Origin of the sequence: uncultured Tissierella sp. (assembly GCF_902479755.1) — a bacterium.
GTDB classification, from domain to species: domain Bacteria; phylum Bacillota; class Clostridia; order Tissierellales; family Tissierellaceae; genus Tissierella; species Tissierella carlieri.
Genome location: NZ_CABSQO010000013.1, coordinates 1 through 57,671 on the forward strand (window position 1 = coordinate 1; position 57,671 = coordinate 57,671).

Annotated in this window: 59 protein-coding genes, 1 pseudogene and 1 other annotated feature (1 of these 61 running past the window's edge); of the genes and pseudogenes, 51 read left to right on the top strand and 9 right to left on the bottom strand. The window is 31.5% G+C overall.

Annotated elements, in window-relative coordinates; all coding sequences use genetic code 11:
- Nucleotides 1–167: 167 nt before the first annotated feature.
- Entirely contained in the window at nt 168–434 is a 267-nt protein-coding gene (locus RDK80_RS08490) for an ATP-binding domain-containing protein (RefSeq protein ID WP_235601246.1), read from the top strand.
- A gap of 168 nt (nt 435–602) precedes the next feature.
- On the top strand, nt 603–1,190 hold the full coding sequence (locus tag RDK80_RS08495; RefSeq protein WP_308524029.1) for a DUF3841 domain-containing protein: 588 nt from the start codon (nt 603–605) through the stop codon (nt 1,188–1,190).
- 194 nt (nt 1,191–1,384) lie between these two features.
- Here RDK80_RS08495 and RDK80_RS08500 read toward each other — a convergent pair whose 3' ends face one another.
- Nucleotides 1,385–3,121, bottom strand: a complete 1,737-nt coding sequence (locus tag RDK80_RS08500) for an ABC transporter ATP-binding protein (RefSeq protein WP_308524030.1) — start codon at nt 3,119–3,121, stop codon at nt 1,385–1,387.
- On the bottom strand, nt 3,118–4,854 hold the full coding sequence (locus RDK80_RS08505) for an ABC transporter ATP-binding protein (RefSeq protein WP_308524031.1): 1,737 nt from the start codon (nt 4,852–4,854) through the stop codon (nt 3,118–3,120). The genes RDK80_RS08500 and RDK80_RS08505 overlap by 4 nt, the downstream gene beginning before the upstream one ends.
- Before the next feature lie 153 nt (nt 4,855–5,007).
- Here RDK80_RS08505 and RDK80_RS08510 point away from each other — a divergent pair, with 153 nt between their 5' ends.
- From RDK80_RS08510 to RDK80_RS08570, 13 genes are all read left to right on the top strand, one after another.
- Nucleotides 5,008–5,877 carry a LysR family transcriptional regulator gene (locus RDK80_RS08510; RefSeq protein WP_308524032.1) on the top strand — a complete coding sequence of 290 codons (870 nt, stop codon included), beginning with the start codon at nt 5,008–5,010 and terminating at the stop codon, nt 5,875–5,877.
- An 845-nt stretch (nt 5,878–6,722) separates the two neighbouring features.
- Nucleotides 6,723–7,406: a response regulator transcription factor gene (locus RDK80_RS08515; RefSeq protein WP_308524033.1), complete on the top strand. Its 684-nt coding sequence runs from the start codon at nt 6,723–6,725 to the stop codon at nt 7,404–7,406.
- Nucleotides 7,407–7,417: 11 nt separating this feature from the next.
- Entirely contained in the window at nt 7,418–9,346 is a 1,929-nt protein-coding gene (locus RDK80_RS08520; protein ID WP_308524034.1) for a HAMP domain-containing sensor histidine kinase, read from the top strand.
- Nucleotides 9,347–9,488: 142 nt separating this feature from the next.
- Nucleotides 9,489–10,835, top strand: a complete 1,347-nt coding sequence (locus RDK80_RS08525; RefSeq protein WP_308524035.1) for an extracellular solute-binding protein — start codon at nt 9,489–9,491, stop codon at nt 10,833–10,835.
- Between the two features lie 22 nt (nt 10,836–10,857).
- Nucleotides 10,858–11,715, top strand: coding sequence for a sugar ABC transporter permease (locus RDK80_RS08530; RefSeq protein WP_308524036.1), 858 nt, complete (start codon nt 10,858–10,860; stop codon nt 11,713–11,715).
- Between the two features lie 13 nt (nt 11,716–11,728).
- A complete protein-coding gene (locus RDK80_RS08535) occupies nt 11,729–12,607 on the top strand; it encodes a carbohydrate ABC transporter permease (protein WP_308524037.1) in 879 nt (292 codons plus the stop codon).
- 22 nt (nt 12,608–12,629) lie between these two features.
- The gene (locus RDK80_RS08540) at nt 12,630–14,579 is read left to right on the top strand and encodes an HlyD family efflux transporter periplasmic adaptor subunit (protein ID WP_308524038.1); all 1,950 of its coding nucleotides are present in this window, start codon (nt 12,630–12,632) and stop codon (nt 14,577–14,579) included.
- Nucleotides 14,576–15,718, top strand: a complete 1,143-nt coding sequence (locus RDK80_RS08545) for an ABC transporter permease (RefSeq protein WP_308524039.1) — start codon at nt 14,576–14,578, stop codon at nt 15,716–15,718. Before RDK80_RS08540 ends, RDK80_RS08545 begins: the two co-directional genes overlap by 4 nt.
- Nucleotides 15,719–15,746: 28 nt before the next feature.
- Nucleotides 15,747–16,823, top strand: a complete 1,077-nt coding sequence (locus tag RDK80_RS08550; protein ID WP_308524040.1) for an ABC transporter ATP-binding protein — start codon at nt 15,747–15,749, stop codon at nt 16,821–16,823.
- 60 nt (nt 16,824–16,883) lie between these two features.
- Nucleotides 16,884–17,152: a binding site (T-box leader), on the top strand.
- Between the two features lie 224 nt (nt 17,153–17,376).
- A complete protein-coding gene (lysS, locus tag RDK80_RS08555; RefSeq protein WP_308524041.1) occupies nt 17,377–18,897 on the top strand; it encodes a lysine--tRNA ligase in 1,521 nt (506 codons plus the stop codon).
- 227 nt (nt 18,898–19,124) lie between these two features.
- Entirely contained in the window at nt 19,125–19,613 is a 489-nt protein-coding gene (locus RDK80_RS08560) for a helix-turn-helix domain-containing protein (protein ID WP_308524042.1), read from the top strand.
- Between the two features lie 23 nt (nt 19,614–19,636).
- Entirely contained in the window at nt 19,637–19,996 is a 360-nt protein-coding gene (locus RDK80_RS08565; RefSeq protein ID WP_308524043.1) for a DUF4180 domain-containing protein, read from the top strand.
- A 169-nt stretch (nt 19,997–20,165) separates the two neighbouring features.
- Nucleotides 20,166–21,068 (top strand): GNAT family N-acetyltransferase, encoded by a 903-nt coding sequence (locus RDK80_RS08570; protein WP_308524044.1) that lies wholly within the window; start codon nt 20,166–20,168, stop codon nt 21,066–21,068.
- Between the two features lie 104 nt (nt 21,069–21,172).
- On the opposite strand, the gene RDK80_RS08575 is transcribed toward RDK80_RS08570, so the two are convergent.
- Complete coding sequence (locus RDK80_RS08575) at nt 21,173–21,646, bottom strand: pyridoxamine 5'-phosphate oxidase family protein (RefSeq protein ID WP_308524045.1); 474 nt, start codon at nt 21,644–21,646, stop codon at nt 21,173–21,175.
- A gap of 163 nt (nt 21,647–21,809) precedes the next feature.
- Here RDK80_RS08575 and RDK80_RS08580 point away from each other — a divergent pair, with 163 nt between their 5' ends.
- The 12 genes from RDK80_RS08580 (at nt 21,810) to RDK80_RS08625 (ending at nt 30,570) form a co-directional block, all read left to right on the top strand.
- The gene (locus RDK80_RS08580) at nt 21,810–23,228 is read left to right on the top strand and encodes a PLP-dependent aminotransferase family protein (protein WP_308524046.1); all 1,419 of its coding nucleotides are present in this window, start codon (nt 21,810–21,812) and stop codon (nt 23,226–23,228) included.
- An 86-nt stretch (nt 23,229–23,314) separates the two neighbouring features.
- Nucleotides 23,315–23,788, top strand: a complete 474-nt coding sequence (locus RDK80_RS08585) for a methylated-DNA--[protein]-cysteine S-methyltransferase (RefSeq protein WP_308524047.1) — start codon at nt 23,315–23,317, stop codon at nt 23,786–23,788.
- Complete coding sequence (locus RDK80_RS08590; RefSeq protein ID WP_308524048.1) at nt 23,775–23,945, top strand: hypothetical protein; 171 nt, start codon at nt 23,775–23,777, stop codon at nt 23,943–23,945. Before RDK80_RS08585 ends, RDK80_RS08590 begins: the two co-directional genes overlap by 14 nt.
- A 79-nt stretch (nt 23,946–24,024) precedes the next feature.
- Entirely contained in the window at nt 24,025–24,594 is a 570-nt protein-coding gene (locus RDK80_RS08595) for an Ada metal-binding domain-containing protein (RefSeq protein ID WP_308524049.1), read from the top strand.
- 497 nt (nt 24,595–25,091) lie between these two features.
- On the top strand, nt 25,092–25,289 hold the full coding sequence (locus RDK80_RS20090; protein WP_374041665.1) for a response regulator: 198 nt from the start codon (nt 25,092–25,094) through the stop codon (nt 25,287–25,289).
- A gap of 102 nt (nt 25,290–25,391) precedes the next feature.
- On the top strand, nt 25,392–25,673 hold the full coding sequence (locus RDK80_RS20095; RefSeq protein ID WP_374041666.1) for a winged helix-turn-helix domain-containing protein: 282 nt from the start codon (nt 25,392–25,394) through the stop codon (nt 25,671–25,673).
- The gene (locus RDK80_RS08600) at nt 25,670–26,785 is read left to right on the top strand and encodes a HAMP domain-containing sensor histidine kinase (RefSeq protein ID WP_308524050.1); all 1,116 of its coding nucleotides are present in this window, start codon (nt 25,670–25,672) and stop codon (nt 26,783–26,785) included. Before RDK80_RS20095 ends, RDK80_RS08600 begins: the two co-directional genes overlap by 4 nt.
- 115 nt (nt 26,786–26,900) lie before the next feature.
- Nucleotides 26,901–27,626, top strand: a complete 726-nt coding sequence (locus RDK80_RS08605) for a hypothetical protein (protein WP_308524051.1) — start codon at nt 26,901–26,903, stop codon at nt 27,624–27,626.
- Between the two features lie 239 nt (nt 27,627–27,865).
- Nucleotides 27,866–28,243 (top strand): GntR family transcriptional regulator, encoded by a 378-nt coding sequence (locus RDK80_RS08610; RefSeq protein ID WP_308524090.1) that lies wholly within the window; start codon nt 27,866–27,868, stop codon nt 28,241–28,243.
- Between the two features lies 1 nt (nt 28,244).
- Nucleotides 28,245–29,111 carry an ABC transporter ATP-binding protein gene (locus RDK80_RS08615; protein ID WP_308524052.1) on the top strand — a complete coding sequence of 289 codons (867 nt, stop codon included), beginning with the start codon at nt 28,245–28,247 and terminating at the stop codon, nt 29,109–29,111.
- On the top strand, nt 29,108–29,770 hold the full coding sequence (locus tag RDK80_RS08620; RefSeq protein ID WP_308524053.1) for an ABC-2 transporter permease: 663 nt from the start codon (nt 29,108–29,110) through the stop codon (nt 29,768–29,770). The genes RDK80_RS08615 and RDK80_RS08620 overlap by 4 nt, the downstream gene beginning before the upstream one ends.
- Before the next feature lie 338 nt (nt 29,771–30,108).
- Nucleotides 30,109–30,570 (top strand): GNAT family N-acetyltransferase, encoded by a 462-nt coding sequence (locus tag RDK80_RS08625; protein WP_308524054.1) that lies wholly within the window; start codon nt 30,109–30,111, stop codon nt 30,568–30,570.
- Nucleotides 30,571–30,743: 173 nt separating this feature from the next.
- Here RDK80_RS08625 and RDK80_RS08630 read toward each other — a convergent pair.
- A protein-coding gene (locus RDK80_RS08630) for an IS3 family transposase (RefSeq protein WP_308524055.1) occupies nt 30,744–32,290 on the bottom strand; the annotation gives its coding sequence in 2 pieces (ribosomal slippage) (nt 30,744–31,645 and nt 31,645–32,290; 1,548 coding nt in all).
- A 298-nt stretch (nt 32,291–32,588) separates the two neighbouring features.
- Complete coding sequence (locus RDK80_RS08635) at nt 32,589–33,179, bottom strand: Crp/Fnr family transcriptional regulator (RefSeq protein ID WP_308524056.1); 591 nt, start codon at nt 33,177–33,179, stop codon at nt 32,589–32,591.
- Nucleotides 33,180–33,644: 465 nt separating this feature from the next.
- Here RDK80_RS08635 and RDK80_RS08640 point away from each other — a divergent pair, with 465 nt between their 5' ends.
- The 4 genes from RDK80_RS08640 to RDK80_RS08655 all read left to right on the top strand — a co-directional run bounded on the left by RDK80_RS08640 (nt 33,645) and on the right by RDK80_RS08655 (nt 37,381).
- Nucleotides 33,645–34,919, top strand: a complete 1,275-nt coding sequence (locus RDK80_RS08640; RefSeq protein WP_308524057.1) for an SLC13 family permease — start codon at nt 33,645–33,647, stop codon at nt 34,917–34,919.
- 162 nt (nt 34,920–35,081) lie between these two features.
- Nucleotides 35,082–35,957, top strand: coding sequence for a DUF6282 family protein (locus tag RDK80_RS08645; RefSeq protein ID WP_308524058.1), 876 nt, complete (start codon nt 35,082–35,084; stop codon nt 35,955–35,957).
- A gap of 154 nt (nt 35,958–36,111) precedes the next feature.
- Complete coding sequence (locus tag RDK80_RS08650; RefSeq protein ID WP_308524059.1) at nt 36,112–36,495, top strand: cupin domain-containing protein; 384 nt, start codon at nt 36,112–36,114, stop codon at nt 36,493–36,495.
- Between the two features lie 112 nt (nt 36,496–36,607).
- Nucleotides 36,608–37,381, top strand: coding sequence for an aldolase/citrate lyase family protein (locus RDK80_RS08655; RefSeq protein ID WP_308524060.1), 774 nt, complete (start codon nt 36,608–36,610; stop codon nt 37,379–37,381).
- 283 nt (nt 37,382–37,664) lie between these two features.
- Here RDK80_RS08655 and RDK80_RS08660 read toward each other — a convergent pair whose 3' ends face one another.
- Nucleotides 37,665–38,639, bottom strand: coding sequence for a WYL domain-containing protein (locus RDK80_RS08660; RefSeq protein ID WP_308524061.1), 975 nt, complete (start codon nt 38,637–38,639; stop codon nt 37,665–37,667).
- A 93-nt stretch (nt 38,640–38,732) separates the two neighbouring features.
- Here RDK80_RS08660 and RDK80_RS08665 point away from each other — a divergent pair, with 93 nt between their 5' ends.
- The 9 genes and pseudogenes from RDK80_RS08665 (at nt 38,733) to RDK80_RS08705 (ending at nt 46,472) form a co-directional block, all read left to right on the top strand.
- Nucleotides 38,733–39,257, top strand: a complete 525-nt coding sequence (locus RDK80_RS08665; RefSeq protein ID WP_308524062.1) for a dihydrofolate reductase family protein — start codon at nt 38,733–38,735, stop codon at nt 39,255–39,257.
- A 465-nt stretch (nt 39,258–39,722) separates the two neighbouring features.
- On the top strand, nt 39,723–40,508 hold the full coding sequence (locus tag RDK80_RS08670) for a nucleotidyltransferase domain-containing protein (protein WP_308524063.1): 786 nt from the start codon (nt 39,723–39,725) through the stop codon (nt 40,506–40,508).
- Nucleotides 40,509–40,784: 276 nt separating this feature from the next.
- The gene (locus RDK80_RS08675) at nt 40,785–41,198 is read left to right on the top strand and encodes a RidA family protein (protein WP_094904407.1); all 414 of its coding nucleotides are present in this window, start codon (nt 40,785–40,787) and stop codon (nt 41,196–41,198) included.
- Nucleotides 41,199–41,733: 535 nt separating this feature from the next.
- On the top strand, nt 41,734–42,117 hold the full coding sequence (locus RDK80_RS08680; RefSeq protein WP_308524064.1) for an Rrf2 family transcriptional regulator: 384 nt from the start codon (nt 41,734–41,736) through the stop codon (nt 42,115–42,117).
- Nucleotides 42,118–42,220: 103 nt separating this feature from the next.
- Nucleotides 42,221–43,165 (top strand): DMT family transporter, encoded by a 945-nt coding sequence (locus RDK80_RS08685; RefSeq protein ID WP_308524065.1) that lies wholly within the window; start codon nt 42,221–42,223, stop codon nt 43,163–43,165.
- A gap of 862 nt (nt 43,166–44,027) precedes the next feature.
- A pseudogene (locus RDK80_RS08690) lies at nt 44,028–44,399 on the top strand (CatB-related O-acetyltransferase); the annotation flags it as partial.
- A 184-nt stretch (nt 44,400–44,583) separates the two neighbouring features.
- A complete protein-coding gene (locus tag RDK80_RS08695; protein WP_094903386.1) occupies nt 44,584–44,814 on the top strand; it encodes a hypothetical protein in 231 nt (76 codons plus the stop codon).
- Nucleotides 44,815–44,898: 84 nt separating this feature from the next.
- On the top strand, nt 44,899–45,300 hold the full coding sequence (locus RDK80_RS08700; RefSeq protein ID WP_094903388.1) for a GNAT family N-acetyltransferase: 402 nt from the start codon (nt 44,899–44,901) through the stop codon (nt 45,298–45,300).
- A 401-nt stretch (nt 45,301–45,701) separates the two neighbouring features.
- Entirely contained in the window at nt 45,702–46,472 is a 771-nt protein-coding gene (locus tag RDK80_RS08705; RefSeq protein WP_308524067.1) for a DUF2087 domain-containing protein, read from the top strand.
- A gap of 132 nt (nt 46,473–46,604) precedes the next feature.
- Here RDK80_RS08705 and RDK80_RS08710 read toward each other — a convergent pair whose 3' ends face one another.
- Nucleotides 46,605–47,354 carry a 3'-5' exonuclease gene (locus tag RDK80_RS08710; RefSeq protein WP_308524068.1) on the bottom strand — a complete coding sequence of 250 codons (750 nt, stop codon included), beginning with the start codon at nt 47,352–47,354 and terminating at the stop codon, nt 46,605–46,607.
- 188 nt (nt 47,355–47,542) lie between these two features.
- Here RDK80_RS08710 and uvsE point away from each other — a divergent pair, with 188 nt between their 5' ends.
- Both uvsE and RDK80_RS08720 read left to right on the top strand, forming a co-directional pair.
- Nucleotides 47,543–48,496, top strand: coding sequence for a UV DNA damage repair endonuclease UvsE (uvsE, locus tag RDK80_RS08715; protein WP_308524069.1), 954 nt, complete (start codon nt 47,543–47,545; stop codon nt 48,494–48,496).
- Between the two features lie 119 nt (nt 48,497–48,615).
- Nucleotides 48,616–49,041 (top strand): CBS domain-containing protein, encoded by a 426-nt coding sequence (locus tag RDK80_RS08720; protein ID WP_094903390.1) that lies wholly within the window; start codon nt 48,616–48,618, stop codon nt 49,039–49,041.
- A 47-nt stretch (nt 49,042–49,088) separates the two neighbouring features.
- On the opposite strand, the gene RDK80_RS08725 is transcribed toward RDK80_RS08720, so the two are convergent.
- Complete coding sequence (locus RDK80_RS08725; protein WP_308524070.1) at nt 49,089–50,456, bottom strand: hypothetical protein; 1,368 nt, start codon at nt 50,454–50,456, stop codon at nt 49,089–49,091.
- 154 nt (nt 50,457–50,610) lie between these two features.
- Here RDK80_RS08725 and RDK80_RS08730 point away from each other — a divergent pair, with 154 nt between their 5' ends.
- Nucleotides 50,611–51,114, top strand: a complete 504-nt coding sequence (locus tag RDK80_RS08730; protein ID WP_308524071.1) for a hypothetical protein — start codon at nt 50,611–50,613, stop codon at nt 51,112–51,114.
- 99 nt (nt 51,115–51,213) lie between these two features.
- Here the strand turns inward: RDK80_RS08730 and RDK80_RS08735 are convergent, their stop codons facing one another.
- Nucleotides 51,214–51,972 (bottom strand): hypothetical protein, encoded by a 759-nt coding sequence (locus RDK80_RS08735; protein ID WP_308524072.1) that lies wholly within the window; start codon nt 51,970–51,972, stop codon nt 51,214–51,216.
- A 140-nt stretch (nt 51,973–52,112) separates the two neighbouring features.
- Here RDK80_RS08735 and RDK80_RS08740 point away from each other — a divergent pair, with 140 nt between their 5' ends.
- From RDK80_RS08740 to RDK80_RS08775, 8 genes are all read left to right on the top strand, one after another.
- A complete protein-coding gene (locus RDK80_RS08740; protein ID WP_308524073.1) occupies nt 52,113–52,754 on the top strand; it encodes a TetR/AcrR family transcriptional regulator in 642 nt (213 codons plus the stop codon).
- Between the two features lie 2 nt (nt 52,755–52,756).
- Nucleotides 52,757–53,146, top strand: a complete 390-nt coding sequence (locus tag RDK80_RS08745; protein WP_094903398.1) for an FMN-binding protein — start codon at nt 52,757–52,759, stop codon at nt 53,144–53,146.
- A 19-nt stretch (nt 53,147–53,165) separates the two neighbouring features.
- Nucleotides 53,166–53,645, top strand: coding sequence for a flavodoxin domain-containing protein (locus RDK80_RS08750; protein ID WP_094903400.1), 480 nt, complete (start codon nt 53,166–53,168; stop codon nt 53,643–53,645).
- A gap of 136 nt (nt 53,646–53,781) precedes the next feature.
- Complete coding sequence (locus RDK80_RS08755) at nt 53,782–54,546, top strand: MerR family transcriptional regulator (RefSeq protein ID WP_256310324.1); 765 nt, start codon at nt 53,782–53,784, stop codon at nt 54,544–54,546.
- 178 nt (nt 54,547–54,724) lie between these two features.
- Entirely contained in the window at nt 54,725–55,531 is an 807-nt protein-coding gene (locus tag RDK80_RS08760; RefSeq protein WP_256310323.1) for a MerR family transcriptional regulator, read from the top strand.
- Entirely contained in the window at nt 55,524–56,372 is an 849-nt protein-coding gene (locus RDK80_RS08765) for an ABC transporter ATP-binding protein (RefSeq protein WP_308524074.1), read from the top strand. The genes RDK80_RS08760 and RDK80_RS08765 overlap by 8 nt, the downstream gene beginning before the upstream one ends.
- Nucleotides 56,369–57,055 carry a hypothetical protein gene (locus RDK80_RS08770; RefSeq protein ID WP_094903406.1) on the top strand — a complete coding sequence of 229 codons (687 nt, stop codon included), beginning with the start codon at nt 56,369–56,371 and terminating at the stop codon, nt 57,053–57,055. The genes RDK80_RS08765 and RDK80_RS08770 overlap by 4 nt, the downstream gene beginning before the upstream one ends.
- 400 nt (nt 57,056–57,455) lie before the next feature.
- Nucleotides 57,456–57,671, top strand: partial view of a response regulator transcription factor gene (locus RDK80_RS08775; protein ID WP_256310321.1) — the 5' end (the start) only. The gene runs 444 nt beyond the window's last position; the window shows 216 of its 660 coding nt (coding positions 1–216); its start codon is at nt 57,456–57,458; its stop codon lies beyond the right edge, outside the window.

Here is a 57,671-nt window from a genome sequence, read left to right on the forward strand (position 1 = left end):
TATATTCATTTCTCCTTAATTACCTATTTTTAAAAATTAGGTCTTGATAAATTAATGATATAGCTTTAAGGATAAATGAAGTTAAAGAAGAAGGTCATAAGTCAATTGCTGTAATATGTAAGACTACCGAGGAGAGTACAAAAGTATACCAAGCATTGAAGAATGTTATGGATGATAATATACATTTAATTACTGATAAAGATACTTCCTATGGAGGTGGAGTAGTAGTAATTCCAACATATTTATCAAAGGGGTTAGAATTTGATGCTGTTATAATATTTAATTGCTCAAATGATAATTATATTGATGATGAACTTCATATAAAACTGCTATATGTTTCAATAACAAGACCTTTGCATAAGCTTTTTATATATTATAAAGATAAACCGTCAATATTATTAGATATTGATGGTGATTACTTTGATATTTTATAAAGGTCTGGATATTTACAATAGCATATTATGTCTGATGACGTTTTAGGATAGATTATAGATGATATATGATAATTTAAGTGATGATAGCTTAGAATTAAGATAAGAAATAGGAAAAGCAACCCGAAATTGAGAGTGTTGAAGGGATTGAAAAATAGGGAGATTTTAAATATGAAAATATGGACAATACAATCAATTGATATCTGGGAGAAGCTAAAAGAAGAAAAGATTGTAACATGTGATGAAAAATTGGCATCCTATTTAAAAGATGAAGATTATTCATTTTTAGAGCAATATAATTGGATTAGAAACAAAATGATAAATAAAATTGGTGATAGCTCTTATAAATCTAATATATATCCTATATGGGGATGGTACATTTATAAAGGCCAACATAAGAAACCAGATTTAAGGCGCTCTGCTCATGGGCCATCGGGAGAGCAAATGGCTTGTATTGAATTAGAGATTCCAGATAAGAAAGTTTTATTAAGCGACTTTGATTTATGGCATTATGTTCTGAATAATTGGTATATAGGAGATAGTGGAAATGAAGATGAACTAGATGCTGAATGGGAATGGTTGGATTCATTACCAAAAGAAGAAAGACAAGATTTAATTGAAAAATCATGGGATAAAATATTTAATATAAAAGAATGTCTTAATAATGAAATTTACTCTTCAGGAGAATATATTCAAGGTACGTTTTGGGAATTAAGACTTGATGAAGTAAAAAAAGTACAAATATTTAAAGTAAGATAGTATAAGTATGTTTGATAATGTTTACTGTGACTCTCCAAGCTCTCCGCCGAGTATAGATGTAAAGCTATCTTATAGAACTATGATTGTTTATGAATATTGGCTGTTAAGCAAATGGTATTCATAAACCAAAACCTTAGGATTTCAATATTATATCCTAAGGTTTTTCTAGCAACTAGATTAATAAAAGCAATAATTTATGCAGGAATGAACTGGCTGTTATAGAGTCTTTCATAATATCCGCCATTTTTTAATAACTGATTATGAGTTCCACTTTCCACTATATTCCCATTATCCATGACCAAAATCAGATCTGCTTCGCGTATTGTTGAAAGTCTATGAGCTATAACAAAGCTTGTTCTACCTTCAACCATTTTTAGAAATGCTTTTTGTATATGGATTTCCGTTCTGGTATCTATATTGCTTGTGGCTTCATCTAAAATAAGCATTGGCGGATCGACGAGCATTACTCGAGCAATGGTGAGGAGTTGTTTTTGTCCTTGAGATAAATTTCCACCAGCGTCAGAAATAAGTGTGTTATAACCATTAGGTAAAGATTTTATAAAGTTGTGAGCCTCGGCAGATTTAGATGCTGCAATAATTTCTTTATCTGTTGCATTTGGATTGCCATAAGAGATATTGTCTCGTATGGTACCTGAAAACAGCCATGTATCTTGAAGTACCATGCCAAAACTGGATCGTAAGCTGTCACGGGTGATGTTCCTAATATCAATACCATCAATGGATATAGACCCATTATCAATATCATAAAACCGCATAAGTAAGTTTACGAGAGTCGTCTTACCAGCACCGGTTTTACCCACTATGGCAATCCTGGTGCCAGATCTCACATTCAGGTTGAAATCTGTAATCAGAGGACGCTGGGGATTGTATGAAAAAGTCACATTATTAAAGTTTATTTTACCTTGACTGTGCTTAATATTAATAGCATCTTTAGCATCAGGTCTTTCTGACGGCATGTCAATAATATAGAATATACGCTGCGCTGATGCAATTGCAGACTGTATCTGGGTGAGTATTCCAGTTATGTCATTAAAAGGCTTTGCAAATAGATTCGAGTAAATAAGGAAACTTGATATATCTCCAACTGTTATTTTTCCTAGGATGACCAAAGTACTGCCGATAACACCTATAGTAGAATAGGTAATATTGTTTATAAGACGAGTAGTAGGTCCAGATAGGGAGCCGTAAAACTGTGATTTTAGGCCAGAACTATGTAATGTATTGTTAATTTTCTTAAATTCTTTAAAAGAGCGGTCTTCATAATTAAAAGCCTTCACAACTTTTTGCCCGCTAATAATTTCTTCTACATAGTCATTTAATTTCCCCAAATTTCTCGCCTGGGCCTTAAACATTTGCTGTGAACGGTTAGCAATAAATCGTGCCATTAAAAAAGAAGCAGGAGCAGAAAAAAGCACTACTATTGTCATAATTGGGCTTATATATAACATAAATCCTATTGCACCTACAATGGTAACTACAGCCGTGAGCAATGTTGATATACCATGAAGCATTCCATCTGAGATTGCATCTATATCATTTATAAAATGACTTATTGTATCGCCATGAGGGTGAGTATCATAGAATTTTAGAGGCAAGGTACTAATTTTGTCAAAAAGTTGATGGCGCATATCATTAACAGTTTGATATGATATCCAATTCGTTAGATAGGTCAAAAGCCACACAAATAGGTTACCAATAGCATAGATTAATGCCAAAATGATTAAAGTTTTGAATAGTGACCTGAAATCTACAGCACCTATTCCAATCATATGGTCGATAGATTTACCTATTAGAATTGGGCCAATCAAGCTTGATGTCACACTTAAAATTGCAGCTATAAAGGACCCAAACACATGAGCTTTATATTTTTCAGTGTATTTTAAAATTCTTTTTAATATATCCTTGTTCATATAGAACACTCCTTACTTGAAAGTTGTGATATACATATTTCTTTATATACTTCACAGTTATTTACAAGTTCTTTATGTGTGCCAAAGCCTACAATATGTCTGTTATCAAATACAATAATTTTATCAGCTTCCTTTATTGTGCTCACTCTTTGAGAAACAATTAGTACGGTCATATTCTGGCTTATTTGATTAATTGCTTGCCTTAGGGCTGCATCTGTAGCAAAGTCTAATGCACTTGCAGAATCATCAAGCATCAAAATATCAGGTTTTGAAACTACAGCACGAGCGATGGTCAAACGCTGTTTTTGACCGCCTGAAAAATTTAATCCACCACGTGATACCTGTGTGTTATATCCTTCTGGAAGCTTTGAAATAAATTCATCAGCCTGTGCAATTTTAGCTGCTGCTATAATCTCTTCATCTGTGGCATTTTGTTTTCCCCAGCGAATGTTTTCAGCTATGCTCCCTATGAACAATACAGCATTTTGAGGCACAATACCAATTTTATTACGTAGCTCATGAAGCTTATAATCTTTAACATTTATTCCATCCACAAAAATATTACCTTTTGTCGTATCATAAAATCTAGGTATAAGGTTGATAAATGTAGATTTTCCTGATCCGGTACTGCCTATAAGTCCAATGGTCTCGCCACGATTAATAATTATTGAAATATCTTCAAGGACCATATCACCTGTAGTACTATAAGCAAAGGAAACGTTGCTGAATTGAATTGATGGAGCATTGCTATTAATAATGCTGCAAAAGTACTTTGCATTGTCTGGAATAGATGCAGTAACTGCTAGAATCTCATTTATACGGTCGGCAGAAGCAGATGCCTTAGTAAATATAATTACAAGGTTGGATACTACTATAAGTGCAAGTAGTATTTGAGTAATGTAATTTACAAAGGCAATAATTTCTCCATGGGAAAGCCTTCCTGTGTTAACATGAAACCCAGAGATCCATAATATGCCTATAATGGCAGCGTTCATTACAAATGATGTCATAGGATTGAGCAATGAAGATATTTTACCAACGGCAATAGCGGAGTCAGTTAAATCATCATTAGCGGCACAGAAGCGTTGCTTCTCATTTTCAGTTCTGGCAAATGCACGGATTACTCTTACTCCAGAAAGATTTTCTCGTAATATTAGTGCAATTTTATCAAGCTTTTTTTGATATTTGCGGTAGAGAGGTGAGGATTTACTTATAACAAGGTACAATATAATTGCGAAAATAGGTGTGGTAACTAAAAAAATTAGTGATAACCTGAAGTCTAGTATCATGGCCATGACAATTGCACCTATACATATAAAAGGTGCACGTATGACTAGACGTATTAGCATGGCAACCGCAAGCTGAAGCTGATTTACATCATTTGTAATTCGATTTATTAGGGATGATGTACCAAAAGTATCTATTTCCGCATAAGAAAAAGAAGACATATGTTTAAAAAGAGTATTTCTTAAACCTGTACCAAAGCCCTGTGAGGCACGCGCAGCATAATATTGGCATATCATGGAGCTGCAAAATCCAAGTATTGCCATCAGAAGCATAAGTCCTCCCATTTTAAGTACATAATCTATATTGTGTTTATCAACGCCGTTGTTAATGATGAGCACCATAATTGTGGGCAGTAGCAATTCAAAGATCGCCTCTAGTAGCTTAAAAGCTGGACCAATTATGCATTCTTTTTTATATGGTCTTAAAAAAACTTTAAGCTTGAACAAATTTATCATCCTCCACTTGTAATATAATGGTTAGAAATATATTGCATGTTTTCATATCTCCGGCTATAATTGTATCATACGATTTTCCATATTTAAAATATCTATTCTGTATATATAATATATGAAAAAAATATATCTTTCTTGGAGGTTTCTATGGATATAAGACAATTAAAATATTTTTTAGCCATTGCAGAAGAAGGTCAAATAACTTTAGCGGCTAAAAAACTTCATATGGCACAGCCACCCCTAAGTCAACAACTCAAGCTTTTGGAAGATGAGCTTGGTGTAAAGCTTGTAGAGCGAGGCTCGCGGAACATACAGCTTACAGATGCAGGGAAGATATTGATGAACAGGGCACGCCAAATCTTAGAATTATCGAATTCTGTTGTAAAAGAAATTGAAGATTTCAGTAAGGGACTAAAGGGAACATTATCAATAGGTACAGTTTCATCATCAGGTGAAACACTTCTAAGCGGAAGGATATCAGAATTTCACAAGGAACATTCTGGTATTAAATTTGAAATATATGAGGGGAATACTTTTACACTTATTGATTTGCTAAATAAAGGTATTATTGAAGTAGGCATTGCCAGAACACCATTTAATGCTTTAAACTTTGAGTGCAAATATGCAGATGATGAGCCTATGGTAGCTGCAATACCAAAGGAATATTATTGGAACCCAGATAAGTTTACTATATCAATCAATGAACTAGAAAATAAGCCGTTGATTATTTACAGAAGGTTTGAACATCTAATTTATGAAACTTGTATGGAGCATGGATTCGAGCCAGAGATATTCTGTAAAAATGACGATGCTCGGACAGCTCTTATGTGGGCAAATGCAGGGTTTGGAATAGCTATTGTACCTAAGTCTGTATTTGAACTTGCTGCTAATAGAAATCTGATTTACAAAGAGATAGAAAGTGAAAAGTTGAGAACTCAAATAGCTGCAATATGGGTAAAAGATAGATATATTTCTCCCATTGCATTAAAATTTATAGAAAGCTTTGGAAGAGTATAGGTATAAAATATAAAAGGCCGCTCCTAGAAAATTGCTGGGAATTTATATTTTATGAATCTGTTTTTCTTCTTGATACAATATAACTTAATTTTTAATATCAGATATAACTTTAAATTTAAAGGATTCACTTTTGGAAGTAAGTTCTTTTTTTATTATAAGTTTCATAAAGAGTTCATTGATAAAAATCGCTATGTTAAGATGGAAGTTTTAGATAGACTACTTATTTTTTATTTACTAGTTAAAGTAGGCATGTGCCTACAAAAAATAGTTGACAATTTATATATATAGGTGCAATTGTCATGACTAAAATTCATATATGATATGAGTAGGCAATTGATTACTATAGAGACGGTGATTTGGATAACAGAGAAAAAGCAAAGCTTAGGGATACTGAATGGGAAGATTTTATTATTACAACTGATGAACTTTGTAATCTTAAGAGTCATGGAGTTATTTTATCAGATTTAAATTGATTCAGTAGAATACTATAGTCTGATGATATATCAAAGAAGTATATTCTTTAAATAATATATTTAGAGAAATTAAAATTAGTAGCATAGGGGAGAGTTAAGACCATATTAAAGCAAGGATTTACAAAAGGAGAATATCGATATTCACATGAAGACGTTGGAGGTTTTTCATTTATAGAAACCGTCCGAAAATCAAATTAATTTAATTACTGATACTAAGTAAGATATATTTGTAAAAAATTGCAAATCGGTCATAGGACTGTATTTTGCGATTTTTTAAGTCATTACTAACTATAGCGATGCTGTTTGAAAAAAGGGTCAAGGTATTATATAATGACATGAGAATAATGTATATAATAAAAAGGTGATTAAAGAATGTATAATATACTAGTTGCAGATGATAATGCGGAGATATTGGAAGTACTTGAGATATACTTAAAAGAAGCAGGATATAATGTTTATAAAGCAGAGGATGGTCTACGAGCTATTGATGTACTAAAGCTTCATAAGATACATCTCATTATTATGGATATTATGATGCCAAATTTAGATGGTATTAAAACCACTTTGCGTATTAGAGAGAGTAACAATATTCCTATTATTTTCTTATCGGCTAAGACTGAAGAATATGATAAGATAGAAGGGCTGGAAGTAGGTGGAGATGATTATATAACTAAACCCTTCAGCCCTCCTGAATTATTAGCCAGAGTAAAGGCACAGCTTAGAAGATATACAAAATTAAATGCTGGGCCGTTAGATCAAAATCAGATTGATATAAGAGGATTGACAATAAATCAAAGGAATAAGACAGTAGAAGTTAATGATGAATCAATTAAACTCACACCTACAGAATATAAAATTCTATTATTATTGGCAAAAAACAAGGGAACGGTATTATCCTTGCAAACCATTTATGAATCAGTATGGAAACAGCCGTTTTTGGATTCGGAGAGTACCGTAATGTTTCATATCAGTAAGATAAGAGAAAAGATAGAGCTAAATCCTAAAAGGCCTATATATTTGAAAGTTGTATGGGGTCATGGATATATGATTGAATGAGAGGAAAGCCTATGAAAAATAAAAATAATAGGATATATAGGGTTATATTTTTTATCTCCATTTTATTCATAAGTATAAGTATGGTATCCTCTATTGGGATTTGGAAAAATAGAAGATTTTTCTTTGAAGGATATATTTATAGTAATTATCTGAATAATACTGTTAGTGACTATTGTTCCCAAGTATATAGATTTATAACGGGAGATATGTCGGAGGCAGAAGAAGAAGCATTTCAGGTACGAAATAAAGGAGCATATTATTATATTACAGATGATAATACAAAAGAAACCTTTACTAACCTTCCGGAGGATATGAATCATATTGAATTTTCTTCTCAGCTTAATATTTTATCCTTTGAATATAGTGATTATCAAAGGACATCCTTAAAAGGTATAGGAGATTCAAAGCTATCGTTTACATTAGATTATAGGAATATTGATTCGAAGCATATTAACTTTTCAGGCTTCATATTTATCGATAAAAATGATAAAACGACCTCAAGTTTATTTGGTTACGCTATTGATACAGGATTTAAACAGCAAAAAATATTATATTTAGAGATTAAAATTGCTGTAATTTCTCTTTTATTTGGCATTATACTGTACATTGCAGTATATAAGAAAGCAATAGAGAATTTAAATGAAGGAATAAGTGTAATACCAATAGATGTAAGATTAGGAAGTCCCATATTGGCTTTTATCCTTTTAGTATTTTTATTTAATACCTATTTATATACGATAGGGCTTTTTTCGGCATTGTTGAGACGTATTATTTTATATTTTACCTTTGTTATATTGACATTCATCATGCTAACGGGTTCCATATTGTTGATAATAAAAGCGGGTGAATATAAAAAGGACAATATGAAATTTAGTCAGGAATGGGAAAACAGACTCACAAAAAATATACCTGCATGGATTATAGGATTGATTTTGCAGATTATTTGGTACTTTTTTGTACTATCCTTCTTTGGACCGGGGAATACCATATACGATTACATCTTAATGCTCAAAACGAAATGGCCCATAGTGATTATACATAATTTAGTTATTTTGATGTTTTTTATATTAATTCGTCAAATCATAATAAACAAAAGAATATATACAAGAGAAGTTATAGACATTACACAAAAAATAGCAAAGGGTGATTTGGAGCAAAGTGTTCCGGTTATTGGAAATGATAGTTATGGTAAAATAGCTCATAGTATTAATGAAATAAAAGAAAGCTATGTCCATGCACTTGAAGAACAAAAAAAGAGTGAAAGGTTAAAATATGAGCTAGTGACTAATATTTCCCATGATTTAAGAACACCTCTAACATCTATTATAAACTATATTGAATTAGTTAAGAAAAAAGGAGTATCAAATGAAATAGAAAAATATATTTTTAATGCTGATACAAATGCAAAGAGACTTAATATTTTAATTGAAGATTTATTCGAACTGTCGAGAATAGAAAGCGGTAATATTCAGTTGGATATTTCACAGGTTGACATTGTGTTGATGATTAAGCAAATAGGTTACGAATATACGGAGAAAATGAATGAAGGGAAGCTTGAGCTAGTTGTAGAAGCCACAAGCAAGCAAATCTTGTGGTCTTGTGATAGTCTTAAAATGTGGAGAGTATTTGATAATATTATAAGCAATGCAGTCAAATATTCTTTGCCAAATACAAGGATATATGCAGCAATTACAGAAGATATAGAAGATAGACAGCTCATTATCAGTATAAAAAACATAGCCTCCTATAAAATGGATTTTGAAACCGATGAATTATTTTTACGGTTTAAAAGAGCGGACAGTTCAAGAAGCTCTGAAGGTTCGGGATTAGGGCTTGCCATAGCGAAGAGTATCATAGAGCTTCATCATGGCAGTATCAATATTGAGACAGAAGGAGATATGTTTAAAGTCATTATTGAGTTAAAGGATATATCTTTATAGCAGAAAAAGCGTATTATAGTTAACTATATTACGCTTTTTTTTAATGACTAAAACAATCCTAAGCAAATCCTAAGAAATTTTATCAACTTCTTCTTATATAATCTATATGTAAATAAATCTAATTAGAAGAGGAGAGGAGATAATGAAAAAAACCTTACTTGCTACTATACTAATTCTAACAATATTAGTTGGATGTACTGGAAATATCCAGAATAGTGATGAAGAAACTCTTAACCTGTCAAAACAAAAGGATGAAGAGGAATATATACCCCCTAAGATGGAGGGAGAGCTTACGGTTTCAGCTATGTTTGAGCAAGAATATTTAACAATAGCAGCCCAAAAGTTTATGAGCAAGTATCCTGATGTAAATATTATCATAAATTCATATGTGAGGACAGAAGGTGATAATGTTGTCGGTACTTCTGAGGAATTTTCCGCAGAGAGCTATAGAAATCAGTTAAATACAAAAATAATGACAGGAAAGGCTGAAGATATTATTCTTACAGGACATCTCCCAATTCATAAGTATATTAATATGGGTGTATTTGAAGAGTTAAGTAATTTATTAAACCTTACACCTGAGATTAATTCCGATAATTATTTTATGAATGTACTAGAAGCTCAAAAGGACAAAGATGGAAAAATATATATGCTGCCGCTTATGAGTAGATTTTCCGTTGTTAGCTTTGATGAGCGGTTGGTGACCGATAGCAACAAAAAAATAGATGATGACATGACAAAAATCAGCTTTGAAAAAGCGGCGGAGTTTGCACAACAGCTTGTAGATAATACAAGCAGAAAAAATACTTTTTTAAGCCAAGAGGAAGGAGCACACTTTTTAAACTATGCTTTTAGAGACTATCTTAATGAATTTATTGATATAGACAATAAAAAGGTAAATATTGGAGAACGATATATTAATTTATTGAATCATATAAAGGATTTAGAGAATAAAGGTTATTTTGCAGCAAAAGGCAGTATAGATTTTTATAATATGGAATATTACTTCGCCTTTAATGTTGACTTTGACACACAGGCTGCTTTCTTTAGTTTACTTCCAGATACTTATACTTATGCAATGCCATTGTCTGATGCCAGTGGAAATGTTTATGTAAATCCAAGTAATAGTGTTGGAATCAGTAGCAATTCTAAGCATAAAAAGTTGGCATGGGAGTTCATTAAGTTTTTATTATCAGAAGAAGTACAAAGTTTACCGGGCTTCTATGGACTAGGTGTAAATAAAAAAGGCTTTGATAATTCTGCTGAAAGGATTTTAAAATTATATAACAAAGATGAAGAGGTTAGCAAAGAAGAATATAGAAATCTTTTAGAAAAATGGGTAATGGAAATTAATGCTTATGATATAAATGATCCTGTCATTAGTGAATTTATCTGGGAAGAGAGTAACAAATTTTTTAATGGAGAACAGTCGGCAGAAGAAGCTGCGAGGATATTGCAAGCAAAGATAAGTAAGTATTTAAACGAATAATATTTGAGAGCGAGATGATTAAATGAAAAAGAATAATAAAATACCAATTATTATGCTGAGCATCAGTTTATTAGGATTTTCATTTTTTTATCTCTTTCCCTTTATTTTTTCTTTAGTTTATGGGCTGACTGATAATCCCATAAATATGAAATTTGTAGGCCTTAAAAACTTTATTGATTTATTCCAAAATCAATATTTTATGCTAGGTCTTAAAAATACGGCTATTTTTATGGTAGTCAGCATACCTCTTAATATGTTGTTATCTTTGTTTATAGCATTGGCTATAAACAAGCTTACAAAATATAGAAATCAGTTTAGCCTTGTATTTTTAATACCATTGGTTATACCTTCAGCGACTATAGCATTCTTTTGGGAAAATCTTTTTAGTGTAAACGGTGTTGTCAATAAATACTTAAGCACTTTTGGAATGGATAAAATAGATTGGTTTCAGAGTAAATACGGTATGCTTGTTATGATATTTATATTCTTATGGAAAAACATAGGCTATAATATGGCTCTTTTTATCAGTGGACTAAATAATATTCCGGAAGAGTATTATGAAAGTGCTGATATTGAAGGTGCTAATTGGCTTCATAAATTTACTAAAATAACATTGCTATATTTGACGCCTACCATATTTTTAGTATTGATTATGACATTTGTTAATTCCTTTAAGGTATTTAAGGAAATATATATTATTACAGGGGAATATCCTCATGAAAGTCTGTATGTTCTGCAACATTACATGAATAATATGTTTCTATCATTAAATTATTCAAAACTTGTTAGTGCCGTTTATATTTTGACTATTGTCATTGTATTTTTTGTGGCTGTGATATTTAAGACCGAGAATAGATTGGCTAAAGATTTAAGAGGTTAAGGAGGTAATAGTCATGTGTAAACCAAAACCCAATTCCAAAAGAATTTTTCATGTAACTTTATTGATTGTGTTCTCTATTATGGCAATCATTTATATTCTTCCCTTGGTCATTACCTTTACCAACTCTTTGATGAGTATGAATGAAGTGAGTAGTCATTATAGTACTATGGGAGATATTTTTCATCCAGAAGGAAAATTTGTTGATATGGCTATAATTCCAGAAAAGATTACACTATCTCAGTATATCCATATACTTTTAGAGAATCCTGTTTATCTCAATATGTTTTGGAATTCCGTTAAAATTGCTGTTCCTATTGTGGTGGGACAATTATTTGTATCCTCTATGGCAGCTTATGCATTTACAATACTTCAATTTAAAGGTAGGGAACTTTTATTTTTTATTTATATTATTGTCATGCTGCTTCCTTTGCAGGTTACCTTAATGCCAAACTACATAGTATTTGATTGGTTAAATATGACAGACAATTATCTCGCCATCATTCTGCCTGGTATATTTAATCCCTTTGGAGTATTTCTTCTAAGACAGTTTATGAAGATGATACCAAGTGCATATATAGAATCAGCACAAATGGATGGGGCTGGGCATATCAGGATATTCTTCAGTATTGTGTTGCCTATGATAAAATCAGGACTTGCTTCTGTAGCTATGCTTACCTTTATTGATTATTGGAATATAGTTGACCAGGCTGTTATTTTCGTTAAAGATACTTATGCACAGCCCATGTCATTATTCTTAGCCAGAATCAATGAAGGGCAGATGGGAGTATCCTTTGCATCATCATGCTTTTATATTTTTCCAGTATTGATTATATTGTTTTACGGTCAGGAATATTTAAAAGAAGGAATAAATTTATCAGGATTAAAAGGATAACATTGAGAGGTGATTAAAACATATGAATAGCAAAAAATCTATAAAAGGAATAGGTATATTTTTAGGAATTACACTTTTTCTAACCTTTTTTTCTAAAACTATCTACAATTTCAATCTTCCACCTGTAACAGCAGTATCTCTTACAGGTGGGAAATTAGTGAATACCATTGAAGGAACCTCAATTATTACTTATAGAGACAGCTATGATGTCTATGCAAAAAAAGAAGGAATAGTGAAGGATGTTTTTATTAAGCCCGGTGATAAGGTAATAAAGGGGCAGGCTCTTATAGAATTTGATTTAGATAAGGATTATATTGAGCAATTGACATTGGACATACGAAGAAAGGAACAGGATATTAAGCTTTTAAATATGAAATTAAATAATCTGAAATCTAAGGATTTGTCTCCCCAAAAAGGAGAAATTGAAAAATTGAATGTTGAGATTTCAGATGTAGAAGCTGAGATAGATAGTATTGAAAATGGCACATATGAATCATTAAAAAAATTGGAATATGAGTTTAATATCGATATGGCGGAGAAAAGGTTAAGTGATAAAAAGGAGCAATTTAACGCAGGAATGACAAACAGGTCAGAGCTTCATGAAGCAGAAAATAATCTTGAAATGGCTAAGTTACAATATGAACAATATATACAATCTGAAAAAGAAGCTAAAAACAACTTATTAAAAGATAAACAGGAACAATTGAATAGATTGTACGAAAAAACATTTTCCTTTGAAGAGGAAAATGAATATGCAATTACGGATTTGCATTTCCAAATAGAGAATATTCAAGATGAGCTTTTAATATTGAATAGAAAATTAGAACAGGAAACAGATGAACTTATTATTGAGCAGCTTACATTGGACATACGAAGAAAGGAACAGGATATTAAACTTTTGAATATGAAGCTGAATAATTTAGAATCTGAAGATTTAGCTGCAGAAAGAAGAGAAATCAGAAAATTGAAGAGTGAAATTTCAGATATAAAATCTGAGATAGATAATATTGAAGATGGCAGATATGAATCATTGAAAAAGCTAGAATATGAGCTTAATATTGATATGGCAGAGAAGAGATTAAATGATAAAAAGGAACAGTTTAATGCAGGAATGACAAATAGATCCGAGCTTCATGAAGCAGAGAATAATCTTGAAATGGCTAAGATGCAATATGAACAATATATACAATCTGAAAAAGAAGCTAAAAATGCTTTATTAAAGAATAAGCATGAACAATTAAATAGCTTATATGAAAAAACCTTTTCCTTTGAAAAGGAGAATGAATATACAATGATGGAAATGAATTTTCAATTAAGCAATACTCAGTCTGAGCTTTTGATATTAAATAAGAAGCTTGAGCAAGAAAAAAATAGTAAAATTGTAGCAGAAGCAGACGGCATCATTATTGATGTAGAATGTGAGGCGGGAAGGTTTATAAACAAAAATGATGTTTTGGTTCAGATGCAGGATATGTCAAATGAATTTAAGGCAGAGTTAGTTATTGATGAGGAACAATTAGATCTGTTTAATACGGAAAGTTCTGTGGAAATAAAAGTAAAGGGTATTGCAGAAACATTGAAGGGTGAGATTATAGGTATAAATCCCAATGGAAATGAAGATGGCACAGGACATAAAATAACTATAACCCTAAAGGATACCTCATTTCAGCTGGCGGGGAAAAATGCTGATATAAAGATTAAAACTGAAAGTGAGCTATACAATTTTATTATACCAAATGATACAATAAGAAAAGACATAAATGGCTATTATGTTTTGGTGCTTCGAGAGGAAAATAATGTATTGGGCAGAAACTTTATTGCTCATAAGACTTATGTGGAATTAATAGACTCGGATAATTCTCTGTCAGCCATTAAAGAATTAGCTTTGTTTGAACCAATTATTGTCACAAGCACTTCTCCTATTGATGCCGGAAGTCGGGTGAGATATGAAAGTACCGGTGATAAAAAATGAAAGTAAAGAAAAGAGTTCTGGTGCTTTTGTCTTTGATACTATGCTTAACCACAGGGTTGTGTTATCTTATAGGAAAATATATAGGAGAGAGTACAGCCAACGACCTTTATATGATGTCTATAGATAAGGAGTTCACTTTTTTTAATGCCAAGGATATTACTTTCTTAAAAGAGAAGAAACAGTCCTTTACTTTTATGGCAAGACAGTATATGAATGTTTATTCTAGTATGATTGAAGGTCGGTCAGAGATTATCGGAACCAATGAGGATTTTTCCTATATGAGTAAGTTGAAAATATTATCAGGGTCATTTTTCAATGATGCACAGATTAAGAAAAACAGTAATGTAGTTGTGTTAAGCAGCGGAGCTGCTTGGCATTTTTTTGGAAATATACAAAGGGTTGTAGGTAATGATATAACTATAGAAAATGAAAAATTTCAAGTAATTGGAGTGGTAGAAAAGGATCTAGCACAGAAGGATGAAATATTTCTATATATGCCCTTTGAAAAATTAAATAAGCTTGCTTTTAATGAGTTGGAGGTTTTGGATATATGGCTTCAGCTTGATAATATATCGGAGATACAGCCAATTATAACAGAAATGGGATATCTGTCTGACAGCATAAATATTGTTGAAATGAGTCAGTACAAGGATATTGCTATGCAGCGTTTTAAATTTATTATTTTTATTATGGGTATAGGTATTATCATTTTTTTATGGAAAATGATATTGAATAATATAAGGAGCTTAAAGCAAGTAATAATAGAATTTTTGAAAGAAAACTATATAAGAGATATATGGTGGATTTTCAGTAATAGAAAAAATCTCTTTCAGCTTTTATATTCCTTAGGCTATATGCTGGCTGCCTCATTAATTTGGAAGATAACTCGATTTAGACCATGTATACCTGATGGGTTTTTTATGTGGAGGAATTATAATTTTCATGCTTTGATGGATATATTAGACTTTTACATTCAGTCTAGTATTGGAGTTCCAGGATTGCAATATCTAAATCGTCTAAATACTATATCCAATATATTGTTTTTCCTATCTATATTATTAGCTGCATCTATTTTGACCATATTATTTAGAAAAAATCAAAGGAATTTCCTAATTAGAACTGAGATGAAGGATGCATGAAGACATATAGAGAAAGGAGAGAAGTTCTTTGAAATTACAACTGAAGAACATTAGCAAGGTATATGATAATGGGTTCACGGCTGTAAGAGATTTTAATTTAAATATTGAAGATAAAGAATTTATAGTTTTTGTAGGGCCCTCAGGCTGTGGAAAGACTACTACTCTGAGGATGATTGCAGGCTTGGAGGAAATATCGGATGGAGAATTGAAAATTGATGGGGAAATTATGAATGATGTATTGCCTAAAAATCGGGATGTTGCTATGGTTTTTCAAAATTATGCCTTATATCCACATATGACCGTATATGATAATATAGCCTTTGGCATGAAAATACGAAAAATATCAAAGTCAGAAATTGACCGTAGGGTAAAAGATGCAGCAAATATTCTGGATATTTATGATTTATTGAATCGCAAGCCCAAAACATTATCTGGTGGGCAACGTCAGCGAGTTGCCATGGGAAGGGCCATCGTCAGGGAACCAAAGGTTTTTCTCATGGATGAGCCCTTGTCGAACTTAGATGCAAAGCTAAGAATCCAAATGAGGTCGGAGATTGCCAAACTATATCATAGACTTCAAGCAACCATAGTCTATGTAACTCACGACCAGACAGAAGCCATGACTCTTGGAACCAGAATAGTCGTGATGAATGAGGGAGTAATTCAACAGGTCGACACTCCTCAAAGCTTATATCATCATCCTAAGAATATGTTTGTGGCAGGATTTATTGATGCACAAATAAATTTTATTGATGCAACAGTAAAAAAAATTGATGAAAGAATCTATCTTCACTTCAATGGTATTGATATAATATCTCCGGAAATAGTTGAAAATGCACTGGAGCATTATGTAGATAAAACAGTTGTAATAGGTTTACATCCTGAAGCCATACAGATCTGCGATAATGGTATAGAAAATGTAAAAGTAGATGTAGTGGAGCATCTAGGTTCTGAGAAACATTTATATTTAAATCTATCTGGAATGAATATCAATGCCAAAGTCAGTTCAGAATTAAATATAAAGGTTGGTGATAGCATAAAGATTTCCATTGATACAAAGTATATACATATTTTTGACAAGATAACAGAACAGGCTATAATTTAATATTAAAAAATTAAAAAAATGTTGACTTTATAAGTAAGGTATAATAAAATAAATAAAAATTAAAAGACCGTGAAGAGATGAGTAGATAAATTAAATTTTTTTACAGAGAGTTTCCGTTGGTGAGAGGAAGCAAAAAATATTTATTGAAAAAAGCCTCTGAGTCTTACATTGAACCTTTAAATAGGGGATGATGTAACGGGAGCTCCCGTTAAAGAGCTAGAGTATAATCTATTGACTATGCAGTTAAGAGACGTACTTGAAAAGGTTAATATGGTGACATATTGACAAACTGGGGTGGTACCACGAAGTGATAATCTCTCGTCCCCAAGACTTATGTCTTGGAGGTGAGAGTTTTTTTATTGTCATAAAGATAAATATTCTTGAAATTAAAAAAAGAACTTATATCAAAGTGTTATTAAAGTATCTTTTTTTGAAATCCATTTATGGAGATTTCATATTTGAAAAGAATAATTTATGAAAGCTTTCCTATTGGATTATAAAAATTTTAGGGATATATAAATATCTATTAAAAAAATGAAAGGTGGTATTATCAATGCATAACAACTATACAGATTTAAATAATTTAAGTGAAATAATGCAAGATGCTAATGAATTTATGGTAGAAAGAGTAAAAAAATTAATTCAATTAAAGGAGTGCGGGATTAACCCATATCCATATTCTTTTATCACAAATTCCAATTCTAAGTATATAATGGAAAACTTTGATTCTATAAATAGTGACCAAGAATTTATTTTAGCAGGTAGAGTTATGCTCTTAAGAAGGATGGGGAAGGTTACTTTTTTAAATATCAGAGATCAGCAAGGAACAATTCAAATTTATATAAGCAAAGCAGATGTGGGAGAAGAGAAATATAATCTAATTAAACTAATAGACACAGGGGATATTATAGGAGTACAAGGGAGTGTGTTTAGAACTAAAACAGGAGAAATAACTGTAGAGGCAAAGAAAATCACTATGCTTTCTAAATCCATAAGACCATTACCAGAAAAATATCATGGGATTCAAGATGCTGATTTAAGACAAAGACATCGTTCCCTTGATATGATAATGAATGAAGATGTAAAACAAAGATTTATTAACCGTTCAAAAGCTATGTTTGCCATAAGAGAATTTATGGATGGAAGAGATTTTATGGAGATGGAGACACCAATATTAGATACAAAATACGGTGGGGGAGAGGCAAAGCCTTTCATAACTAATGTAAATGCTCTAAACTGTGAAGTATTTATGAATGTATCTCCAGAATTATATTTAAAAAGACTAATGGTAGGGGGGATTGATAGAGTTTACACCATGGTAAGAGCCTTTAGAAATGAAGGTATAGATAGAACTCATTATCCAGAGTTTACATTATTTGAATGTTATATGGCCTATGCGGATTATGATGATATGATGAGACTTATGGAACAGCTATACGAATATGTATTCTTAAAAGTAAAAGGAACGACTAAGGCAACTTATGATGGAGTAGAAATTGATTTTAAAGCCCCATGGAAAAGAGAGACTATGTGTAATCTTGTAAAAGAAAATACAGGTATAGATGTAGAAATACTTTCAAGAGAAAATATAATAAGTTTAATAAAAGAGAAGGAGCTTTTATTAGAGGAGCAAGAAGAAGGGTTAGAGTTAGAGGAAACTTCAAAAGGAGATTTGATTTTAATACTATTTGAAGCTTATAGCGAGAAATACTTAATAGAACCTACCTTTGTAATAGATTTTCCATTAGATTCTTCTCCATTATGCAAGGTTCATAGGTCTAATCCAGAATTAATTGAAAGATTTGAACCTTATGCTTTTGGAGTAGAGCTTGGAAATGCGTATTCAGAACTTAATGATCCATTAAGACAGAGAATATTATTACATGACCAAGCTAATAAATTGAGAGCAGGACTCGAAACAGCAAGCCCAATGGATGAAGAATTTGCAGTAGCAATAGATACTGCAATGCCGCCAGCTGGAGGTTTGGGAATAGGAATAGATAGGATGATGATGTTTTTAACAGATTCTCCATCTATAAAGGATGTAATAGCGTTTCCGCTGATAAGAAGATAAATCAGGTATCTTATTAAAAACACTAATCTTTATTAGAAAAGATTAGTGTTTTTTACTGTGATTATAAATTCTACGACTATCACAAAATATGAGATAAAAAATAATGAAAAATAATATTGACTCCTTAAAGTGCAATAAAATACAATAAAGTCTAATAAAATACTTGACCTATACAATGAAAGTGTATATAATCATCTCAGATAGTAATACCGAAAGGATGGATATTTATGGAGGGCAAATTTTATACAGTTAATCAGGTTGCCGAAATATTAGGTATGCATCATAAAACTATAAGAAAATTTATAACACAAGGTAAGCTTGGGGCAAATAAGCTTGGAAAACAGTGGAGAATTTCAGAGGAAGATTTAAATTCCTTTATGAAACAAGATGTTAATACTAGCGATGAAGACATTAAAGAAGATGAAGAGATTGAGTTTTCAACTAATGAAATAAATTTAAGTATCATAAGACCAAAAATAAATGTATCTACTGTTATAGAAATCAATGAAATAGATATGGAACAGTATATGAGAATATCTAATACTCTTATAGCTATTATGAATTGCAAGGACCCAAGTATTGGCAAATCAACAATGAATATGAAATATTCTAAAGAAGACAATAGATTAAGAGTGATGTTATGGGGCACTATGAAGTTTACTGAGGAGATGTTGAATACAATTTCACTTTTTATAGAATCAACTAACTTATATTAGTTTAAAGTTAAGGAGGAAAAAATATGAATTATAATTTAATAGATAAAGACGATAAAAGATATATTGAATATATTTCTAATGAAAAATTGATTAGTAAAGAAACAGATGCTATGGATCTTATTGCTGCTTGTTTCGAGAATAATACTAATTTATTGATAATTCACGATGAAACGCTTTCCAAAGATTTTTTTAACCTTAGAACAGGATTAGCAGGAGGGATATTACAAAAGCTAGTGAACTATAACATTAAGGTTGCAATAATTATAGTTAATGAAGAAAATTTAAATGATAGATTTAGAGAAATGATTATTGAAGCTAATAAAAGAGATGATTATAGAACATTTAAGAACATCACTGATGCAGAAAATTGGATTTTATCTTAAAATAAGGGAGATTGGAGTTATAATATAATTGTTTCTTATTGTCCAGATTGTTTTTAGTTAAGGAAATAGTGCTTATATATTCTTAATAGATTTTCTATAACTGATGGAAATAGAATTATTTTGTAATTCAAGATAAACGAAAATAGTAAGAAAAAAAGGGGAACTCAAAATGAGTGAAATTCTATTGATTAATGATAAAAAATATATTTATAGATGTAATTATAGAGATAATAAAATGTTAAGAAGTAGCTTTGATAGATTAACAGAAAAAACTTATGGTTTTAATTTTAAACAATGGTATGAGAATGGTTATTGGGAAGACAAATATATACCATATTCTTTATTAGATGGAGATGAGGTAGTATCTAATGTCTCAGTAAATATCATGGATTTTATAATTTTAGGGGAACAAAAGAGATATATACAAATTGGAACAGTTATGACAGATGAGGAATATAGAGGACAAGGATTAAGTAGAATACTTATGGAAAGGGTTATAAAAGAATGGGAGGATAAATGTGACCTTATTTATCTTTTTGCTAATGATAGTGTTCTTGATTTCTACCCAAAGTTTGGATTTGAGCAGTGTGATGAATATCAATACTCTATAAAAAGAATAAAAGAGGATAAGTCAGAAAAAATAATAAGGATGAATATGGATAGTAATATAGATAGAGAATTTGTCTATAATATGGTTTGTAATACGATACCTCTCTCAAAAGTTTTTATGAAAAATAATGTATCTCTTATAATGTTTTATTGTACGTATTTTATGAAGGACAGTATTTATTATATTGAAGATTACGATACTATTGTTATTTGTGATTTTCATAAAGATATTCTATATATGCAAGATGTATTTGCGACAAAAGAAGTAAATTTAGATAAAATTATTAATGCAATGATGAATGAGAAAACTAAGAAAGTAGTTTTAGGATTTGCTCCAAATAATATTACTTCTTACGAAAAAAGTTTAGTGAATGAGGAGGATACTACTCTTTTTATTAAGATGGGAAAAGAAAATCCATTTAAAATAAGAGATTTAATGTTTCCGGTATTGTCTCATGCATAATAACGTTATAAAAAATATCCCGTAATAAAAAGCGGGATATTTTCCATTAAGAGAATCATATTTGACTTTTGCGGCAATCAGGTAAATTAAGTTTTATTTTTGCCCTATTTATGATATTTTCCTGTACACTCTACGATATCAATCTCAATTACAGCAGTACCTTTGATCATGTTATCAGGAAGTTCTTTTCCAGCAAATTGCGGATTGTACTTCTCAACCAGCTTATTCAATACTTTACGTTTATAATCCAAGTCCTCAATCAACGAAGCATTTCCAATAATTACAACACTGTTGTACTCTGCCTCAGTATCACAGGCATTCTCGATATTGTCAGTCAAGAGACCAAACAATTCATTAACTTCAAAGCATACTTTGGGGTTTCGATTTACATTATCGATTTTTTGTCCCTTTGGTAGTCCATGCATATAAATTTTGCCATTGTAGTAAACAAAGTGCATTGCAACAACATACGGATAACCATTCTCATTGATAGTAGCCAATCGTCCGGTATCCGCACGATGAAGTAGCTCGTCAATCTGCTCCGAGGTTAATTGAAACTTCTTCATTCTGTATTGCATAACTTAATTATCCTCCTAATCATATAAATTTGATTTATATTCAAGGTATATATGTACTTGATATACAATCAAAGGTATTATATCATATAAGTGTATCTGCTAAAAGATACACTTATATGATATAGTATAGGGTACACTTTAAAATAAGGATGGTTATAATCATATGATATATATTCAAGAAAATTCAGAAGATCCAATATATCTTCAAATCTATTATCAGATAAAAAAAGATATTGAACAAGGAAATATTGCACCCGGAGAACGGCTTCCAGGTATTCGCACACTAGCTCAAACATTAGGTATCGGGCGAAATACCGTCAATCAAGCTTATACTCAGCTGGCTGTAGAGGGATATATTCAACCAAAACATGGGTCAGGGTTTTTCGTTCTAGGCACTTCAAGTAAATTTACGGAGAGGAATTATGTTCCGCAGGATATAAATACTTTATCTGGTGAAATATTAGAGTCGGAAAAACCTGCAAGTCTGTATGATTTTCAGTACGGCACCCTTCCGTATGAGCAGTTTCCTTTCAAGTTATGGCGAAAATACACAGCTCAGATTATTCTATCATCGCAGAAAGAAGTAGTTAATCAGTATCCAGATAAACAGGGCGATCTGTTATTACGGCAAGAAATTAAAAAACACCTGTACAAATCAAGAGGTATGGTTTGTTGTGAAGAACAAATTATCATTGGTTGTGGGCTACAATATTCACTAAATATTTTGTGTACTCTTCTATCTAAGGAAAATAACACTATTGCAATGGAAGAACCAGGATATAATGGAGCAAGGGACGTATTTATCAATAATAATTATAAATTGCATGCAATCCCAGTTAGTAAAGATGGACTTATGATTTCATCTATTCATCGTTCTGATGCATGTGCTGCTTATGTAACACCTTCGCATCAATTTCCCTATGGAACTGTTATGCCAATTTTTCAACGTAAGGAACTCCTTGATTGGGCAAATATTAAAGATGCATATATTATCGAGGACGATTATGACAGTGAGCTAAGATATGATGCCAATCCAGTGCCAGCACTCTATTCCTTAGATGCAGAAGACCGGACTATCTATATCGGAACTTTTTCAAAGTCTCTTTCACCTTCTCTGCGGGTGAATTATATGGTGTTGCCAGTGTGCCTGCTAAGGAGATATCATAGCTTATTCCGTTCCTATAATTCTCCTGTATCATGGTTGACACAACATGTTTTAGCCGCATATATGAGGGATGGAAATTATGAGCGTCATATTCGAAAAATGTGCCTCGCCTACAAAAGACGTCATGATGTATTTGTGCAGGAAGCAACGAAAATGTTTGGAAGAAAAGTAATTTTACATGGTCGTGGAGCAGGGGTGCATTTCGTTTTGGAGTTTCCAGGTGGTGAAGAGCAAGCCTGGCTTATTAAACAAGCAGCAAAAGTCGGAGTTAAAGTATATTCTATGATTCCATTCTGGAATAACAGGAATGATTGTCCTCGAAACGTTATATTTGCAGGATATAGTTTATTGAGTGAACAACAGATACGAGAGGGTATTGCATTGCTACAATCCGCATGGTTTAGTGCATTACCATAATGAGAATTGAATGGTGAAATTTCGGAAGACATACTAGGTAAAACAAATGTATACTAAAGATATAATAAGACAAGGAGGTTATTCATATGAAAAATATTGCCTTCTATCCGACATCCCTTGGTTTGATTGGCATTGTAGAAAAAAACGGTGCAATTATTGAACTTTTCTTTGGCAAAGAACATAAGTCCACAGACTGTGAGGAGCAAGAAACCCCATTACTAAAGGAGGCAGTACGTCAACTTGAGGAATATCTTGACGGTAAGCTTAAATTCTTCGACCTACCCTTTGCACCAGAGGGTACAGATTTTCAGCAAACTGTATGGGCTGCTCTGCGGAATATACCCTATGGTGAAACTCGCACCTACAAGCAGGTGGCGGAGATGATTGGAAGACCAGAAGCATCCCGTGCAGTAGGTACAGCCAACAGTAAAAATCCGATTTTAATTATTACACCATGCCATCGAGTTATAGGTACAGACGGAAAGCTTGTAGGCTACGCCGCGGGACTTGCAGTTAAAGAAAAACTGTTGGAGATGGAAAAGAACTATGTCAACGGTTAAAACAAAGTATTTTGAATATGGCAGTATAGAATTAAATTACCTGGAATCCAAGGATCCTGTCCTTGGTGCTGAAATCAGCCATCTTGGGAGGGGGGAATGTCAGGCTATTCCAAATACTTTTACAGTTCTCGGCATTAATAAAGCATTGCAGAAATAATAGAATTCTATCTTGTAGATAAAGGATCTGAAGAGATAATCCGTGATATCAAGCAAAAATAAAAAAGAAGGTGATATGTATGCTACTCAGCGATGAGCAGAAATGGAAAGCTGCTATTGATTGTGATTCATCCTATGACGGTCAGTTTTTCTATGGAGTGAAAACAACTGGAATTTTCTGTCGGCCGTCTTGTAAATCTAAAAATCCAAAAAGAGATCACGTGATATTTTTTGATACTGCTAAGCAGGCTCAAACTGCTGGATATCGTCCTTGTAAGCGGTGCAGACCTGATCTCTTGAAATTTGAACCTAAAATAGAAACCATAGAGGGAATTAAAAAAGTAATCAATGAGCTTTATACTGATTCAAAGCAACTTAAAGAGGAAATCGATGGACTTGGTATTAGTAAAAACAGTATGATTAAATTATTTCAGGAACAGTTAGGCATGACTCCAGTTCAATATATTAATAAACTTAAAATTGAGAAGGCAAAGGAGCTTTTGTTAAATTCGCAGGACACGATTTTATCCATTGCCTTGCAATGTGGCTTTGGCAGTCTCTCAACATTTTACAGGTTTTTCCGACATTTAGTAGGTATGTCGCCTACACAGTACAGAAAACTTTTTGCTGGAAAGGAAGAGATGAAATGATTATCAGTGCAAGTCGCCGCACAGATATTCCGGTTATTGTTCATTCTTTCTTTTTGGATATGAGTATATATCATGTACATGATTCAGATAGATCACTTATTTACGTGGATTACATTGATATTATTCGGCTGTCCATATACAATTTATAATAAGAAGTCTTACGAAAGGATAGTTAAGTATTGAATATATTTCTGCTCCCAAAGTAGCGAAGAAATGGGACATTTCTGAACGGGGGTACAAAAATTTTCAGAAGAGAACAGATACCTAGTGTAGTACGGTTTAGTCGTATGTGGATGATACAAAAAGATGCACAAAAATCTGCTGATGAAAGATATAAGGTAACAAAACAATAAAAACTTCTTGGTTTCATATACGCTTCACATTACTATGCTAAATTGAAGTTAAGGAGGTGTACTTATGGCTACATTACTGATTGTTGAAGATGATAAACAAACGAAGCAATTTGTGAATACCTTAAGTTCGCAGGACATAAAGTTGTGCCTGCTTATGACGGAGCAGAAGCATTGCGGATTTTTAATCAAGGAGAAATTGACCTTATTGTTTTGGATATTATGCTGCCTAAAATCACAGGGGTGTCCGTATTGCATGAAATGCGGCAGACAAGCCATGTTCCTATCCTCATGCTTACCACTATTGAGGATGAATATACGGAGGTTCTAAGCTTTGATGAATAGGCAGATGATTACATAACAAAGCCCTTTTCTATGGTCTTGCTTGGAAAACGTATAACAGCACTTTTGCGGAGAAGTAGACGAACAATATCCCTTGATACTATGATGTTTGGCGATGTGACCGTAAATTTTTCTGGGTATACCGCAAGTGACAATAACGGCAAAATCGACATCACACCAAGGGAAATTGATTTGCTGAAACTGCTTGTAGAGCATAAAGGCTTAGTGCTTACGCGCTCTCAAATACTTGATGATTTATGGGGAGATGATTACGTGATTGTCGACAGGACGATTGATACCTATATCAAAAATCTACGAAAGAAACTGCGGCTTGACTGTATTGTTACTGTTAAAGGTATAGGTTATAAATATGAGGTGGATAGATGAAACGGCTGAAACTATTTCCTAAATTTTTTTTCTATACGCTGGTACTTATGCTGGCTATCACGTTGCTTGCAAGTGGAATGATTTATCTTCTTGCTCCGATTATGAATGATGGCGGTACATTGGTTGAAGATATACCGGGAATAGCCCAAGTTTACATTCCAAGAAACTCCGAGATTTCAAATGTCATTCTTCGCTCTCTGTCATATTCCATAACGATATGTATAGTTGTTTCTCTTATATGTGCTTTTTTCTTTTCCAAAGCAATTACTAAACCTATTAAGCATATTTCAGAGACAGCGATTCGCATGGCCAGTTTAGAAAAAAGCGCTGTTAGTAATATCCAATCAAGTGATGAAATCGGAATGCTATCAAAAAGCATAAACGAACTATATCAAAAATTGCTGTCTACCATTGAGAGCTTAAAAGAGGAAAAAGATCGTGTGAGTAAAGCGGAAAGACAAAAGGTGGATTTTCTTCGGGTAGCTTCCCATGAACTGAAAACACCTATTACTGCGCTAAACGCTATGCTTGAAAACATGATTATGGAAGTCGGTAAATACAAGGATTATGAAACATATTTGCCGTTGTGCAAGGAACAGACCGAGCAGCTTGGCAATATGATCTCCGAGATTTTAGATACCTCAAAATTGAGTAAGAGCATAGAGAGTGAGGAATCGCAAACATTTAATGCTTCTGTTTACCTGTCTAAGCCATGTGGTCAATATCAGTTGATAGCGAAAGCGAACAGACAGCATTTCAAAATGGATTGGCCCGATAATTTGACCGTTTGTCTGCCACCAAAAATGTTTACTAAAGCATTCTCCAACATTCTTTCAAACGCCGTTGCTTATACCGCACCGGGTAAATCCATAACTGTTTATATCAAAGGTCGTGAGCTGATTGTCGAAAATGAATGTCAGCCTATTCCGGAAGAACATCTAAAGCGTATCTTTGAACCATTTTACCGCCCCGACTATGCCCGCAATCGTCAGGACGGCGGTAACGGCCTCGGTTTGTATATAGTAGCTTCAATTTTGGAGGCTTTGAACTGTTCCTATTCTTTTTGCTCTATGATAGAGCCACTGGGTATGCGCTTCGTAATAAGATTGTAGTGGTCTTACTGCAAAATACTTTGATTCCATGCACTTTTCATATATACTCCATACATAGATGTTATCTTATTGTTGCACTCAAGATTGAGGGCAATAAAATTTATGGAGGTATATCATGAAAACAAAAAAAATCAAATCTTCATTGCAAGGATTTCTCCTTGTACTTGTGGCCGCAATTACTCTGACCGCTTGCGGAATGACAGAAAGCTCAAAAGGTACCATAATGTCTTTGACTGGAAATGAGAATGGCAGTGTACTCTTTACCTCAACGATCAATACTCGCCACTCTACGTCCGGAATCGAAAACGGCAGGGCAGGTTTTACTGGCGAGTATCTTGTCGAAAGCGTTTCCGGTGATGAAAAGGACAGCCAACTTGAATATTGGGAAATCAACGAATTTGAGGAATGGATGGAACATCAGCGCACCGAAAATAAAAAACTTGCAGATAGTGGTGACAAATCCTTTTATTATAAAAATGCCAATAGCGATTATATCTGCCGTGAATGGACGCAGGAGGATGTAGATACCCTTTATGCTCAATGGCAGAAACAGATTGCCCTAATGAAGCAAGGGTACCATTACACGAAGCCTATCACGCTTTCAGACGGTGGCGTCCTTGTCGGTGTGTTTGACCCTGAAACATGGAATGCCAAATCCGAATCGGTTCCCGGCTCAACAATCATAACCCTGCCAGATGGCTCTGCGGTTGATTTAGGTCATTTCGATACATCAAGCGAGGCTGCAGAAGCAGTCAAGAGATATTTGAGCCAGCAGGCAAAAGATGGGGTGCTTACACAGCATGAAGCTGATACCATACTAACTCATGGTTCGGTAGAATAATTTATTATTGTATCTCAAAGTCATTCTTAAGATCTACTTTATACTGGATGAATAATAAACTTTTGAAAGGCTCCCTACTTGTGGGAGTCTTTCAATTACCTTGGTATATTTTTATATTAAAGCAAAATAATTTTACTTTCTATCTTTAGTTACTAAAATCATTATCTTGACAAGTGTACTCATCCGACATACAATGTACTTATACGACAAATACATTGTATGTTGTAAGGAGGTATCTTGTGGAGATAATCATAAGCAGTAACACAAGCAAGCCTATTTACGAACAGATTACATCACAGATAAAGGCGTTGGTTATGAGTGGAGAATTGCAGACAGGTGACCCTATTCCTTCAATGCGTTCATTAGCAAAATCACTTCATATTAGTGTAATTACTGTTCAAAAGGCTTATGAAGATTTACAGCGGGATGGTTTTATAGAAACTACTGTAGGTAGAGGTAGTTTTATAGCCGCTCAAAACAAAGATTTTTATCAAGAAGAACAGCAACGTAAAGCAGAGGAACATTTACAAATTGCTGCTGAAATTGGACGAATGAGTAATATCTCGCTAGAAAAACTGACCGAATTACTCTCGCTGTTCTATACAGAGGAGGAATAATATGGATTATGCTTTAGAATTGAAAGATGTATCCAAAGTTTATATGAAATCAGATTTTGCTTTAGAAAAGATTTCATTTTCTTTGCCCAGTGGCTCTATTATGGGTTTTGTAGGAGAGAATGGTGCAGGAAAAACAACTACTATCGGCTGTATATTAAATACAATTTTTAAGGATTCTGGCACTATAAAATTGCTTGGAAAGGAAATGTTGGATGAAGATACTGAACTTAGAGAAGATATCGGAGTTGTTTATGATGGTGATAATTTTCCTGGTTATCTAACGGCATTTCAGTTAGAAGATATTATGCGTAGCTCATATAAAAACTGGGATAATACTTTGTTTCAAAAATATCTTAAGACATTTGACTTGAATAAAAATCAAAAGATAAAGACTTACTCAAAAGGAATGACCATGAAGTTGTCTATCGCTGTGGCTCTTGCTCACCACCCTAAGCTTCTGATTTTGGATGAGGCTACAAGCGGTTTAGACCCTATTATGCGTGATGAAATATTGGATGTGCTTCTTGACTTTGTAGGAGAAGAATGCCATTCTATTCTGCTTTCATCCCATATCACCAGTGATTTAGAAAAAGTAGCAGACTACATCACTTTCATCCATAAAGGCAAAATTATATTAACTGCAAGTAAAGATGATTTAGTATATAAATATGCCATCATGCGTTGTAAAGAAAGTCAGTTTTCTATATTAGACTCAAATGACATTATTGCCTATCGGAAACGAGATTATCAAATTGATGTTTTAGTTTCTGATAAAAAATATGCACAAAGAAAATATAAGGATATTGTCATAGATTGCACGACTATAGATGAAATTATGCTTCTTTTGGTAAAGGGGGAACGAAAATGATTGGACTTTTGAGAAATAATTTTTATGGCATGATTGGAAATATTAAGCTGCTACTTGCTTTTTTTATTGTGTTTGGAGGTGCTCTTTTGATTACTGGAAATTACACTTTATTAAGTGCATTTACTTTACTAACCGGACCGACTTTTGCCTTACTTTCTTTTTCATGTTTGAGAAAAGAAACAGCTTCAAAGTGGAACAAATATAAACTATCCTTACCAGTAAAAAGAAAAGATATTATTAAGAGCCAATTTCTTAGCCATATTGCTTGGACAGCTTTCGGCGTACTTATAGCAACTGCTGTTATCGCATTAACAGTTCTTATACATGGTAACAAATTCTTTTACTACGGTTTTCGGGATGCAATTACGCTTTTGATTGGAAGTGGAGTATTAGCACTCTTTATAGGGGCAATTTCATACCCGATGTTTTATCTTTGGGATGCTGAAGGAAACGAAGCAATTATTGCAATTAGTATTATTGCTTCCATCGGAATTACAACGGGACTTTCTTGGCTAGTCAATGCAATAAATGGATTCAACAACCAAATTACAGATTTTGAATATTACATGAGTGTGATATTTATTTTGGCGATTGCGATTGTTATATTTGCTCTGTCATTTGCTTTGACAGCTGCCATATTTAAAACCAAAGAGTATTGACCTTTTGAAATGAATAGAAAACTATCTGCCCGATTACGGAAAAAAACCGTAGACATGTCCTCATTGCATATATAGCGCTAAAAAAAGCCTGTATCTATTAATAGGATATTATTGCTTTTGACTTGGTTTTTAGGGACAAAATATAGATGACATATGGTAAAATAAGAAAAGTGGGATAATAGCTTTATAGGTTGGTAGAGAGTTTATATAATGTACATAAGTATGATTAGATGAGCCATTCATAGTATTAAAAAGTAGCTAATAAGGTTGGAATTAAAAAAATAATAAAATATTTAATGCTGCATTAATCACGAAAATTAAATATTGGGGAATAGAGTATGAACAGAGTAGAGATTATACAATATCAGGATGAATATTGTGATGATTTAAAAAGACTATCTTATGAGTGGCTTGAAAAGTATGTTCTAGTAGAGCCAGAAGATGAAAGAATCCTAAACAATCCAAAGGAAGTCATATTAGACAATGGGGGTCATATTTTTTTCGCCAAGTGTGGTGAAGAAATAATTGGAACGATATCTTTAATTAGAGTAGATAAGAAAACATGTGAATTAGCAAAATTAGCTGTAACTGAGAAGTTTCAAGGATTGAAAATTGGAAATAAGCTTATGGAAAAGTGCATACAAGTTGCAAATAAAGAAAAAACAAAAGAGATAGTCTTATATACTAATCACAAGCTGGTTTCAGCTATAAGGTTGTATGAAAAATTTGGATTTAAGCATATTCCTCTTATCAACAATAAATACCTAGAATCTGATTTAAAAATGATGCTGGAACTATAAAATAATATGAAAGGTTGAGATACAAATTGAAAAATTTCAATTGTACTGAGATGTAAAAATCTCGATGCTGTTATTTTATATAAAATCAAAATTAAATATAGAAATCCAAAAGAGGCAAAGTCTTCGATTGAAGTGCCCCCTGTCAAGTAGACAATATAAATAAATAAAATACTTTAAGCAGCATGAGCTCTATATTCAAGTGGACTCATGCTGTTTAATCTTTTTTGTAATCTTTTATTATTATAAAAAGTTATATAATTTTTAATATCAGTTTCCAACTCTTCAAAAGTTTCATATTTGCCTTTTAGATAATACTTTTCTGCTTTTAATATTCCCCAAAAGTTTTCCATTGGACCATTATCAATGCATCTACCAGCTCTTGACATACTTTGTTCCATACCATAGATTTCCAATCGCTTTTTAAACCCATGGGATGTATATTGGTAGCCCCTATCACTATGAAGGAGTGGTCTTGCATTGGGATTAGATTTGATAGCTTTATCAAAGGTTTTAAATACTAAGGAATTATTATTGCTGTGTCCTATTTTATAAGCTATGATACTATTATCATAAAGGTCTAAAATTGCACTTAAGTATGCCTTTTGACCAATGCTGTATTTAAGTTCTGTTACATCAGTTAACCATTTCTCATTTGGTTTAAACGCTAAAAAGTTTCTATTCAACTTATTCTTTGCAATTTCCTCAGCAGATACTTTTAAATATCTTTTCTTTTTAATTCTAATTACTGATTTCAACCCTAAAATTCTCATAAGTCTATATATTCTTTTATGATTATATTTACTGTTTAATTTACGATTAATATTCATAGTAATTCTTCGGTAACCATAGATTCCATCTACTCTTTCATATAACTTTATAATTTCTTCCATTAAATTATCATTAATTTTATCATTAACTGCATCAACTCGTTTAAGCCATTTGTAATATGAAGCTCTGGAAATCTCTGCCACTTCACATAGGGAAATTATGGAGTACTTCTTTTCTTTATGCAATTGCTGTATTGCTTCATATTTAAGACTATATGAGCTTAAAATCCTCCCCTTTCCAGCTCCTGTAGCTTTTTTAAAAAATCATTTTCCATTCTTAATCTTTCGTTATCTTTTTTAAGTTTTCTCATCTCAATTTGATCTTTATCTTTTGATGTAAGTTCTATTTTTCCTCTACGATCTACAAGTCCATTTTCACCGAATTCTTCATATTTTTTAACCCATTGATAGACTTGTTGATATGAAACCTCATAAATTTCAGAAGCATTATTATAGTCTTTATTTTGTTCTATACAATATTTAACAATTTCTATTCTTTCTTCTAAATTGGTCTTTCTACCTTTTGTCATAACAGCATCATTCCTACCTTTCGTAGTGTTTAATTCGTTATGACTATTATACCTTTTAACCCATTTCATTAAAACAGATCGAGAAGATATTTCATATTTTCTACAAATATTTAATTGTGTATCTTCTCCATTTAAATATTCTAAAACTGCCATTTCTTTTAATTCTTTAGAATACCTTTTCCATGTTTTACTTTCTTCTAATGCTTGTATTCCATATTTTTCATATGTAAACTTCCAGTTATCATAAGTATTATAACTAATCTTAAATTTTCTACATGTATCTTCTATAGATATTTCAGATGATTCAATTTCCTTTAAAATAGTATACTTTTCTTCTTTAGTATATTTTGATCTTTTAGACATAAAAATGCTCCCCTCTTAGTATCAGATTTTTATTTTTTAAATCTGTCTACCATAAGGGGAGCATATCACGATCAACTTATGATCCATAGGCTTCGTCTTTTTTTATTTGAAAATTAAATCGAGAAAAATGAGAAAAATGCCAAAATGTTTTATGTATGGGACATTACTGGGAGGGATAGAACAGCTAATGATGCTGGTACCTGATTTTCCGTAGAGAAGAAGTTGTATAGTTATTAAAAATTATTTTAATTGTGGATGGGATATTTAATGATGCAGTTTTAGCAGCTGCATGAATAAATCAATTGTGTCTATAAGAGCAAAGATTAATCAAATCATCCATATTTAAAATAGTAATACCATTTCGAGATGTACTTACAATACCTAGAGCACGTAATTTTTTCAAAGCACGAGCTACTTCCAATCGACTTTCTCCAATGATTTCACCTACTTCTGCTTGATTAAGTTTGATCCCTTTTCCATGCAAATACTGAGTATAAATGTAAATGAAATTACAAGTTTTAATAAAGGCTGTATTGTAGCATAAGTTGATTGATTCAAACATAAAAAGGTTAGAATGGCGAATGCAATAGTCAGTCATAGCCATATGAAAATCAGGATTTTCCAACATGGTTTTATGAAATACTTCTGGGATTATCCGAATAGCTAGCACGTCTGTGATAGCAGTTAAAACTAAAATATCCGATTCAATTTTATACTCATTGTCAGTTGGTCTGCATAATGAATATGGAAAAATAGAATCCTTCCCATGGAAGCAAATCGTCTTTATAGCACCTTCCTGATGAGTAAGTGACAGCTTAAAAATCCCATTAATAATGTAATAGAGATATAAATCTGAATTATCTGCTGTGATCTCATACCCTTTTTTCAAAATGCACTCTTCTCCCTTGCTACGTAATAATGATTCAAAGTCACTGAAATGGTTTTCGAAATAATAGGACGAAAATCTCATCTTTGAAACCTCCTCTTCAGATTTTATTTTTCTAGCGATACAAGCTTGAAAATATAGGATTTAAATAGATAGGTATCTAAAACACTCCAGCTTATGAAAAATATGATATCACCAGAAGGTTTTTTCGTCAAATAACATTTTTATATACTGTGTATCATTTGATATAGACATCATTTTTGATATTCACTATAATTGAGCCATAAAGTTACTTTATTACATCAAATAACTAAGAGGTTCGTGAAGATTAAAAGGACTAAAAGAAATGATAGTAGTTCTTTTATGCTTGACCGACTTTTAGCACCGGGTGCAAATAAAAATCCAGGATTTAGTATTTATTCGAGAAGAGTTGAAACTTAGGTACAAATTATGAGGAGTGATTTTCTTATGGCAGTTATTTCGTTATTAGCCTTAGTTGCCGCCATCGCCTTAGGTGTGGCTTTTGGCAAAAACATTGGTATTATTTCTCTTGCGACAGCAATGATACTAGGTTTTGCTGGTGGTGTCTCAAGTAATGATATCATCGCCGGATTTTCTACTAATTTATTTCTTAACATGACTGGAATGTTCTTCTTTTTCTCTATTGCACAGGCTAACGGTGCATTAGAACTACTTTCTAAAAAAGTGTTTAAAAAAATTTCGGGGGCAACAAAGCTCTATCCCATCATGGTATATCTGGTATGTGTCGGTATCACCATTATCGATCCAGGGGGATTAACTGTATATACGTGCATGACTCTGATTACGATGAGTATTGGAGCTCACATGGGATATAACCCCATTATGATTGGTATTATCACCATATATGCTGCAAACGCTGGCATTATGACGCCGGTAGGATTATTTGGGAACACAGCTAATCTTATAATTACTAATGCGGGATATTCAGACAGCTCAATCTCAGTATTTTTAAATGGTATCATAATGCACACAGTTGGCTGCATTTTAGTTTATATACTGTATAGGGGATGGAGAATTAAGAGCAATGAAGGTAGAACGGCTTCGATAGAAAGTATATTTGAAGATATTATGCCCTTTAATAACAATCAAAAATTTACTTTGATAATGTTAGTTTTTATGATTTTGTGCATTATGCTATTAAAAACTCATGCTGGGCTTACAGCTCTTGTATTTAGTGTAATACTATTGCTAGCCAATTGTGCAGATGAAAAAGAAGCATTCGCAGGAACACCTTGGGAAACAATCTTTCTATGTGTTGGAATTGGATGTCTATTGAATGTATCTCAAATATTAGGAGGTTTAACATTAATGACTGATTTGTTTTCTTCTATGTCTAGCCGATGGACTGCAGCTCCGATTCTAGGATTTACTTCTTCAGTAATGTCTTTTTTCTCTTTGGCCATTGCTGGACCTATACCTACACTGATTTCTACAGTTGCACAGGTAAATGAAGGTATAGGTAATGTATTTCAGCCAATTGAACTAATTAGTTCAATTGTGAATGGTGGATATACTGCTACTATAAGTCCTTTGTCTATGGGAGGAGCTATGATTATGGCAACTTATGATCAGCTTTTTAAACCAAATGTAGAAGAGAAAAACCGGGTATTTAGGACATTATTCTCTACTGCTGTTATTATCTCTATTATAGCTGCATTACTTGCAAACACTGGAATATACAAAGTTTTTACCAATATGTAAATTAACAAAAAAGAGATTGGTTTTATTACTGCTAACAAACAATTGTTGTTAAAATTATTTATAAAAATTATAATTTGGCATATGATTTACTTTAATATATGGAATCAAAACAAAATGCTTTTTAAAGGATTTATTGGAAAATTATAATTGGAGGAATTAATTATGGATAGGGAAATTTTGAAAGGAATAATTGATATGCATGTACATTGCGGCCCATCAGTAGCTAATAGACAGCTAGACGCTGCAGAAATGTTAAAGGAAGCAGAGGCAGCAGGATATGCTGGATTTTTAGTAAAAGATCATTATTTTCCAAGTATGCTGGGAACTAAAATGGTTGAAAAGCATTTTGGAAATGGCACTTGCAAGGTCTATGGAAGCATGTGTTTAAATAATTCAGTTGGCCTTTTTAATCTAAAAGCATTGGATACGGCAAGGCAAATGGATGCAAAGATCATATATTTTCCAACAGTATCAACTCAAAAACATATTGATGATCACAAAAATAGTTCATTTGTAGGTGGCGGAAAAACAACAGTTCCTGAGAAGCCAGTTTCATATGTTGATGAAGAAGGCAATATGGATTCTGCAGCTATTGAGTGTTTAAAGTATATGGCAGAATATGATATGGTACTTGGAACAGGTCACGGAACATTATGGGAAGTTGACTGTTTAGTTAAAAAAGCTGTAGAGTTAGGCGTTAAAAGGATATTAGTAAATCATCCACATTATAATGTAGGTGCTTCATATGAGGATATGAAAAGATGGGCAGATCTAGGGGCATATATTGAATTAAATGTATGTGTTTTTAAAGGCGGCTCAAAGATAGGGAATGTTGATGATATAGTAGCTAAAAAAATAATAGATACAGTAGGGGTTGAACGTATTATACTTGATACAGATTTAGGACAGGCTAATAATGGCTCACCCATAGAAGGAATGTTTAATTATATTAATTTATTGGAAAGAGAATTTGGCATTACAGAAGAACAGATTAATATTATGGCTAAGAAAAATCCTATAGAATTATTTAACCTTTAATAATTTTTATAGAGCTATTCCCCCATTATTATATGAGGATATGAGTATCAATTAGTGGATATTAAACAACATAAAATATATAAAAAGCAGCAAGGCAAAATAATTTAAATAATAATATATTAATAAATACAATAAAATTAATGGAGGTAGAGAAATGGCAAGAATAGAATCTGGCAATTGGAATAATTTACCGTGGCAAGAAGTAAGAGAAGGAATAACTAGAGTAGTTTTTGGAATGGGTGCAGATAATATTAATTGCACTATTAATAAAGTTGATAATGGAAATGAAGTAAGACCACATGCACATCCAGATAATGAACAAATTGCACTAGTTATAGAAGGTGAATGTGACTATTATGTCGATGGAACTCCATATAGACTAACACCTGGGTCATGGGTAACTGTACCTAAAGGTGTAGAACACTATATTCATGTTTATGATAGTCCTGTACCATGTATGCAAATAGATATTTTCTATCCATTAAGACCAGAATATAATGAATCATATAGTAAATTTTTAGAAGAAGAAAACAAATAACAGTCTTAATGTTGCTAGGATAACTATAAAATTAGTTCAGCAAATTGTTAAACGTAGTCTTTGTATATATGTAAATAATAAACGTAATGTTTTATTTGATAGGAGATATACTATGAAAATGCGTAATTTAGTGAAAGAAAAACTTGAAAAGAATGGATATGTACTAGGAGCATTTGTTGCGTCAGGTTCACCAACTAATGCTGAGATTTTGGGCATTAATAATCTTGATTTTATTCTGATTGATATGGAGCATGCACAGACCAATATAGAGACAATCGTTGACATGGTCAGAGCCTCTGAGTTATATGGAATGGCACCATTTGTTCGTGTTTACAATCCTGTTGACGGTCCAATGATGGCACGAATGCTAGATGTAGGGGTACATGGACTGATGATTCCTATGGTGGAAACTCCTGAGCATGCAAAATATATTATAGATAATGTTAAAATTGCTCCTCTTGGCAAGAGAGGCATAGGAGTGGGACGTGGTCCACGTTGGGGATGGTATGAGGATTATAACAGGGGAGAATGCAATGATAATACTTATACAATAATGCAATGCGAGACAAGAAAGGGAGTTGAAAATATTGAAGAAATATGCAAAACACCAGGTCTTGATTGCATTTTTATTGGAACAGCTGATTTATCACAAGATATGGGATGTCTTGGAGATATGAAAAATCCTGAATTTATAAATGCTATAGATAAAGTATTAAAAAGCTGCCAAAAACATAATATTATTGCAGGAATTGTTACGGGATCTGCAGAAGAGGCCTCGATGCGTATTAAACAAGGCTTTAAGTTAGTAACTATTATGAACGATCTTGGATTTTTTAGAAGTCAAAGTAAAAAACTAATTGATGCTGTTCGAGGGAGTATTTCATAATAGATATATTCAAGCAGCATTAATATAATTTTGTAGAATATGGATAATAGCTTTAAATTATTTTAATAGACAGGATTTTAAGAAAATATAATTGGTTTAATGTGTATAGTAGATTAATTAACTTAAAACTATATCTAGAGCTGAATGTGCCAGATGGTGACTGGTCATTCAGCTTTTTAATCCGCAGTTACTCTGCGTGGAAGAGTTAAAATTTTATTGTGATAAATTAGGGCTTACAAAATTTTCTGTTGGTCTGACACAGGATGTTAAGCGTTGATTTTAATTATTTATATAGCTGAATAATTTCAGCAGCTTTTGCTTTAATTTCATTAACTGCTTCAACAGGCTGTATGATTCTTATATTTTTTCCATACGTAAAAGCAAATTCAATCCCTTGCCAAATATCCTCAAAAACTATATCTAAGTAAATTTTATTGTCCCTTACAAATTCTTTACTTATAGTGATAAATTTTCTTTCCTTTATATGATTTATAATTGAGGGGTTAACCATAAAAGTAAATGTATATTTAGGAATTCGAGATTTATAATTGCTAGTAGATGATTTCCAATAAACTTCTAAATTAAAATCCATTGGTCTATCGAAGTGTTCGTTTGTCAAAAGAGCACTTTCTATGGAACTTACCTTATATATTTTAATTATTTCAGCATCTATTGAAATCAAATACCAGATGCCTCTTTTACATACCAATCCCAGTGGATTTAGGATTACTTCTTTTGTTTCGTCTGTTTTTCGATATACTATCTTGATTATATTGCTATTCCAAATAGCATTTTGTAATAAAGAAAGAATATCTTTATCTATAATCGCAGGATTCTCATTCCAAGTATGCATATCTATATAGATATAGTTTTGAATGTTCTCAACTTCTTTAATTTGATTTGGAGCAGAACCTCCTAAAAGTTTAAGTATTGTAGAGTATTTGAGTTTTTCAAAACCTAAGTCCTCTAAAACCTTGTCACCAGTTGGAATAAATAAAGAGTAAATTTCGTCATTATTTATTCCACTTAAAGAAGTTTTGTAATTTCCTAATAATTTTATCCCTCCATTTGTTCCTCTATCAGCGAATATAGGTACCCCAGCACTGCTTAAAGCTTCGATATCTCTATAAATAGTTCTGATAGAAACCTCTAATTTTTGAGCCAATTCATTAGCTGTTAGTTTTTTATACATCTGCAATAACATTAATATAGAAATTAGTCTATCTGCTCTCATAATATCTCCTTTCCAATATGACATAGGATGTCAACTATTATAAATTATAATGTATTTAATATCAAGTAATAGTAATTATATTAATATAGTATTAGTCAACTAAAAGGAGGATCTATGATGAATAGAAAAATTATAATGAATTTGGCAATGAGTATTGACGGATTTATTGCTGATGAAAATGGTGGTTTTGATTGGATCGTTGGTGATGGAAATAACAGACTTAATACTGAAAAACAATGGGATTATAATAAATTCTTAGATAGAATTGATACTGTTGTTATGGGGAAAAACTGCTATGACCAAAAATTTTACGAGGAGTTTAAAGAAAAAACCGTATTTGTCGCTACTTCTAAATCTATGGATGATTATGAAAATATTAATTTTATTAATGGTGATATCTGCAAAGTTATTCTTGATGAAAAGAAAAAAGAGGGCAAAGATATTTTCTTATTTGGCGGTGGAATTCTTATAGATAGCTTTATCAAAGCAGATATCATTGATGAATTTATTGTAGGTATTATCCCAACTGTTTTAGGAAAAGGCAGACCATTGTTTTTTGGAAATAATCCTACTGTAAAATTAAAGCTTGAAGAATATTATATTGATAATGGAGTTACAGTCCTGTGTTATAAAAAGCATTGATTCCTAGCCGAAATCATTCAATATCTATTTGATTGGACTGGAATTGCGTAATTATTATTATGAGCATATCCTTTATTGTACTGCAAGTAGAGTTAAACAAAAAATCCAAAGGCACTGGGATAATAAGATCTTGGTGCTTTTGTTCTTTGTATTATGAATACCACCTACTATGTGCAACATCATAAACCTAAGAAAATCCTATATAACATTTACTGTTTATAAGGTTTCCTTAGGTTTATATATAAGTTAAAATAAAGGTAGGGATGGTTATATAGTTAAAAGTTATAAGAAAAAGTTTAAGAAAATAGTTAAAGTGATTAATTGGGATGTGACGAAAAATATGCACGTTTGGATTACTCAAAAAGTTTAATTAGGAAAAGAAAAATCCCGATGGAAGATATTATCTTATACACGCTTTCTAAGAGTGGTGTATGATATACTTAATAAAATACAAATAAGAAGGGAATGATATTCGTGAATTTTCCAACTAAAATTGGTGTAGATTCAGACGGATATATACTGAATCAAACATCTAAAAATAAAATAAATTCTACTTATCTCCTTTTATTAAATCAGCTAACTGAGATATTAAAACAGTGTATAGATGATAAGCTACATAGTATATATGTATATGGTAGTGTAGGAAGGGGAGAAGAAGTTCCAGGTAAATCAGATATTGATTTATCTATAATATTAACATCACCACTTACATCTACTGAAATAGAAATACTAAATAAGGAAAAAATAAAATTTATAAATGCTAATTATCATATTGTACCAAAAGTAGATTTTGATATTGGAATATTGGACGAGGTATTAAAAAAAGATAATCTATATTATTGGGGGTTTTGGATAAAACACATATGTACTTGTATTTATGGAGAGGATTTATCTGTCCATTTTCCTAGAATGAAACCTAATACTAATATATGTAAATCTTTAAATCAAGATATTGTTGATACGCTTAAAAGTTATAGGAAGCAAATAGTTGAAGGAGATTTTGATGATGGTATATTGATAACAGTTCTAAAGCGTATTATCAGAGCTGCATATTGTCTTGTATCAGCGGAAGATGAAAGCTGGTCGATAAATATTCAAGAAAATTTAGTTATACTCAATCATTATTTTCCAAAAGAAGAATCTTTTAAAAAAATTATGTTGATACTTAGGGGTGAAAAAAAGTTGATACATACAGAGATATTAGAGTATATCGATTATTTTACTATTTGGTTTAACCAATATATTGTATGATTAAGTACGTCACTCAACTTCTCCTTAAATACATTTGAGGAGGAGTTATAAATTAATTGAATTTATAATCGGCTTAGTTTATAATGTAAGGAACTGATATACTAAATATAAGGAGTAGGTAGAGATGAAAAAGAGAATCCTAAGATTTTTATCTTTCGGAATTGGATATTCTACTGCTATTTTTTTCTGAATTAGCTTGAGAAAGAGATAAGTTACCTAAAATTTTCTCAAGCTAATTAAAATAGTAGTTAATTTATATCGAAAGAAGGTAATTTAATGAAAAATAATAAATCTAAAGATAATAATAGAATAGAAAGAATAAATCCGGTGGGAGTTCCAGAGCCAGTTGGTAGGTATAGTCATATTACTAAAATACCAAGAGATTCTGAAATTTATGTTTTTTCAGGTCAAGTAGGAGTAGATTTTGAAGGAAATGTTTCTTCAAATCTTAATGAGCAAGTAATCAATACTTTCTCTAACATATCCAGCTTATTATCTAGTCAAGATCTAAATCCAGATAATGTTATAAAGGTAAATATTTGGGCTACTGAACAAATAGATTGGGATTTCTTTGACTCTAAGTGGGATGAACTTTTCGGTGATAATTCACCGTCTATGACTATTGCATATATAAACGAATTAGGATTGCCTGAATTAAAAATCGAAATAGAAATATGGGCTGCAAAGTAATTACTATACTTATTTTATTATAAGAAAATAAATAAACTAGGTTATTTGAATTAAGCAAAACTTATCTTTTTTATATAAATTTTAGGGCTTAAGTCAACAGAGCAATCTAAACATTAGATTGCTCTTTATAATTTTTTACATTCTAGTAAAATCTTGAAAATACAACTTTGTCTTAAATTTAGACTTAGAGCAGATTTAATATGCAGAATAAGCTTTACTCGTAAATGATTTAAAAACATCGTACTTTAACCGCAGGTTTATACTTATGGTTTTTATTTCTAAAGATAGTCTGTCGCTCTTGGTTCTGGGGGAAGTCTTATTTGCTGTATTCCAGATAAAGAAATTGTTGCTGCAATAGCTTCTAAAATTATCACCAGACCAAAAATAGAAAGTTAAATTATTTTCTCATGTATCTAAAATTTTATAAGGGGGTACAGTAATTATAATAAAGTAAATAAAAAAACTATTGACAAGGTTACACTATTAAGGTTATCATAGATATATAAAGTCTCTTATTGGAGGTGATTTATACGTTATGAAGTATTCAAAAGCTACAAATTATGCCCTTCACACCATGCTTTTTCTTGCAATGGATGCGCCAAATAAACTTGTTGGTGTACAGGAGTTAGCAGAAAAACAAAAAGTTTCTCCAACTTATTTGTCCAAAATATTGACCAAGTTAGTTAAGGAGGGAATGATTAATTCTTCTTCAGGTGTCAACGGAGGTTATTCTCTTAGTCAAAATTGGGAAGATATTTCATTCTTAGATATAATACATGCTATTGAAGGTAAATCATCTTTATTTGATTGCTGTTTAGAATCTCATTCAGAATGTGTTATAAAAAAAGTAATGCTTTCGGCAGAAGAAAAAATGGAGGAAGAGTTAAGGAATCAAAAAATATCAGATCTTGTTAAGTAAATATCTGTGGATTTATAATCCACTCTTATTTTTTAACAAATTATAGATATAAAGAGTCCTTTAAATCTTTGATTGCAAATTTAAAATAAAAGGAGGAAAATTTGTGCAAATTATACTTTATTTAATTATCGGAATAATTATCGGAATGTTTTTCCCTATTCAGGCATCTATAAGTGCTCGTTTAAGCTCTTATTCGAAAACACCTTTAACAGCTTCACTTATTGCATTTTCTTTAGGAACAGTGATACTACTCATTATAAATTTAATAGTAGATCCTGCGGGAATTACTATTGGGATTGATTTTTCCTACCCATTGTATGTTTTTGTCGGTGGAGCAATAACTGGTGTCGGTTTTAATCTGGCTAATATAATTCTTTTTTCAAAACTTGGTGCTTCAGTTACGACGCTAGTAACTGTAACTGGGCAAATGATTGTAGGAATTCTAATCGATCACTTTGGATGGTTTGGTGTACCAGCTAATCCTATTAGCATTACTACAGCACTCGGGGTCGTTATTATGATTTTTGCCATTTCTTTGGCTCAAACTAAAAAGAAAAAAGACTCAGCTATAATGTCAAAAGGAAAAAAGAAGGATAGCAAAATCACTTGGATAACTTTAGGTGTTTTAGCAGGATTTTTACCACCATTGCAAACGGCTATTAATGGAAAACTTCGTGTTGCAACGGGCTCTCTTTTAGGGGCTACCTTTATTTCTTTTTTTGTTGGCACGATTATTTTGATTAGTTTGATATTGATTACTCAACGTCACCTAGAGTTTCCTATGTATGACACTCAAAAAAATCGTATTCCTATTTGGGTGTATATGGGTGGGATATTTGGCATATTTATTCTAACAGGAAACATTGTCTTGTTACCTGTACTTGGATCGGTTCTAACTACCATGATTTTTCTACTGGGACAAATGATTATGGCATTAACAATCGATCAGTTTGGAATGTTTAATTTACAGAAAAGAAAGATTGATAGTAGAAGAATTGCTACTTTAGTATTGATGATTATTGGAATCGTATTTGTTAAGTTCCTGTAATCTTATATGTCAGATTAAGCATCAATTTAATATATTTGAAGAATTACCAAGTTATGCTAGTTTGCTAGTCTTCTCTTGTTTGGGTTGTATATAGTATACTCAAATTGGATGCAGATAACATGAAGTTGATGACTTAGGATTAGAATTAATGAAATACTCAATATGGCTTTAAATAAATATCTGTTGACAATAAGAAGATTAGATTATATTATATATTTGACTAAAATTCTAATTATATAGAAAGGAGATTTAATCAGATGATTATAGTTGTTCTTAACTAAACTATTAAAATTAAATAGTTAGAAATGCTTTAGAAGTTCTATGATAGAACTTTGTTTAATTATGCATTTTAAGAACAATATCATATATAAAACTCTTTTACATAAAAATAGAATAGCTACAAATGAATATATAAGAATATATATGCTCATTTATAATTTAAATATATGCTAAGTATATATTGCGGTATTAAATTTGATTTGAATATAATAAAAGATATTTATGTAAATAAAATCCTCGTGGATGATATTGTTTTCATCTATGGGGATTTATTTTTTATGCAAGGGGGAATGCCTATGTTATTGGAGGATCTAGATACTCTACATTTATAAAGATTAAATAGGTAAAGACGTAGAAGGTATTAAAAGTGGTGAAAAAAATAATATTAAAAATAAGAGAGACTTTATCTAAAAAATATTAATTATTATTTGTAGATGAATCTACAGATAATGTAGATATAAGCAAAATAAGCTAAATGGTAAATGAATTAAAAGATATAGAAGAGATGAGATATGTGAATAAATTTGGCCCAAACCCAGACAGTATTTACCCTAATGAAAATATAAAAAAATGTTTGTTATATATAACCACATATCCTTTTAATATTATGGGGAATGGATGGGAAAAAACTACACCTACTCTTGAAGAGTTACCTCTAAAAGGTGATACTGTGGTTGGTAATGATGTTTGGATTGGACAAAATGTTACAGTAATGCCTGGTGTGCATATTGGAGATGGTTCAATCATTGCTGCTAATTCTGTGGTAACAAAAAATGTTCCTCCATATCATATTGCTGGAGGTAATCCGTGCAAAATTATAAAAAAGAGATTTGATGATGAGTTGATTGATTATCTATTAAAATTAAAATGGTGGGATTGGTCTGAAGAAAAGATTTTTAAAAATCTTGAAGTACTTTGTAGTTCAGATTTAGATAAAATTAAGTCTATTAAATAACTTATTAAAGTGAGAATTATTTTTTGCTATAAAAAATTAAAAATAGTGGATATAGCTTCTGCTATTTATCTTCACTATTGAAGTGAACGAAGACTGTGATGATTAAAAAAATACAAGCTAATATTTATATTAATATATCGTGTATTGATTCAAATACAAGAATTTACTTGAAAGGATGATAACTATGGAATTTGATGAATTGTATGATATCGCAAAAAATACATTAAATCCTAGAGAAATCTCTAAAAATTCTTGCGCTGGTTCTGTTGCAGCAGCTATTGCGGCTATGATTACCGTTGGAGAAAATAGAATAACAAAAGTAATTGCAGTGTATGAAGATGGAACAATAATTCCACCATGTGGAAGATGTAGGGAGTTTATTTGTCAGATCCATGATGAAAATTATAAATGTTAAGTAATGATAGAAAAAGATAAAATACTTATGTATGATTATTCATAGTGGGGAATGTAAAATATTATATTTTGAGAGGTGATTTATATGGAGCAGATAAAAAGTTGCAGTGAAGAAAAGGCGAATTATATCCACAGACGATTACAGGAGTATAATAGTCGATATATTACGGATTGTGAAGATTTGTCTTACTGTATTGAAAATGAAAATGGTGAATGCATTGCTGGTATTGTTGCATCAAGAGATATGGATTGTATTACAGTAGACTATTTGTTTGTTGATGATTCATATCGAAAAAATGGATATGGATCAAAATTGTTGATTCATCTTGAAGAACAAGCCATTCGTTTGCATGTAAAAAGAATCATATTAAATACCTTTGGATTTCAAGCACCGGATTTTTATGAGAAACAAGGTTATCAATTATTTGGAAAGATAGAACCATGTTTTAATGATTATGGACAATATTTTTTTAAAAAGGAGCTATAATAAAAGATTATTAGTATAACACTTCACAAAGTCACTAATTTTATATATGATTAATCTCCTTGATATAGTTAATTCATAGCAGTAGGATATGATGAATTGACTATATCAAATTAGAATTAGGAATGCTGAGTCGAGTCATAAGTGGCGGAATAGCTTTTAATTTGTTGAGTAAGAATTAGAATTTATATTATAAATATTTAACTTAGTAAATCTGATTTATATTGGCAGGTATAAATAACATATAAAAAAGTAGTAGTTCTTATATAAGAACTACTACTTTTTTATTAACAGAAATGCCAAAATAATAGACAAAATTAGAAAAAGTTTATTTATATGTAGACAATAAATCAAAAATGGTATACAATCAATATATAAATATATATTAAAGGATGTTGAGAAAAATGAAAGAAAATAATAAAGAACTATTTTGGGATGTAACTATTGAGGAGATGAAAAGAGGATATGTTGAATTAGATGAAAGTTACAAATGTATAATTTGTGAGGAGGAATTTACGAAGGGAAGAATATATCAGATAGATTCTATGTTTTATGATGCGAGAAAGGCTGCTGAACTTCATATATCAGAAAAACATGGTTCTACTTTAGAATATCTATTAAATATGAACCCATCATTTATAGGGATATCGGAGGTTCAAAGAGAGCTATTAATATTAATGGCAGCAGGATTATCTGACAAGGAAATAGCCATAAAATTAGGGGTGGCACAGTCTACTATAAGAAATCATCGTTATAAATTACGTGAAAAAGAAAAGCAAACAAGATTATTCTTAGCGATGATGGAATTAATATCATCGAGTACAAATAAGAAGATAAACATATTAGATAAAGATGCTCTATGTGATGCCCATAAAACAGCAACTACCATAGATGATAGGTATAATATCACTGATAAAGAAAGAGAAAATACAATTAAAAATTATATGGATGAAAATGGAGCAATAAAAACATTTCCTGCTAAAGAAAAGAAGAAAATAATAGTTTTATCTGAAATAGTTAAGCATTTTTCTAAAGGAAAGAAATACTCTGAGAAAGAGATAAATAGAATTTTGCAAAGAATATATGAAGACTATGCTACTATTCGAAGAGCCCTAGTAGAATATGGATTTATTGAGCGTACTAATGATTGTAGTAGTTATTGGGTAAAAGAATAACTTAGCAATATTACGGGAAGAAGAGTGGGGCTCCATGATGGAGCTTATTAGACATCGGGATTATGAGTAAGCTTAAAGCATCTCTAATGTAATACTATCTAATGAAGGAATATGTAGAGTTCTAAAATTAAATCATTTTAGAAACTGATGTGTTTTCCCCATTTTATAGGCTAATTTAATTATTTGTTGCTCTTCTTCAGTCATATTTCTGCCATACATTTTTTTAAATTGTTGAATAAGGCTATCATAATCTATCTGTTTTTTACGTCGAGCAGGTTTGATTTTTATATATGATGGATCATAGATCTTGGGTTGAATTGATGAAGTATATATTTTTTTAAATATTTCTGCAGTATAGTAGGCGTCATAAAGTGCATTATGAAAGTTATACGTTATTGGAATATTAAGTACTTCTATGGCATTTTGAAGACTAAGCAACTTTTTTTGAGAAATGCCTAAATGCTTAGAAACATAAGGTTGGAGATTAATAAACATTTTAGGTAAGGATTTGAGATCTAATTTATAGTAATTAGCACTCTTAAAGAGTTCTTTTATATCAGACATGCCCCAAATACAAAATATAGATTCTGTATTACCTATAAACTCGATATAGGCATTATAAACTTGAAAAAATGGATCTTCTAGAAGAAGCTGTTCCGTAGTAATGCTGGTTAATTCTGTAATAAATGAATTTACCTTTGAATAAATAGTTGGCTTTACAAAGCGATTAAAAACTGCTATGGTGTTAAAATCTAAATCCAGTTTTATTGCACCTATTTGAATAATTTCAAAAGGATATTTGGATCTTTCTATGATAGTATCTTGGTCATGGAAGGAAGAAAAATCCTGATTAAACTCTAAATCAAAAACAATATAATACATTTAAAAACTCCCTAATTACGTTTTAATTTATTTTTAGCTAAATGTATTAAGATTATTCTACCAACAAGGAATTTGAGTATGATTTTAATATATTGTAGTCTATGAAAAGACTTTTAATTATAAAATTAGATAATTCTTATTCTCAATACACATAATAAACTGTAAGAAGAAAATAGGGTGGTGTATTTATGAGAGTAAGACTAGGTTATGTTGCGATTGCTTTAAATCTTCCACAAGTTACTTCCTCAAGCAATATTACTTATACCTTTTATCAAAAGCTGACAACTGAAGAGAAGATTAGAAAGCTTAAACAAGTTACATATTCCAATATTGTAGATTTGAAAAAGATACTAGAATATAACATAGACAATAAAATACATTTTTATAGGATAACTTCAGCCCTTATACCACTTGCAACTCATCCAGATGTAAACTGGGATTATAGAAAAATGTTTGATGTGGATTTTAAGATACTTGGGGATATAATAAAAGATAATGATATGAGAGTTGATACTCATCCAGATCAATTTAATGTAATAAATAGTGTAGATAATAAGGTAGTAGAAAATACCAAAAGAAACCTGTTGTTTCATGCTAATTTATTTGAAGATATGGATTATTCTCTTGGTAAAATGGTACTTCATGTAGGGAGTGCGGCAGGAGGTAAGGATATAGCTCTTAAAAGATTTGAGAACAATTTCAAAAATTATCCGAAAGAAATAACATCTAAACTGATTTTAGAAAATGACGATAAAACTTTTACTGCAAAAGAAACTCTTAAACTATGCAAAACATTAGGTGTACCAATGGTATTAGATGTTCATCATCATATATGTAATAATGAAGGATATAGAATAGGCGAAGTACTACCTAGTATATTAGGAACCTGGGATGATGAGATACTCCCACCTAAGCTACATTTTTCAAGTCCCAAGGATGCTCCAAAGGATAGAAAACATGCAGATTTTATTGATGGTCATGATTTTGTAGAATTTATAGAAATTTGTAAACCTTTAAATAGAGATATAGACATAATGATAGAAGCAAAAAAGAAAGATATTGCTTTATTTAGACTTGTAGAATCCATAAAAAATTTAAGAAAAGAATGGAAATGGGTAGATTCCTCTACATTTGAATTTTAGATATTAGGTTGGGGATTGACTATTATATAGAGAGATTATAAAATAAGTGATGGAGGGCGTAATGATTTTGAAAACCCTCTTGAAATTTAGAATAAATATCTTAGAAGAAAGGGACCAATATGAATATAGCATTTTTCCTAACACCTAAAAGTGAAATTGTATATGAAACGATAGATTCGACCATGAGACAAGCTTTAGAGAAAATGGAGCATCATAGATATACGGCAATACCACTAATTGATAGAAAGGGTAAATATGTTGGTGCTATTACTGAAGGTGATTTACTCTGGAAGCTTAAGAATACCAGTGGACTTACAATTGAAGGCACAAATAATATATCAATAAAGGATGTTCATAGACATACACAAAGTAACACCGTATCAATTAGCGCGAATATGGAGGATTTAATTTTACTTGCGAAGAACCAAAACTTTGTTCCAGTAATAGATGATCAAGGAATATTTATAGGAATCATAAAGAGAAGCGATATTATCAATTATTGTGCAGATTTATTATTTAAAGATAAAGTAAATCAAAGAAATTAAAGGTAGACTTCAGATATCTGAAGTCTACCTTTAATTTTATACTTAACTTACAGCTTATTATTTTTAGTAATTTGCCATATAACCCCTGATTTGGGGTAAAATTCATCGGGTTCATCTTCAGGCGTAACTGCGAAATCAAGTATATACATGGCTTGGTCAGGTCCAAATACTACATCAATTGGCCTTTCAAAGCCTCCTCCGCCTGTATAAGATGCTGGAAGACCAGATTTATTAATGGCGAAATCAGTTACTTCTCCTGTTTCCATATCAATTCTTGATATTCTATGACCTACATGAGGAAGGGGGTTACCTCCTGTGGTTTCTGGAGCTTCACTGCCAAATTCTGCAATATAAACATCTCCATATGGACCGAAATCACTATAATTAAAATCAAAACCCATTATTGCAGAGTGTGGGGTAAATAGGGCAAATGGCCTTGGAGGAACCATTGGATGTTCAGCTAGTAAAAATCTAGGCTGAGCCTCATCTTCTGGCTTGAATTTTGGTAGTGTTATTGGAAGACCTCCAGTGTAGTCAGGCCAGCCATACCAAGTTCCAGGAATAATCATATGAAATTCATCTGGCGAGTTATTAATAGGTCTGCTTCCTCTAACATCTGCACCATGATTTGTACTAAATAATCTATTGAATCTGTCAAATTTTAATCTAAATGGATTCCTAAGACCCCAAGCGATTAGCTCAAGGTTCGAACCATCAAGATTTGATCTAAGTATACTGCCACTAGCTCTTACAATGCCTTTTACTGTTTCATAAGACGTACCTGGTACACCAAATGGTGAATATGCACCAGTGCAGGTATAGTCATTTGGTGATGCAGTCTGAATATTTTTAGTTATAAAATTTTCTCCATTTAAGACTATATTATTTCCAGGATAATCGTGGAAAAAGGGATATCTTTCTATCCAGCTATTATCTAGCCCTACTACACCAGAATTAGTAGCTGTCCCTTGTCCAAAATACATCTTTCCATCAGGGCCAAAAATTATTTGATTGTTATGATGGTCCCCATAGCTAGGAAGGCCAGAAATTATATTCTCCTTTGTTCCGTCAGGCTTTACTATGGTTATAAATCCTCTATGAGATACATAGATATTTCCATTAAGATAATTTATTCCTGTTAATGGAGGATTGAAATCTTCTGCAATTATTTCAAAACCATTGTTAGAAAGACGCAGAACTTTGCCATTACCAGATATTACTCCAGCATCGGCTATGAGAATTTCTCCCTTTTCCGTAAAAACCATACTTATAGGAGTGTCTAATCCTTGTGCGAATACGTCTATCTTATAGCCTAAAGGGACCCTTATGTCTGAGGGATTAAGTTTTCTTTTATAGTTTTTTTTATGTTCACTAGATAGTTTCATTGAGTTAGAAAGTTGTTCTTGTCTTCTCATAAAAAAACTCCTTTTAAATTATTATTTGTAATAGCATATTCACTGGGCGTTCAGTTAGTTCCTTTTGAGAATATAATAAGGTAACAAAGAATAACTTAATCTCATATAATATAATTCATTATACATATATAAAATCAATTATTGGAGGAATATTATGATTAATACTAAAAACATTATAATTGGTTCCTTATTTGCAGCTATAGCAGCTTTATTTCAGCTAATACCTGTTTTCTTTTCAGAAGTTCTTATATTTTTGACTATTCTTAGTGCAGTTCCCATTTATATTGTTTCAAGAATAAATCCTAAGACAGGAATTCTATCATATTTAGTAGCAAGTATAATTGTTATGATTTTAAGTGTACATGAGGGATTGTTTTTTCTATGCACTAATGGAATTATTGGAATATCACTTGGAATATGTAGTTATTATATAAGAAAAGAGTCTGCCATTTGGATTTTAAGCTCTATTGCTCTAACAATTACATTAAGTGTCATGAATTATGGCATAGGCATCCCTGTTTTTGGCATGAAGATTCCTGGAGGAATAATAATTCAAATACTAATACTGTTTTTAGTTTCAGTAACTTATAATATTTTTTATTACTATTTTTTAAAATTCATTTACAGATATTTGAAGAAAAATTTAAGATCCATATAAGATCAAATAAAACACCGTTGTTATCCTTTGATATAAGGATTAGCATTGGTGTTTTTTAATCCTTAAGATCGGCATAAATTGATTTAAGTGTTTAAATCCCTAACTTTCATAATAATTATAGCCGCTTAATGCAATGAGTGTTAGTGCAGGCGTGTAAAACATCCATATAAGACTGTCTGTAATTAGGCTGAAATTACCTAATTGTAAAGCCATCGTTAGTCCTACGTTTAAGTCACATAAAACAAAGAAAAACATCCCAATAGTAACTAGAATTGAGTTTGGTTTTGGAAATATTTTTAACAATAGATTAGCAATTGCAATTAATAAGGATGCGGAAAGTAAAACTACATAAAATTTTAATATATAAAATAGAGTTGACTCTTTCATCAAATTATTAGCTACCTTCATGATAATTAGTATAAATAAAACAGTAGCTAAAACAGTATTAATAAATATATTATTTGATAAAACCTTTGATTTATCTATTGTAAAATTTTTTAAGATTGCAGATCCATTTCTTGATATCAATCCTAATTGTACTATAGAGAACAGAATAATTCCTATATAAGGTTCTTTGAAAATTACCAATGATATATCTGCAAGAATGATAAATATATAAATAAATTTAAGATTTTTTGTATCACTATGGCTAAGTCCATTTTTCCCAATTATGAAAACCAGTGTAGTAGAAAGAATGACAATTAAAAATTTTGCTATATATGTATATAGAAATCTATTGTATTTAAGCTCTTCTTTAACTATAAAAAATCTTGCCCAATCAAGAGTTATAAAGCTTCCACTTATGAAAATTATTAAAAATATTATGATCCAAACAAATTTGAATTTACTCTTATCCATATTAGCCTACCTTTCAGATTGTTAAATTAATTATTTCCCATTTTTCTTTTTTATATTGACAGAAGTTAAAGAAAGTGTTACCTTAAAATTGAACAGTGTTTAAACATAGAACGATGTTAAATAAAATAAGGAGTGGCGTAATGACTATTAAAGAGAGAAGAGAACGTGAAAAGGAAGAAATGAGAGAACTTATCCTTTCAGCAGCAAATGATATTATTACTGCTGAAGGTTTTAACAAGTTATCAATTAGGAAAATAGCTAAAAAAATTGAATATTCTCCATCTATTATCTATCATTATTTTAATGATAAGGAAGAAATATTAAACAATGTAATGCAAAGAGGTTATAAAAAAATAGTAAAAGCTGTATCTTTGGCGAAGGTAAAAGGAGATTCTCCTGAAGAAAGATTAGTTGAAATGACAAAAAACTATATAAAAGCAGCACTAGATATGCCAGAAGAATTCATAGCTGCCCAATTAAATCAATCCGAGATAGCATTAAAGCATACCTCCTCATTATTTAAAGGTGCTTCAAAAGAAAAGCCTGCTTTAGCTGCACTATATAATTGTTTAAAAGAAATTTACAAAGATAAAAAGGTAGATGAAAATACAATTGAATTAACTGCTCAAATGATTGCAGTATCAACATTAGGACTTATTATAAAGCTCATTATAGAAAAAGACATTGATGATAAACAGAGGCAAAAATTAATAGGATATTTTTCAGAAGAAATAGTATTGAAAATAGTTAATGAAAAGGGAATTAATAGCAAGGAGGTGTAAATTTGAAGACGATATTTAAAATATTATTATCAGTAATATTTATATGTATACTTGTACTTGTAAGTGGAATATTTTATATATCTCGAGGACTTAACGACGGAAAAGACATTACGATAAACGAAATAGATATATCAAATTTAAGTGATGGAGTATATAATGGAAAATACAAGGCTGGAAGATGGACAAATGAGTTAAACATCACAGTAAAGGACCATAAAATCATAAAAATTGATATAGAAGATGATGTTACTTTTTCTATGCCTAGTGTAAGTCATGATTTATTTAATAAAGTTATAACAGTACAAAACACAACAGTTGATGTAATTTCGGAAGCTACTGTGACATCTAAAGCTTATCTTAAATCAATAGAAAATGCATTTAATAATAATTAAATTATATGGAGGTAATAAAGTGAGTACTTTAATAGTTTATGCAAGTAAATATGGATGCACGGAAAGATGTGCTAAACTGTTGTCTAAAGAGCTTAATGATAAAGTGGATTTAATAAATCTTAAGAATATAAAGGCTATCGATTTTTCAAAATATGATAGGGTAATTATCGGGGGATCAATATATATTGGTAGAATCCAAAAAGAAGTCACTGAATTTTGTACGAAGAATTTAGATAAACTAAAGGAAAAACGAATTGGATTATTTATTTGTGGTATGCAAGAGGGAGAGATGATAAATACTGAATTAAATCAAAACTTTCCTTCTGAGTTGCTGAAGATTGCAGAAGTAAAGAGCTATTTCGGAGGAGAATTTATCTTTGATAAAATGAACTTTATGGAAAAGTTAATAGTAAAGAAGGTATCAAAACTAACATCCGATAAGTCAAATATACTGGAAGATAATATTTATAAATTTGCTCAAAAGATAAACTCTATTTAGTTTATCTATATGAATTATTAATAAAATATAAGAGTGTAATAAGTATACTTATGTTCTTGATACAATAAACTCTCCACTATAACACCAGACTTCGATTTTATATTATGATACCTAAAGAGCAGGAGGTGGAGCAGGCGTGAAAAATACTTATAAAACAGCAGAAGTTGCAAGAAAGATTGGAATACACCCTAATACTGTACGCCTTTATGAGGAGCTTGAATTGATACCGAAACCACAGAGAAGGTCAAATGGTTATCGTGTATTTACCGATTTTCATATTGAACAATTCAAACTTGTAAGAATAGCTTTAAAAGTTGAGGTTTTGCAGAATGGTCTGAGAAAAAAGATGATCCGTATTATAAAACTCTCAGCAAAAGGGAATTTTCAAGAAGCCATCGTACTTACTGAAAGTTATTTGGAACAAATTAAGGTTGAGCAAGATAATGCTGAGGAAGCTATAAGAATTGCAGAAAAACTATTGTCTGGTATGCAGGAAGAAGGGGATGAATTATCTCTTACGAGAAAAGAAACAGCTGATTATTTGCAAATTACAATTGATACTTTGAGAAATTGGGAGATGAATGGATTATTGACAGTTAAGAGGAAGCAGAATGGTTATAGAGTTTATACCAACAACGATATTAGACATCTAAAAATTATTCGTTCACTTCGCTGTGCCAATTATTCTCTTGCAGCAATTTTGCGTATGTTGAATGCGCTATCTTGTAATCCAAATGTTAATATACGAGAAGTCATTGACACCCCAAAAGGGGATGATGACATTGCATCTGCCTGTGATAAACTTCTTACATCACTACGAAAGGCCGAACAAAATGCATTATATATGCTGGATCATATAAAAGCCATGCAAGAAAAATTTAATAGAAACTCTATGATTTAACACTAGACCTTGTTCTGGTGTTATTTTTTTTATATTTAAAAAACAGATAGAAGTAATTTGTATATACCAGTTTGATCTCTTAGGTAGAATATTAAAATTAAATATTGTAACTTTTTAAAAACGATATTGCTTGTGACGTTACGTCATATGCTATTATATATTCAAGGAGGGAAAAAGAATGAAAGATGATTTATTTACTGTTGGGGAATTAGCAAAAAAGATGAATGTTACTGTGAGGACTTTACAGTATTATGATAAAGAAGGACTTCTGAACCCTTCTGCAAGAAGCGAGGGAGGGCGCAGGCTATATACAAAAAAAGATATGGTATTATTATATCAAATTCTATCAATGAAGTATTTGGGTTTTTCTCTTGAGGAGATAAAAAATAATCTTATCTCCCTTGATAATCCAGAAGATATCTATAAATTACTAGAAGAACAAACAAAGGCTATAGAGTATGAAATCGATAATTTGAATAGGGTATTGGAAGCTATCAAGGCTTTGAAAAAAAGCGTAACCCAAACGAATACTGTAGATTTTAATAGATATGCTGATATTGTTTCACTTATTCGCACAAAGAATGAAGGATTTTTGTCAGTTGAATTTTTTAATGAAGATGAGGAGCTGGCAACACATATTAAGGGATTATTTGAAGACAATCCAGAGCTTGGCATTGGACTTTTTCAAAAATACCAGCAGATGTGTGATAAAACCATATCATTAAAAGCACAAGGTAAGACACCTGATAGCAAAGAAGGACAGATATTGGCAAAAGAGTGGTGGGATTTAATATTTACTTTTACAGGTGGAAATATGGAGTTGCTGCCAGGAATTCTGAGTTTCAGTGAGAATCGTGAAAATTGGAGTGAGGGGATGCGAACACAGCAGAAGGCAGTAGATGAATTCATGGAAGAAGCTCTTTCAATCTATTTTCAAAAAAATTCTATAGATTTTCCTGAGCTAGAGGAGGGCTATAATGATTGAATTAAATAGAGTTATAAAATGCTATGGACAGAAAAATGTTGTTAATGATATTTCTTTTTCTATTCCAGAGGGAGAGCTATTTGGATTTTTAGGTCCTAATGGCGCTGGAAAATCAACAACAATAAGGATGATAACTGGTCTTTTGAAGCCAACATCAGGCAGTATTATTGTAAATGGCCATGATGTTATAGCAAATAAAAAATCCATTTGTGAGGATATCGGTGTTGTATTTGAACTTCAAAATCTTTACCTCCGTTCTTCTATAGAAGAAAATCTAAAGTTATTTGCTGCTCTGTATAGAGTTAATGATAAACAGGTGGATCAGGTTATGGAGGAATTACAGCTGACTGAAAGAAGAAAAATGGCAGTCAAGAAACTATCAAAAGGATGGAAGCAAAGAGTGCTGATTGCGAGGGCTTTATTACACCAACCAAAAATTCTTTTTCTAGATGAACCTACAAGCGGGCTTGACCCAAACACTGCTATCCTAATTCGTAATCATATAAAAAGAGTAAATGAGAAAGGTACAACAGTTGTTTTGACTACCCACGATATGTATGAAGCAGACGAGATGAGTAATCGAGTTGGCATAATGAATGAAGGACGATTAGTTGCAATTGATACTCCTGAAAGATTAAAGCAGCAGCATGGAAAAAATGAAATTTTTGTTGAGTACAAGGATAATGGCAATATTAACAAAAAAAATCTTCCATTTGGCACCAATGAAACAAATCAATTCATAGCACAATTAATTAAAGAGGGGCGAGTTGTAAATATTCATACAATGGAAAGTTCACTTTCTACTGTATTTGCAGAATTAACGGGGAGGAAATTAAATTGAAAAGTATCTTTGTTTTAGGCAAACATGAGTCTAAAGAAATGTTGAAAAATCCAGGAACTTTGGCTGTGCTGTTTTTACCAATTTTAATGTCGAAAATGATTTTGACTACTATTAAGGTATCAGGAGCAGATTTTCTTCTTTTATCAATATGGATATTATTTGCTCAAGTTTTAATTGGAATTATGCTTGCAGGTCCAACAGTTATTGAAGAACGAGAGACAAAAACTATAGATGCATTGTTATGTTCACCTTTGACATTCGAGGGTATTGTGTGCGCTAAGGGTGGCATTATACTGATTGGTTCCCTAATAGTTCAAATAGTAGTTGTTTTAATTAACGAAAAATTTTCCATTCACCTTATTTCCTTACTAGTGCCTATAATTATAGGAGGAATTGTATTTGTTGAAATTGGTATGATAATCGGTTTAACTGTAAAATCTTCGCAAAGTGGTTCAGCCTTATCATCTGTAGTTATGATATCATTATTTTTAATTGTTGCTCTTTATCAGGCTCTACCGAAATGGACATATAATTTTTTAGTTTTACTTCCAAGTATTGAGGTTAGTGAAGTCACGCAACGAATATTGGATGGCAAGGATTTAATATGTATGGAAATGTTGCTTCTATTTGCATGGATGTTTGTATTGGGTTTTACTATTAAAAAAATTGGTGATAGGTATTAAGCATATAAAAATGGTAATTCAGCACTACTCTTCAATAAATACTTCAAGATTCTATTGGAATTCCATATACTGATAAATAATTATTTTAAAAGCAAAAAAGGGAATATTATAATATTCTCTTTTATTTTTATAGAGTTAAAATCCTTTCTAGATTACTTTCTATTATTTTTAGTTAGATTCCCCAAAAATTTATCGAAATTACCAATCTATATTTAAGAAAATGACTTGATTAGAAAATAGGCATCAAATATTAAAAAAATAACTATATTTGAAAAAAAATAATTTCAATGATATTATAAATTCATTAAAATTAAAAATTACTTTTCCATGGTTTAAATTAGAAGTGTCTATGTTTTATATTTAAAAAGTTTAGAATAGGAAGAAGAAAAGGGGTGGATTTATGGCATTAATTTTAATTGTTGAGGATGAAATGCCTATCAATGTTTTAATTAATAGAAACTTAAAGTTAGTAGGGCATGAGTGTATATCTGTATATGATGGTGAAGCTGCGTTGGAAATGATACAGAAACATACATTTGATTTGATACTACTTGACATAATGCTACCTAAAATGAATGGCTATGAGGTTTTAGAGGCAGTAAAGAAAATGAATATA

Coding starts and splice junctions, on each gene's coding strand:
- RDK80_RS08670 (WP_308524063.1), top strand. CDS start 39,723: ATGATATTCGTGAATTTTCCAACTAAAATTGGTGTAGATTCAGACGGA.
- RDK80_RS08545 (WP_308524039.1), top strand. CDS start 14,576: ATGAAAGTAAAGAAAAGAGTTCTGGTGCTTTTGTCTTTGATACTATGC.
- RDK80_RS08730 (WP_308524071.1), top strand. CDS start 50,611: ATGATTAATACTAAAAACATTATAATTGGTTCCTTATTTGCAGCTATA.
- RDK80_RS08535 (WP_308524037.1), top strand. CDS start 11,729: ATGTGTAAACCAAAACCCAATTCCAAAAGAATTTTTCATGTAACTTTA.
- RDK80_RS08620 (WP_308524053.1), top strand. CDS start 29,108: ATGATTGGACTTTTGAGAAATAATTTTTATGGCATGATTGGAAATATT.
- RDK80_RS08570 (WP_308524044.1), top strand. CDS start 20,166: ATGAGTGAAATTCTATTGATTAATGATAAAAAATATATTTATAGATGT.
- RDK80_RS08595 (WP_308524049.1), top strand. CDS start 24,025: ATGCTACTCAGCGATGAGCAGAAATGGAAAGCTGCTATTGATTGTGAT.
- uvsE (WP_308524069.1), top strand. CDS start 47,543: ATGAGAGTAAGACTAGGTTATGTTGCGATTGCTTTAAATCTTCCACAA.
- RDK80_RS08720 (WP_094903390.1), top strand. CDS start 48,616: ATGAATATAGCATTTTTCCTAACACCTAAAAGTGAAATTGTATATGAA.
- RDK80_RS08710 (WP_308524068.1), bottom strand. CDS start 47,354: ATGTATTATATTGTTTTTGATTTAGAGTTTAATCAGGATTTTTCTTCC.
- RDK80_RS08675 (WP_094904407.1), top strand. CDS start 40,785: ATGAAAAATAATAAATCTAAAGATAATAATAGAATAGAAAGAATAAAT.
- RDK80_RS08520 (WP_308524034.1), top strand. CDS start 7,418: ATGAAAAATAAAAATAATAGGATATATAGGGTTATATTTTTTATCTCC.
- RDK80_RS08680 (WP_308524064.1), top strand. CDS start 41,734: ATGAAGTATTCAAAAGCTACAAATTATGCCCTTCACACCATGCTTTTT.
- RDK80_RS08575 (WP_308524045.1), bottom strand. CDS start 21,646: ATGCAATACAGAATGAAGAAGTTTCAATTAACCTCGGAGCAGATTGAC.
- RDK80_RS08725 (WP_308524070.1), bottom strand. CDS start 50,456: ATGAGAAGACAAGAACAACTTTCTAACTCAATGAAACTATCTAGTGAA.
- RDK80_RS08585 (WP_308524047.1), top strand. CDS start 23,315: ATGAAAAATATTGCCTTCTATCCGACATCCCTTGGTTTGATTGGCATT.
- RDK80_RS08615 (WP_308524052.1), top strand. CDS start 28,245: ATGGATTATGCTTTAGAATTGAAAGATGTATCCAAAGTTTATATGAAA.
- RDK80_RS08500 (WP_308524030.1), bottom strand. CDS start 3,121: ATGAACAAGGATATATTAAAAAGAATTTTAAAATACACTGAAAAATAT.
- RDK80_RS08735 (WP_308524072.1), bottom strand. CDS start 51,972: ATGGATAAGAGTAAATTCAAATTTGTTTGGATCATAATATTTTTAATA.
- RDK80_RS08655 (WP_308524060.1), top strand. CDS start 36,608: ATGAAAATGCGTAATTTAGTGAAAGAAAAACTTGAAAAGAATGGATAT.
- RDK80_RS08510 (WP_308524032.1), top strand. CDS start 5,008: ATGGATATAAGACAATTAAAATATTTTTTAGCCATTGCAGAAGAAGGT.
- RDK80_RS08660 (WP_308524061.1), bottom strand. CDS start 38,639: ATGTCATATTGGAAAGGAGATATTATGAGAGCAGATAGACTAATTTCT.
- RDK80_RS08530 (WP_308524036.1), top strand. CDS start 10,858: ATGAAAAAGAATAATAAAATACCAATTATTATGCTGAGCATCAGTTTA.
- RDK80_RS08600 (WP_308524050.1), top strand. CDS start 25,670: ATGAAACGGCTGAAACTATTTCCTAAATTTTTTTTCTATACGCTGGTA.
- RDK80_RS08605 (WP_308524051.1), top strand. CDS start 26,901: ATGAAAACAAAAAAAATCAAATCTTCATTGCAAGGATTTCTCCTTGTA.
- RDK80_RS08760 (WP_256310323.1), top strand. CDS start 54,725: ATGAAAGATGATTTATTTACTGTTGGGGAATTAGCAAAAAAGATGAAT.
- RDK80_RS08540 (WP_308524038.1), top strand. CDS start 12,630: ATGAATAGCAAAAAATCTATAAAAGGAATAGGTATATTTTTAGGAATT.
- lysS (WP_308524041.1), top strand. CDS start 17,377: ATGCATAACAACTATACAGATTTAAATAATTTAAGTGAAATAATGCAA.
- RDK80_RS08590 (WP_308524048.1), top strand. CDS start 23,775: ATGTCAACGGTTAAAACAAAGTATTTTGAATATGGCAGTATAGAATTA.
- RDK80_RS08625 (WP_308524054.1), top strand. CDS start 30,109: ATGAACAGAGTAGAGATTATACAATATCAGGATGAATATTGTGATGAT.
- RDK80_RS08490 (WP_235601246.1), top strand. CDS start 168: ATGGATGATAATATACATTTAATTACTGATAAAGATACTTCCTATGGA.
- RDK80_RS08695 (WP_094903386.1), top strand. CDS start 44,584: ATGGAATTTGATGAATTGTATGATATCGCAAAAAATACATTAAATCCT.
- RDK80_RS08765 (WP_308524074.1), top strand. CDS start 55,524: ATGATTGAATTAAATAGAGTTATAAAATGCTATGGACAGAAAAATGTT.
- RDK80_RS08515 (WP_308524033.1), top strand. CDS start 6,723: ATGTATAATATACTAGTTGCAGATGATAATGCGGAGATATTGGAAGTA.
- RDK80_RS08495 (WP_308524029.1), top strand. CDS start 603: ATGAAAATATGGACAATACAATCAATTGATATCTGGGAGAAGCTAAAA.
- RDK80_RS08650 (WP_308524059.1), top strand. CDS start 36,112: ATGGCAAGAATAGAATCTGGCAATTGGAATAATTTACCGTGGCAAGAA.
- RDK80_RS08580 (WP_308524046.1), top strand. CDS start 21,810: ATGATATATATTCAAGAAAATTCAGAAGATCCAATATATCTTCAAATC.
- RDK80_RS08740 (WP_308524073.1), top strand. CDS start 52,113: ATGACTATTAAAGAGAGAAGAGAACGTGAAAAGGAAGAAATGAGAGAA.
- RDK80_RS08700 (WP_094903388.1), top strand. CDS start 44,899: ATGGAGCAGATAAAAAGTTGCAGTGAAGAAAAGGCGAATTATATCCAC.
- RDK80_RS08560 (WP_308524042.1), top strand. CDS start 19,125: ATGGAGGGCAAATTTTATACAGTTAATCAGGTTGCCGAAATATTAGGT.
- RDK80_RS08665 (WP_308524062.1), top strand. CDS start 38,733: ATGAATAGAAAAATTATAATGAATTTGGCAATGAGTATTGACGGATTT.
- RDK80_RS08705 (WP_308524067.1), top strand. CDS start 45,702: ATGAAAGAAAATAATAAAGAACTATTTTGGGATGTAACTATTGAGGAG.
- RDK80_RS08565 (WP_308524043.1), top strand. CDS start 19,637: ATGAATTATAATTTAATAGATAAAGACGATAAAAGATATATTGAATAT.
- RDK80_RS08640 (WP_308524057.1), top strand. CDS start 33,645: ATGGCAGTTATTTCGTTATTAGCCTTAGTTGCCGCCATCGCCTTAGGT.
- RDK80_RS08645 (WP_308524058.1), top strand. CDS start 35,082: ATGGATAGGGAAATTTTGAAAGGAATAATTGATATGCATGTACATTGC.
- RDK80_RS20095 (WP_374041666.1), top strand. CDS start 25,392: ATGTTTGGCGATGTGACCGTAAATTTTTCTGGGTATACCGCAAGTGAC.
- RDK80_RS08525 (WP_308524035.1), top strand. CDS start 9,489: ATGAAAAAAACCTTACTTGCTACTATACTAATTCTAACAATATTAGTT.